The sequence below is a fragment of the Rhodococcus sp. NCIMB 12038 genome, from assembly GCF_002165735.1.
In the GTDB taxonomy this organism is placed as follows: domain Bacteria; phylum Actinomycetota; class Actinomycetes; order Mycobacteriales; family Mycobacteriaceae; genus Rhodococcus_F.
In genome coordinates, this window is sequence record NZ_NHML01000004.1 from 226,762 (window position 1) to 284,432 (window position 57,671).

At 69.2% G+C, this 57,671-nt stretch carries 53 protein-coding genes and 1 riboswitch (1 of these 54 running past the window's edge); of the genes, 33 read left to right on the top strand and 20 right to left on the bottom strand.

The window, feature by feature from the left end; all coding sequences use genetic code 11:
- Nucleotides 1–40: 40 nt before the first annotated feature.
- The 3 genes from CA951_RS07275 to CA951_RS07285 all read left to right on the top strand — a co-directional run bounded on the left by CA951_RS07275 (nt 41) and on the right by CA951_RS07285 (nt 2,759).
- Nucleotides 41–1,117, top strand: coding sequence for a glycerate kinase (locus tag CA951_RS07275; RefSeq protein WP_087556205.1), 1,077 nt, complete (start codon nt 41–43; stop codon nt 1,115–1,117).
- Between the two features lie 138 nt (nt 1,118–1,255).
- Nucleotides 1,256–1,606 carry an iron-sulfur cluster assembly accessory protein gene (locus CA951_RS07280; RefSeq protein ID WP_005247725.1) on the top strand — a complete coding sequence of 117 codons (351 nt, stop codon included), beginning with the start codon at nt 1,256–1,258 and terminating at the stop codon, nt 1,604–1,606.
- A gap of 178 nt (nt 1,607–1,784) precedes the next feature.
- Nucleotides 1,785–2,759, top strand: coding sequence for a carbohydrate kinase family protein (locus CA951_RS07285; RefSeq protein ID WP_087556206.1), 975 nt, complete (start codon nt 1,785–1,787; stop codon nt 2,757–2,759).
- A 69-nt stretch (nt 2,760–2,828) separates the two neighbouring features.
- Here the strand turns inward: CA951_RS07285 and asnB are convergent, their stop codons facing one another.
- Nucleotides 2,829–4,754 carry an asparagine synthase (glutamine-hydrolyzing) gene (asnB, locus tag CA951_RS07290; RefSeq protein WP_087556207.1) on the bottom strand — a complete coding sequence of 642 codons (1,926 nt, stop codon included), beginning with the start codon at nt 4,752–4,754 and terminating at the stop codon, nt 2,829–2,831.
- 272 nt (nt 4,755–5,026) lie between these two features.
- Here asnB and CA951_RS07295 point away from each other — a divergent pair, with 272 nt between their 5' ends.
- Together CA951_RS07295 and CA951_RS07300 are read left to right on the top strand one after the other, a co-directional pair.
- Nucleotides 5,027–6,094 (top strand): cytochrome c oxidase subunit II, encoded by a 1,068-nt coding sequence (locus CA951_RS07295; RefSeq protein ID WP_087556208.1) that lies wholly within the window; start codon nt 5,027–5,029, stop codon nt 6,092–6,094.
- Nucleotides 6,095–6,134: 40 nt separating this feature from the next.
- The gene (locus CA951_RS07300) at nt 6,135–6,551 is read left to right on the top strand and encodes a cytochrome c oxidase subunit 4 (RefSeq protein WP_072945453.1); all 417 of its coding nucleotides are present in this window, start codon (nt 6,135–6,137) and stop codon (nt 6,549–6,551) included.
- Between the two features lie 66 nt (nt 6,552–6,617).
- On the opposite strand, the gene CA951_RS07305 is transcribed toward CA951_RS07300, so the two are convergent.
- On the bottom strand, nt 6,618–7,226 hold the full coding sequence (locus CA951_RS07305; protein WP_087556209.1) for a TetR/AcrR family transcriptional regulator: 609 nt from the start codon (nt 7,224–7,226) through the stop codon (nt 6,618–6,620).
- Nucleotides 7,227–7,295: 69 nt separating this feature from the next.
- On the opposite strand from CA951_RS07305, the gene CA951_RS07310 reads away from it, so the two are divergent.
- Nucleotides 7,296–8,246, top strand: a complete 951-nt coding sequence (locus tag CA951_RS07310) for a DMT family transporter (RefSeq protein ID WP_087556210.1) — start codon at nt 7,296–7,298, stop codon at nt 8,244–8,246.
- A gap of 2 nt (nt 8,247–8,248) precedes the next feature.
- Here CA951_RS07310 and CA951_RS07315 read toward each other — a convergent pair whose 3' ends face one another.
- The 4 genes from CA951_RS07315 to CA951_RS07330 all read right to left on the bottom strand — a co-directional run bounded on the left by CA951_RS07315 (nt 8,249) and on the right by CA951_RS07330 (nt 12,594).
- Nucleotides 8,249–9,898, bottom strand: a complete 1,650-nt coding sequence (locus tag CA951_RS07315) for a cytochrome bc complex cytochrome b subunit (RefSeq protein ID WP_087556385.1) — start codon at nt 9,896–9,898, stop codon at nt 8,249–8,251.
- A gap of 29 nt (nt 9,899–9,927) precedes the next feature.
- Nucleotides 9,928–11,070, bottom strand: coding sequence for a ubiquinol-cytochrome c reductase iron-sulfur subunit (locus tag CA951_RS07320; RefSeq protein ID WP_087556211.1), 1,143 nt, complete (start codon nt 11,068–11,070; stop codon nt 9,928–9,930).
- Complete coding sequence (locus CA951_RS07325; RefSeq protein ID WP_087556212.1) at nt 11,067–11,918, bottom strand: cytochrome c; 852 nt, start codon at nt 11,916–11,918, stop codon at nt 11,067–11,069. The genes CA951_RS07320 and CA951_RS07325 overlap by 4 nt, the downstream gene beginning before the upstream one ends.
- 64 nt (nt 11,919–11,982) lie before the next feature.
- Complete coding sequence (locus tag CA951_RS07330; RefSeq protein ID WP_087556213.1) at nt 11,983–12,594, bottom strand: heme-copper oxidase subunit III; 612 nt, start codon at nt 12,592–12,594, stop codon at nt 11,983–11,985.
- 126 nt (nt 12,595–12,720) lie between these two features.
- On the opposite strand from CA951_RS07330, the gene CA951_RS07335 reads away from it, so the two are divergent.
- Together CA951_RS07335 and trpD are read left to right on the top strand one after the other, a co-directional pair.
- On the top strand, nt 12,721–13,191 hold the full coding sequence (locus CA951_RS07335) for a hypothetical protein (protein WP_087556214.1): 471 nt from the start codon (nt 12,721–12,723) through the stop codon (nt 13,189–13,191).
- Between the two features lie 44 nt (nt 13,192–13,235).
- Nucleotides 13,236–14,324 (top strand): anthranilate phosphoribosyltransferase, encoded by a 1,089-nt coding sequence (gene trpD / locus CA951_RS07340; protein WP_087556215.1) that lies wholly within the window; start codon nt 13,236–13,238, stop codon nt 14,322–14,324.
- Between the two features lie 8 nt (nt 14,325–14,332).
- Here the strand turns inward: trpD and CA951_RS07345 are convergent, their stop codons facing one another.
- A complete protein-coding gene (locus CA951_RS07345) occupies nt 14,333–14,608 on the bottom strand; it encodes an Lrp/AsnC family transcriptional regulator (RefSeq protein WP_005247708.1) in 276 nt (91 codons plus the stop codon).
- Nucleotides 14,605–16,371 (bottom strand): DEDD exonuclease domain-containing protein, encoded by a 1,767-nt coding sequence (locus tag CA951_RS07350; RefSeq protein ID WP_087556216.1) that lies wholly within the window; start codon nt 16,369–16,371, stop codon nt 14,605–14,607. The genes CA951_RS07345 and CA951_RS07350 overlap by 4 nt, the downstream gene beginning before the upstream one ends.
- 458 nt (nt 16,372–16,829) lie before the next feature.
- Nucleotides 16,830–16,994: riboswitch (cyclic di-AMP (ydaO/yuaA leader) on the top strand.
- A gap of 14 nt (nt 16,995–17,008) precedes the next feature.
- Between CA951_RS07350 and CA951_RS07355 the strand changes: the two genes are divergently transcribed.
- From CA951_RS07355 to CA951_RS07370, 4 genes are all read left to right on the top strand, one after another.
- The gene (locus tag CA951_RS07355; protein WP_179220135.1) at nt 17,009–17,545 is read left to right on the top strand and encodes an NlpC/P60 family protein; all 537 of its coding nucleotides are present in this window, start codon (nt 17,009–17,011) and stop codon (nt 17,543–17,545) included.
- Between the two features lie 380 nt (nt 17,546–17,925).
- On the top strand, nt 17,926–18,978 hold the full coding sequence (locus CA951_RS07360) for an NlpC/P60 family protein (RefSeq protein ID WP_087556218.1): 1,053 nt from the start codon (nt 17,926–17,928) through the stop codon (nt 18,976–18,978).
- A 49-nt stretch (nt 18,979–19,027) separates the two neighbouring features.
- The gene (locus CA951_RS07365) at nt 19,028–20,395 is read left to right on the top strand and encodes a peptidase MA family metallohydrolase (protein ID WP_087556219.1); all 1,368 of its coding nucleotides are present in this window, start codon (nt 19,028–19,030) and stop codon (nt 20,393–20,395) included.
- Between the two features lie 43 nt (nt 20,396–20,438).
- Entirely contained in the window at nt 20,439–21,566 is a 1,128-nt protein-coding gene (locus CA951_RS07370; RefSeq protein ID WP_087556220.1) for a glycosyltransferase family 4 protein, read from the top strand.
- A 59-nt stretch (nt 21,567–21,625) separates the two neighbouring features.
- Here CA951_RS07370 and CA951_RS07375 read toward each other — a convergent pair whose 3' ends face one another.
- Nucleotides 21,626–23,437 carry a long-chain fatty acid--CoA ligase gene (locus CA951_RS07375; protein WP_087556386.1) on the bottom strand — a complete coding sequence of 604 codons (1,812 nt, stop codon included), beginning with the start codon at nt 23,435–23,437 and terminating at the stop codon, nt 21,626–21,628.
- A gap of 157 nt (nt 23,438–23,594) precedes the next feature.
- Here CA951_RS07375 and CA951_RS07380 point away from each other — a divergent pair, with 157 nt between their 5' ends.
- The 6 genes from CA951_RS07380 to CA951_RS07405 all read left to right on the top strand — a co-directional run bounded on the left by CA951_RS07380 (nt 23,595) and on the right by CA951_RS07405 (nt 28,158).
- Complete coding sequence (locus CA951_RS07380; RefSeq protein ID WP_087556387.1) at nt 23,595–23,969, top strand: polyketide cyclase / dehydrase and lipid transport; 375 nt, start codon at nt 23,595–23,597, stop codon at nt 23,967–23,969.
- Nucleotides 23,970–24,120: 151 nt separating this feature from the next.
- Entirely contained in the window at nt 24,121–24,558 is a 438-nt protein-coding gene (locus CA951_RS07385) for an SRPBCC family protein (RefSeq protein ID WP_072945427.1), read from the top strand.
- On the top strand, nt 24,555–25,796 hold the full coding sequence (locus CA951_RS07390; protein ID WP_201452943.1) for an ArsA family ATPase: 1,242 nt from the start codon (nt 24,555–24,557) through the stop codon (nt 25,794–25,796). The genes CA951_RS07385 and CA951_RS07390 overlap by 4 nt, the downstream gene beginning before the upstream one ends.
- A complete protein-coding gene (locus CA951_RS07395) occupies nt 25,793–26,191 on the top strand; it encodes a hypothetical protein (protein WP_087556222.1) in 399 nt (132 codons plus the stop codon). Before CA951_RS07390 ends, CA951_RS07395 begins: the two co-directional genes overlap by 4 nt.
- A 52-nt stretch (nt 26,192–26,243) precedes the next feature.
- Entirely contained in the window at nt 26,244–27,257 is a 1,014-nt protein-coding gene (locus CA951_RS07400; RefSeq protein ID WP_087556223.1) for an ROK family protein, read from the top strand.
- 130 nt (nt 27,258–27,387) lie between these two features.
- A complete protein-coding gene (locus CA951_RS07405; RefSeq protein ID WP_087556224.1) occupies nt 27,388–28,158 on the top strand; it encodes a 1-acyl-sn-glycerol-3-phosphate acyltransferase in 771 nt (256 codons plus the stop codon).
- A 13-nt stretch (nt 28,159–28,171) separates the two neighbouring features.
- On the opposite strand, the gene CA951_RS07410 is transcribed toward CA951_RS07405, so the two are convergent.
- Nucleotides 28,172–29,494 carry a glycosyltransferase 87 family protein gene (locus tag CA951_RS07410; protein WP_087556225.1) on the bottom strand — a complete coding sequence of 441 codons (1,323 nt, stop codon included), beginning with the start codon at nt 29,492–29,494 and terminating at the stop codon, nt 28,172–28,174.
- 67 nt (nt 29,495–29,561) lie between these two features.
- Between CA951_RS07410 and CA951_RS07415 the strand changes: the two genes are divergently transcribed.
- Together CA951_RS07415 and CA951_RS07420 are read left to right on the top strand one after the other, a co-directional pair.
- On the top strand, nt 29,562–30,053 hold the full coding sequence (locus tag CA951_RS07415; RefSeq protein WP_087556226.1) for a polyadenylate-specific 3'-exoribonuclease AS: 492 nt from the start codon (nt 29,562–29,564) through the stop codon (nt 30,051–30,053).
- A gap of 42 nt (nt 30,054–30,095) precedes the next feature.
- Nucleotides 30,096–31,481, top strand: coding sequence for a class II 3-deoxy-7-phosphoheptulonate synthase (locus CA951_RS07420; protein ID WP_012688082.1), 1,386 nt, complete (start codon nt 30,096–30,098; stop codon nt 31,479–31,481).
- A 41-nt stretch (nt 31,482–31,522) separates the two neighbouring features.
- On the opposite strand, the gene pknB is transcribed toward CA951_RS07420, so the two are convergent.
- Nucleotides 31,523–33,541 carry a Stk1 family PASTA domain-containing Ser/Thr kinase gene (pknB, locus tag CA951_RS07425; protein ID WP_256973407.1) on the bottom strand — a complete coding sequence of 673 codons (2,019 nt, stop codon included), beginning with the start codon at nt 33,539–33,541 and terminating at the stop codon, nt 31,523–31,525.
- Nucleotides 33,542–33,651: 110 nt separating this feature from the next.
- Here pknB and CA951_RS07430 point away from each other — a divergent pair, with 110 nt between their 5' ends.
- Complete coding sequence (locus tag CA951_RS07430; RefSeq protein ID WP_087556228.1) at nt 33,652–34,020, top strand: Rv2175c family DNA-binding protein; 369 nt, start codon at nt 33,652–33,654, stop codon at nt 34,018–34,020.
- A gap of 7 nt (nt 34,021–34,027) precedes the next feature.
- Here CA951_RS07430 and CA951_RS07435 read toward each other — a convergent pair whose 3' ends face one another.
- From CA951_RS07435 to CA951_RS07450, 4 genes are all read right to left on the bottom strand, one after another.
- The gene (locus tag CA951_RS07435) at nt 34,028–34,963 is read right to left on the bottom strand and encodes a phytoene/squalene synthase family protein (RefSeq protein WP_087556229.1); all 936 of its coding nucleotides are present in this window, start codon (nt 34,961–34,963) and stop codon (nt 34,028–34,030) included.
- A 7-nt stretch (nt 34,964–34,970) separates the two neighbouring features.
- Complete coding sequence (locus CA951_RS07440; protein WP_087556230.1) at nt 34,971–36,575, bottom strand: alpha-(1->6)-mannopyranosyltransferase A; 1,605 nt, start codon at nt 36,573–36,575, stop codon at nt 34,971–34,973.
- Nucleotides 36,576–36,696: 121 nt separating this feature from the next.
- Entirely contained in the window at nt 36,697–38,295 is a 1,599-nt protein-coding gene (crtI, locus tag CA951_RS07445) for a phytoene desaturase family protein (RefSeq protein WP_087556231.1), read from the bottom strand.
- A gap of 8 nt (nt 38,296–38,303) precedes the next feature.
- Nucleotides 38,304–39,401, bottom strand: a complete 1,098-nt coding sequence (locus CA951_RS07450) for a polyprenyl synthetase family protein (protein WP_179220144.1) — start codon at nt 39,399–39,401, stop codon at nt 38,304–38,306.
- A gap of 147 nt (nt 39,402–39,548) precedes the next feature.
- On the opposite strand from CA951_RS07450, the gene CA951_RS07455 reads away from it, so the two are divergent.
- On the top strand, nt 39,549–40,556 hold the full coding sequence (locus tag CA951_RS07455; RefSeq protein ID WP_087556389.1) for a methylenetetrahydrofolate reductase: 1,008 nt from the start codon (nt 39,549–39,551) through the stop codon (nt 40,554–40,556).
- Here the strand turns inward: CA951_RS07455 and CA951_RS07460 are convergent.
- Genes CA951_RS07460 through CA951_RS07480 form a run of 5 tightly spaced genes read right to left on the bottom strand, consistent with a single transcriptional unit; the run spans nt 40,549 to nt 45,442 of the window.
- Nucleotides 40,549–41,709 carry a glycosyltransferase family 2 protein gene (locus CA951_RS07460; RefSeq protein ID WP_087556232.1) on the bottom strand — a complete coding sequence of 387 codons (1,161 nt, stop codon included), beginning with the start codon at nt 41,707–41,709 and terminating at the stop codon, nt 40,549–40,551. The genes CA951_RS07455 and CA951_RS07460 overlap by 8 nt on opposite strands.
- Nucleotides 41,706–42,419, bottom strand: a complete 714-nt coding sequence (locus CA951_RS07465; RefSeq protein WP_087556233.1) for a DUF3153 domain-containing protein — start codon at nt 42,417–42,419, stop codon at nt 41,706–41,708. Before CA951_RS07465 ends, CA951_RS07460 begins: the two co-directional genes overlap by 4 nt.
- Before the next feature lie 31 nt (nt 42,420–42,450).
- Nucleotides 42,451–43,263, bottom strand: a complete 813-nt coding sequence (locus CA951_RS07470; RefSeq protein ID WP_087556390.1) for a carotenoid biosynthesis protein — start codon at nt 43,261–43,263, stop codon at nt 42,451–42,453.
- On the bottom strand, nt 43,260–44,834 hold the full coding sequence (locus CA951_RS07475) for an NAD(P)/FAD-dependent oxidoreductase (protein ID WP_087556234.1): 1,575 nt from the start codon (nt 44,832–44,834) through the stop codon (nt 43,260–43,262). Before CA951_RS07475 ends, CA951_RS07470 begins: the two co-directional genes overlap by 4 nt.
- A complete protein-coding gene (locus tag CA951_RS07480) occupies nt 44,831–45,442 on the bottom strand; it encodes a GNAT family N-acetyltransferase (RefSeq protein WP_087556235.1) in 612 nt (203 codons plus the stop codon). The genes CA951_RS07475 and CA951_RS07480 overlap by 4 nt, the downstream gene beginning before the upstream one ends.
- 173 nt (nt 45,443–45,615) lie before the next feature.
- Here CA951_RS07480 and CA951_RS07485 point away from each other — a divergent pair, with 173 nt between their 5' ends.
- The 11 genes from CA951_RS07485 to ftsW all read left to right on the top strand — a co-directional run.
- Nucleotides 45,616–46,077 (top strand): SAV_6107 family HEPN domain-containing protein, encoded by a 462-nt coding sequence (locus CA951_RS07485; protein WP_373413589.1) that lies wholly within the window; start codon nt 45,616–45,618, stop codon nt 46,075–46,077.
- Between the two features lie 232 nt (nt 46,078–46,309).
- A complete protein-coding gene (locus CA951_RS07490) occupies nt 46,310–46,738 on the top strand; it encodes a DUF3040 domain-containing protein (protein WP_087556237.1) in 429 nt (142 codons plus the stop codon).
- 497 nt (nt 46,739–47,235) lie between these two features.
- Nucleotides 47,236–47,667 carry a division/cell wall cluster transcriptional repressor MraZ gene (gene mraZ / locus CA951_RS07495; RefSeq protein WP_005247637.1) on the top strand — a complete coding sequence of 144 codons (432 nt, stop codon included), beginning with the start codon at nt 47,236–47,238 and terminating at the stop codon, nt 47,665–47,667.
- A 197-nt stretch (nt 47,668–47,864) separates the two neighbouring features.
- Nucleotides 47,865–48,881, top strand: a complete 1,017-nt coding sequence (gene rsmH / locus CA951_RS07500; protein WP_087556238.1) for a 16S rRNA (cytosine(1402)-N(4))-methyltransferase RsmH — start codon at nt 47,865–47,867, stop codon at nt 48,879–48,881.
- Nucleotides 48,878–49,555, top strand: coding sequence for a hypothetical protein (locus tag CA951_RS07505; RefSeq protein WP_087556239.1), 678 nt, complete (start codon nt 48,878–48,880; stop codon nt 49,553–49,555). Before rsmH ends, CA951_RS07505 begins: the two co-directional genes overlap by 4 nt.
- Nucleotides 49,552–51,402 carry a penicillin-binding protein 2 gene (locus CA951_RS07510; RefSeq protein ID WP_087556240.1) on the top strand — a complete coding sequence of 617 codons (1,851 nt, stop codon included), beginning with the start codon at nt 49,552–49,554 and terminating at the stop codon, nt 51,400–51,402. The genes CA951_RS07505 and CA951_RS07510 overlap by 4 nt, the downstream gene beginning before the upstream one ends.
- A 170-nt stretch (nt 51,403–51,572) precedes the next feature.
- On the top strand, nt 51,573–53,183 hold the full coding sequence (locus CA951_RS07515; RefSeq protein ID WP_087556241.1) for a UDP-N-acetylmuramoyl-L-alanyl-D-glutamate--2,6-diaminopimelate ligase: 1,611 nt from the start codon (nt 51,573–51,575) through the stop codon (nt 53,181–53,183).
- Nucleotides 53,180–54,694 carry a UDP-N-acetylmuramoyl-tripeptide--D-alanyl-D-alanine ligase gene (gene murF, locus CA951_RS07520; protein ID WP_087556242.1) on the top strand — a complete coding sequence of 505 codons (1,515 nt, stop codon included), beginning with the start codon at nt 53,180–53,182 and terminating at the stop codon, nt 54,692–54,694. Before CA951_RS07515 ends, murF begins: the two co-directional genes overlap by 4 nt.
- Nucleotides 54,691–55,770 (top strand): phospho-N-acetylmuramoyl-pentapeptide-transferase, encoded by a 1,080-nt coding sequence (gene mraY, locus CA951_RS07525; protein ID WP_072945365.1) that lies wholly within the window; start codon nt 54,691–54,693, stop codon nt 55,768–55,770. Before murF ends, mraY begins: the two co-directional genes overlap by 4 nt.
- Nucleotides 55,771–55,774: 4 nt before the next feature.
- Nucleotides 55,775–57,274, top strand: a complete 1,500-nt coding sequence (gene murD / locus CA951_RS07530; protein WP_087556243.1) for a UDP-N-acetylmuramoyl-L-alanine--D-glutamate ligase — start codon at nt 55,775–55,777, stop codon at nt 57,272–57,274.
- Nucleotides 57,271–57,671 carry the 5' end (the start) of a putative lipid II flippase FtsW gene (gene ftsW, locus CA951_RS07535; RefSeq protein ID WP_087556244.1) on the top strand. 1,135 nt of this gene lie beyond the right edge of the window, so the window shows 401 of its 1,536 coding nt (coding positions 1–401); it begins with the start codon at nt 57,271–57,273; its stop codon lies beyond the right edge, outside the window. Before murD ends, ftsW begins: the two co-directional genes overlap by 4 nt.

The following is a 57,671-nucleotide window of genomic DNA, read 5'->3' on the forward strand; positions in this document are numbered from 1 at the left end:
TCGAAATGCCGGGTCGCGCCCGTCGCCATACACTTCGCCGATGCGAGTGTTGATCGCGCCGGACTCCTTCGGTGAAACGCTGACCGCCGTCGAGGCGGCCGCCGCCATCGCGGCGGGATGGTCGGCGGTGCGCCCCGACGACCAGCTGATCGAGGCCCCGCAGTCCGACGGCGGCCCCGGCTTCGTCGACGTGGTCGCCGCTGCGGGCGGCACCGTCCGGACCACGGTGGTGGAAGGGCCCCTCGGCGTCGACATCCCCGCCCGCTGGCTCCTCGACGGCACCGACGCCTACCTCGAATCCGCTCAGGCCTGCGGACTCGGACTGCTCGGCGGACCGCCGACGCCCCGCACCGCCCGAGACGCGCACAGCCGAGGCGTCGGGCAGCTCGTGGTGGCGGCCCTCGACGCCGGAGCCCGCAGAATCGTCGTCGGTCTCGGCGGCAGCAGCTGCACCGACGGAGGCCGCGGCCTCGTCGAATCCCTCGCGGAGGGATTCGGCAGTGCGGACGCCGCCGTCGCTCGGCTGCGCGCGGTGGAACTGGTGGCCGCGACCGACGTCGAACACCCGTTGCTCGGCGAGCACGGCGCTGCCCGCGTGTTCGGACCGCAGAAGGGTGCCGACCCCGGCACCGTCGCCTTCCTCGAGGACCGGAACACCGCGTGGGCCGCGCAACTGCATCGGGCGACCGCCCGGGACGTCGCGGCCGAGGCCGGCGCCGGAGCCGCGGGTGGCATCGGCGCCGCGCTGCTCGCGCTCGGCGGCACCCGCGAATCCGGCGCCCACGTGGTCGCCCAGCGCACCCGGCAGGACCGGCAACTCGCCTCCGCGCAGCTCGTGATCACCGGCGAAGGTCGGCTCGACCAGCAGTCGCTGCGCGGCAAACTCGTGATCGCGCTCGCCGCCGCGGCCCGCAGGCGGGCCATCGCGACGCTCGTCCTGGCCGGGCAGGTGCTCCTCGACACGGCCGATCTGGACCGCGCCGGCATCGACGACGCGCTGTCCCTGGTGGATCACGCCGGGTCGGTCGAACTCGCGATGTCGGACGCATACGCGCAGCTGAGAGACCTCGCCGCCGCCGCGGCCCGCGGATGGGACGGCGCAGCCGCACGGCAGTAACCCGAAACCCCGGCGTCGGATACCATGGACGTGGATCGATCTGCGGACGCTGCCGCAGCGAATGGAACCCGGGAATAAGTCGGGCGCGGAGTACCGTTGAAGCGTTCACGGGTTTGTTACGAACTACAGGGAGAGCCCATGACTGTGCAGAACGAGACCGCCGTCCACGGCGTCAAGATGACCGAAGCCGCGTCCGCCAAGGCGAAGGCGCTGCTCGATCAGGAAGGTCGTGACGACCTCGCACTGCGTATCGCCGTGCAACCCGGCGGCTGCGCAGGACTGCGTTACCAGCTGTTCTTCGACGACCGCAACCTGGACGGCGACCTGATCGTGGACTTCGGTGGCGTCGCCCTCGCGGTGGACCGGATGAGCGCGCCGTACGTCGAGGGTGCCTCGATCGACTTCGTCGACACCATCGAGAAGCAGGGTTTCACCATCGACAACCCCAACGCGACCGGTTCGTGCGCCTGCGGCGACTCCTTCAACTGAGTCCCGGGCCGAAGTACAACTGAATCGACAAGTCTGACGCGGCGCCGACCGGCTGCCGCGTCAGACTTTTTTCGTGCCCGACCTCGCCGTCCCGCGTCCTCGTGCTGCCGACCGAACATGGTGGTACGCCGGGGTACGGTGAGAAATCCCGACCGAACTCACCGAAAGGCATCCGCCCGTGACAATTGCGGTAACCGGTTCCATCGCCACCGACCACCTGATGCGGTTTCCGGGCCGGTTCGCCGAGCAACTGCTCGCCGATCAGCTCAGCCACATCTCGTTGAGCTTCCTGGTCGACGATCTCGTAGTGCGGCGCGGGGGAGTGGGCGGCAACATCGCCTACGCCATGGGTGTGCTCGGTGGTTCCCCGCTGCTGGTGGGCGCTGTCGGAGCCGACTTCGCGGACTACCGCCAGTGGCTCGAGGGCAACGGTGTCGACTGCACCGCCGTCCGGATCTCGACCACCGCGCACACCGCGCGTTTCGTGTGCACCACCGACGAGGACATGGCGCAGATCGCCTCGTTCTATCCCGGGGCGATGAGCGAGGCCCGCGAGATCCAGCTGTCCGCCATCGCACCGGACGCCGACACGCTCGAACTGGTCCTGATCGGCGCCAACGACCCCGAGGCGATGATCCGCCACACCGAGGAATGCCGCCGACAGGACATCCCGTTCGCCGCCGACCCGTCGCAGCAACTCGCGCGCCTGAACGGCGAGGAGGCTGCGGCGCTGATTCGCGGCGCGAAATACCTGTTCACGAACGAGTACGAGTGGGGACTGCTGCAGCAGAAGACCGGACTGTCCGAAGAGGAGATCCGCGCGCAGGTCGGCGTCCGCGTCACGACGCTCGGCTCCAAGGGTGTGGAGATCGTCGACGCCGAGGGCAACCGGACCCGGGTCGCCGTCGTCCCGGAGAAGGCCAAGGTCGACCCGACCGGTGTCGGTGACGGCTTCCGTGCCGGATTCCTCCTCGCGCACAGCGCAGGCCTGAGCTTCGAACGCTCCGCACAGCTGGGGTCGCTGGTGGCCGTGCTGGTGCTGGAGACGACCGGAACCCAGGAATGGACGTTCGACCGCGACGAGGCTGTCAAGCGCCTCGCGGATGCCTACGGCTCCGCCGCCGCGGACGAGATCGCCGCGATTCTGCCGTAAGGCGGCTCCGCCGCTCGTGCGCCTTTTTGGCAGTGGGAGCTACCAAAAAGGCGCACGGGCGCGAAGCGCCTAGATCGAGACCGGGTACGCCGGCTCGGCGATCTCCGGGACGATGCGGTTCTCCACGAAGATGCCGTGCCAGACCATGAAGATCAGCACGGTCCACAGGCGGCGGCTGTGGTCGGACACGCCGTCCCGGTGATCGTTCAGCATCTTCGTGATCGCGGCCTTGTCGAGCAGGTGATCGGTGCCCGAGGCCGCGATCTGCTCATGCGCCCAGTCGAACAGTTCGGTGCCGCGCAGCCAGTGCCGCAACGGCACCGGGAAGCCCAGCTTCGCGCGGTGGAGCACGTGCCCGGGGACGATCCCCTCCAGCGCCTGACGCAGGGCGTACTTGGTGGTGCTTTTGGTGATCTTCTGATCCAGCGGCACCCGTGACGCCACCTCGAAGACCTCCGGATCGAGGAACGGCACCCGCAGTTCGAGCGAATTGGCCATCGTCATCTTGTCGGCCTTGACCAGGATGTCGCCGCGCAACCACGTGAACAGGTCCAGGTGCTGCATCCGGGCCACCGGATCCCACCCCTGGGACTGCGCGTAGATCGGGTCGGTGACGTCGCGGTGCGTCCACTCGGGCCGGAAGTCGCGCAGGACGGCGCGCAACTGCGCGTCGTTGAAGCTGCGCGCGTTGCCGTAGTACCGCTCCTCGAGGGTCAGCGAACCGCGGTTGAGCAGGCTCTTGCCGCGGGTGCCGTCGGGGATGCGCTCGGACAGCTTCCCGGCGGCCCTCCGCAGCCCCTTGGGCAGGTACTCGAACGGCTTCAGCGAGATCGGCTCGCGGTAGATGGTGTAGCCGCCGAACAGTTCGTCGGCGCCCTCACCGGACAGCACGACCTTGACGTGCTTGCGTGCCTCCTTCGCCACGAACCACAGCGGAACCAGCGCGGGGTCGGCGACCGGGTCGTCGAGGTACCACACGATCTCGGGGATGGCGGCGGCGAACTCGGCGGGACTGACCACCTTCACCACGTGGCGTGCGCCGATGGCCTCGGCGGATTCGGCCGCGACGTCGACCTCGGAGTAGCCCTCACGCTCGAAACCGGTGGTGAACGTGATCAGGTTCGGGTTGTGGCGCATGGCGAGCGCCGCGATGGCCGTCGAGTCGATGCCGCCCGACAGGAACGAGCCGACCGTCACATCGGCGCGCATGTGCTTGGCGACCGAGTCCTCGAGCGCCTCCGCGATCTCGCGGTACCGGGCCTGCTCGGTGCCCGCGGCGAACGGACGCACCGGGAACGCAGGTGCGAAATAGCGGGTGATCACGGGTTCTTCACCCGGGCGCACCCGCGCGAAGCACCCGGACTCGAGCCGGCGGATCTGCTTGTGGAGCGTTTCCGGCTCCGGCACGTATTGGAGGACGGTGTAGTGCTCGACCGCACGCGGATCGAGTTCGGTGCCGATGCCGATCAGGCTCGCCAGTTCCAGCAGGCTCTTCTTCTCGCTGCCGAAAGCGGTGCCGCCGGTGCCCGTCGCCAGGAACAGCGGCTTGATGCCGAACGGATCGCGGGCGATGAACAATTCCCGCGTCTCGGTGTCCCAGATCGCGAACGCGAACATGCCGCGCAGGCGGCGGACGGCATCTTCACCCCAGTAGTGGAACGCGGCGACGATGGCCTCGCTGTCGCCTTCGGTGACGAACTGCGCGCCGAACTGCTCGGTGAGTTCGGCCCGCACCTCGAGGTAGTTGTAGATCTCGCCGTTGAACGTCAGCGCGTAGCGTTCCGGATTCTCCGCCGGACCCCACCGCAGCGGCTGGTGGGAGTGTTCGATGTCGATGATCGACAGCCGATTGAACCCGAAGACGAGGTGGTCGTCGTGCCAGGTCCCGTGCTCGTCCGGCCCACGGTGCCGCAGGCAGTGCATCGCCTGGTCGACCTGTGAGACGGCGTTGTCGCTGGTTTCTCCAGAGGTCAGTAGCCCGAGCAGTCCGCACACAGCGTCCGGTACCTCAATTCAGAATCTTGGAAGGCTCCACGAGGTGGAGGGGTCATGGATCTCTGCCGGAAAGTATGCCGCAGATTGCCGAAGCGTCCGGTTCGGGCCGTCGCAGGCACCGCCGCGACCCGAACACCGGCACCGCCGCGGCAACGACAGCGACACATCGCCCGACCCGAGGATGGAGAGCCGCCACCTTTGGTCTACGCTGCGTAGTAATTGGGCCTTCCCATCGGGTGTGCCCTAGTGGAATTTGCGGCGATCAGGAAGGCGTGAACGTGGCGCAAGGTCGGATCCTTCGGCGGGCAGGGTTGGCAGTATCTTTGGGCATTGCTGCCTTGCTGCTGTCGGGTTGTTCAATCGACAACGAGGTGCTTCGTTTCGGGTGGCCTTCGGGCGTAACCCCGCAGGCGCACCGCATGCGTGAACTGTGGACCTGGTCGGTCATCGCCGCCCTCGTCATGGGTGTGCTGGTGTGGGGACTCACCTTCTGGGCGGTGATCTTCCACCGCAAGAAGAAGGACTCACCCGAGTTCCCGCGTCAGACGGCATACAACGTGCCGCTGGAGTTGGCGTACACCGCGGTTCCGTTCGTCATCATCGCGGTGCTGTTCTACTTCACGGTGGTCGTGCAGAACCATGTCCTCGAGAAAAAGGACAACCCCAACGTTGTGGTGGATGTCACTGCATACCAGTGGAACTGGAAGTTCGGCTACCGCTCCATCGATCTCGGTGAGGGTGGCGGCCTGTACGACGGAGTCGACCAGGAGGCGCAGGCCGCCGTCGAGGCTGCATCGGCGCCCAAGGCGGAGGGCGAGGGTGAGCACGCCCTGCCCGGACCGATCCACGGCAAGGTCCCCCAGGACCTGTCCTACCTGCACTACGACAAGATCGAGACGGTCGGTTCGAGCAACGAGATCCCGATCCTCGTCCTGCCGACCGGCAAGCGGATCCAGTTCGAACTGGCCTCGGCCGATGTCATCCACGCGTTCTGGGTGCCGGAGTTCCTATTCAAGCGCGACGTGAACCCGAACCCCAAGGAGAACCACTCCGACAACGTCTTCCAGATCAGTGAGATCGAGAAGGAAGGTGCCTTCGTCGGGCGCTGCGCCGAAATGTGCGGCACGTTCCACGCGATGATGAACTTCGAGGTTCGCGCCGTGAGCCCGGACAAGTTCGCGCAGTACGTCGAGTTGCGCAAGCCGGCGAGCGAGGGCGGCCGGGATCTGACCACGGCGGAGGCTCTGCAGGCCATCGGCGAGTCCCCTGTCGCGACGTCGACGTCTCCCTTCACCACCGACCGCGGCTACAAGCAGGCGAGCGGTGTCGAAGGTAACTGAACCTGCTGCTGATACTCACTGACCAAGGACAAGTGCTGATATGAAGATCGAAGCCAAGCTCTTCGAGATCCTGACGGTATTCTTCATTCTCGTCGCGATCGTCTACGGCGTCTTCACCGCCGTTTCACGAACCGGTATCGAGTGGGCGGGTCTGACGGGCATCTGCCTGTCGGCGGGACTGACGCTGATCATCGGAACGTACTTCCGGTTCGTCGCCCGTCGCCTCGACACTCGTCCCGAGGACTACGAGGATGCAGAGATCGCCGACGGCGCAGGCGACCTGGGCTTCTTCAGCCCCGGTAGCTACTGGCCGATCCTGCTCGCCGCCGCGGCCGCGTTCGTCGCAGTCTCGATGGCGTTCTTCCAGCCGTGGATGCTGGTGGTCGCCGTGGTTGCCGTGCTGGCCGCCGCCGCGGGTCTCGTCTTCGAGTACTACGTCGGGCCCGAGAAGCACTAGTCCACACCTGATGTGACGGCGGAGGCGCCGAATCCCTCTGGGGTTCGGCGCCTCCGCTTTTCGTCGTCAGCCTTGGCGGTTCCGGGCGGCCGCCGCGGCGAGGAGGGCGGTGGCCTGTTCGGACGCGAGTCGCACCGCATCGGGGAACACTTGCAACCCGTGCGCGACCAGGGCGCCCTCGTGAAGCAGCAGGACGGTGCGCGCGAGTGTCTCCGGATCGGGCACCGCTGCGTCCCGGCACACGCCGGTGAACAGGTCGAGCATCCACCGCTTCTGGCCGATGATGATCGCGTACGCCGGATGTGACGGGTCGCTGATCTCCGCGTGCGCGTTGACCATGCTGCACCCCTTTGCGCTGTTCTCCGCGGTCCATTCCCGGGACGCGTCGAAGATCGCCGTCAGCCGTTGTTCGGGTGAGTCGCCGACGGTGTCGAGGTGGTCTGCGAGAAACGCCCGCCACCGCTCGTCCCGGTCGGCGAGGTACTCGACCACGATCTGTTCCTTCGAACCGAAACGGTCGTAGAGCGTCTTCTTCGTGACGCCGGCCTCGGCTGCGATGAGATCGACGCCGACCGCGTGGATGCCCCGCTCGTAGAACAGCGTGCCCGCCGCGGCGAGCACCCGCCGCGCGCCCGGCGTCAGCGTGATGCGCTGCGGTGCCTGCACAGACTCCATGACAAAAGTATACAGATCGGTGTACTTTCGGGAAGTAAACCGATCTGTATACCTGGGTGGTGGTCTGTCGTGAACGTGGCGTTCGCCGTGATGTTCGTCCTGTGCTGGAGTTCCGGGTTCATCGGGGCCAAACTCGGCGCCGGGGACGCGGACCCGCTCACAGTGCTCACCTGGCGGTTCCTCCCATTGGCCGTCGCACTCGCCGTGGGTGCGGCGCTGTTCCACCGCACCCGGTGGCGGGGAGTCGGATTCCGTGCGGTCCGCCGCGGGGTGGTGGTGGGCGCGCTGTCGCAGACCGGGTACCTGCTGACCGTCTACCAGGCGATCGGACTCGGCGTCTCGACCGGCACCACCGCACTGATCGACGGCACCCAGCCCCTGGTCGTCGCCGTGCTGGCAGGCCCACTGCTCAATCAGAACATCGTGGCCAGGCAATGGTGGGGGCTGCTGCTCGGACTGACGGGTGTCGTGATCGTCACCGCCGGCGACGCCACCTCGGTCTCCGGCGTGGCGTGGTGGGCGTACCTCGTGCCGTTCGCCGGGATGCTGTCGCTGGTGGCCGCGACGTTCGTGGAGAGCCGTTCACCGGACGACACCGACCCCGCCGTGGCCCTCACGGTGCACTGCGCGACCAGCGCCGTGCTGTTCACCGCCCTCGCCGCGTGCGCGGGAAAGCTGTCGCCGCCCGCGGCGGCACCGTTCTGGTGGTCGGTGGCGTGGCTGATCGTCCTGTCCACGGTCGGCGGCTACGGCCTGTACTGGCTCGTGCTGCGCCGGAGCGGAATCACGCGGGTCAATGCCCTGATGTTTCTGATGGCGCCGGTGACGGCGATCTGGGGAGCCGTGATGTTCGGCGAGCCGTTCGGGGTTCTCACCGCGCTCGGACTTGTCCTCGGTCTCGGGGCGGTCGTGCTCGTGTTCCGTGGGCAGCCGCGGGGGAGGGGAGCGCGCACGGCCCGGACAGACGAGCAGAGCCCCGAACCGGAAGTGGTTCGGGGCTCTGCTCGGTTGCGGAGGTGAGGCTAGTGCGCCTCGCCGTTGCCGGACGATCCGTTGCCGGACGCCGACGAACCGTTGCCGTGGGCACGGTCCTGGTACTCCCGCAGCATCGTGAGTTGCTCGTGCTCGCCGTGGTGCAGGGCGTGCTCGAGGGCCAGGCTCTCCTCGACCGGGTCGGCCGTGACGAGGCTGCCGGACCCGGGCTTGCCGGCGGAACCGAGCTTGTTCATCTTCTTCGGGACGGTCGCACCCTGGTACTCGAGCGGGATCGGGTGACCGTGGTCGTCGACCGGGCCGAGCGGCTGGTGGATCTCGATGTACTGACCGTTCGGCATCCGCTTGATGATGCCGGTCTCGATGCCGTGCTCGAGAACCTCACGGTCGCTGCGCTGGAGACCCAGGCAGAACCGGTAGGCCACGAAGAAGGCGATCGGAGGCAGCAGCACCATGCCGATACGGCCGATCCACGTCATCGCGTTCAGGGAGATGCTCAGGTGGTACGCGATGATGTCGTTGATGCAGGAGATCGTCAGGACGGCGTAGAACGCGATCGCCATCGCACCGATCGCGGTACGCACCGGAACGTCGCGCGGACGCTGCAGCAGGTTGTGGTGAGCATCGTCCTTGGTCAGACGCTTCTCGATCCACGGGTAGGCGATCAGGACCGTGAACACCAGACCCATGATCAACGCGACGGCGAACACCGACGGGATGGTGTAGCGGTTGAACAGGTAGACGTCCCATGCCGGCCACAGACGAGCCAGGCCGTCCGTCCACATCATGTAGATGTCGGGCTGCGAACCTGCCGACACCTGCGACGGGTTGTAGGGGCCGATGGTCCAGACCGGGTTGATCTGCAGCACGCCACCCATGACGGCGAGGACACCGAACGTGATCGCGAAGAACGCACCCGACTTGACGGCGAACACCGGGAGGATGCGCACACCGACGACGTTGGTTTCCGTGCGGCCGGGGCCGGGGAACTGCGTGTGCTTCTGGTACCAGACGAGCGCGAGGTGACCGGCGATCAGGGCGAGGATGATGCCCGGGAACAGCAGGACGTGCGCGACGTACAGGCGGGGGATGATCAGGTCGCCGGGGAAGTCGCCGCCGAAGATCAGCCAGTGCATCCAGGTGCCTGCGATCGGGATGCTCAACGTGATGCCGGAGAACGCGGCGCGCAGGCCGGTGCCGGACAGCAGGTCGTCGGGGATGGTGTAGCCGAAGAATCCCTCGAACATTGCCAGGATCAGCAGCAGGCAGCCGATGACCCAGTTGGCCTCACGCGGACGCCGGAAGGCGCCGGTGAAGAAGATGCGCAGCAGGTGCACGACGATCGACGCCGCGAACATCAGCGCAGCCCAGTGGTGGATCTGACGGACGAACAGACCGCCGCGAACCTCGAACGAAATGTTCAGCGTGGTCTCGTACGCGCGGGACATCGTGACGCCGCGCAGGGGCTCGTACGCACCGTTGTAGACGACGTGCGCCATCGACGGGTCGAAGAACAGGGTCAGGTAGACACCGGAGATCAGCAGGATGACGAAGCTGTACAGCGCGATCTCGCCGAGCAGGAACGACCAGTGGGTGGGGAAGACCTTGTTGATCTGCCGCCGCATTCCCGCTGCGAGGTGGTAGCGCGAGTCCATCGCTTCCGCCTGGCCTGTGGCCATCGCGCTCAGTTTGGACGGTTTGTTGTCGGTCACGGTCGACGCTCCCAAAATGCCGGGCCGAGAGCTTCGATGTAGTCACCCGTTGTGACTAGGAAACCCTCTTCGTTCACTGTAATAGGCAACTGCGGAAGTGCACGAGCGGCCGGACCGAAAATCGGCTTTCCGTAGGTCAGCGCATCGAACTGCGACTGGTGGCACGGGCAGAGGATTCGGTTGGTCTGCTGCTCGTACAGGGAGGTGGGGCAGCCGAGGTGGGTGCAGATCTTCGAGAAGGCGAAGTAGTCGCCGTAGTTGAAGCTCTCCTGGCCCTTGCGCTTGGTGACGTTTGCCGCGTCCTCCGTGCGGAGGCGGATGAGCATCGTCGCGTTACGGATGCCGCGCAGCGCCTCGAGCAGTGCGTCGTGGTCGCCGCGATCGGACTCACGGAAGGGGAACACCGTTTCCATGGCGCCGGCGTCCAAGTCTTCCGGGCGAACCAGGACGACGTCCTCGGGACGACCGGTGTCGCGGCGCAGGTAGATGGTTTCGCCCTCGTAGCGGGGGGTCCATCCCGACACCCACAGCGGGGAGTCGTCGCGCTTGGCCCACGGGTTCTTGATCAGACCACCGAGCGGCATGACGGACATGATGCCGAGGGCACCGCCACCGAAGATCAGGGTGCGCTTGAGGAGCTTGCGGCGTCCCAGCGTCGACGTGTCGAACGAGTCGCCGAGTTCCGCGACGATCGTCTTGCGATCGACCTCGGACGATCCACCGTCGTGGCGGTCCTGGATGGACACCTCTTCGGGGATGAACTTCTTGGTGAACTGCACCGCGCCGACACCGAGGCCGAGGATGGCCAGACCCATGGTGAGGCCGATCAGCGGCGTGTACAGGCTGTACGCCGAGTAGTGCTCCTCGCCGGAGCCCGCGTACTCCCAGGGCCAGAAGAGATAGATCGCGATGAACGCGATCGCGGAGATGCCGGAGAGCGCGAACCAGAACGCGACCGACCGCTCGGCGCGCTTCTCGGCCTTCGTTCCCGGAACCGCCCAGCGGTTGCGGCGGAACGCGACATCGACGTGGTCGAGATTCGTGCCGAGCTCGACCAGGTCGTCGCGGCTCAGGTTCTCGAGTTCTGCATCCGTGTACTTCTTTGGCGTGGCGCCGCCCGGCTGGCCAGCGTCGCTCATGACCTTGCTCCGATCCACAGTGCTGCACCGACGACAGCGATGATTCCGACGACCCACATGGCCAAGCCCTCGGAGGCGGGACCGATGCCGCCGAGTCCGTAGCCACCGGGCTGCTTCGTCTCGCCCGACGACTTGATGTAGGCGATGATGTCCTTCTTCTCCTCGAGGGTCAGCTGACGATCCGAGAACTTGGGCATGTTCTGCGGACCGGTGACCATCGCGGTATAGATCTGCTGCTCGTTGGCCGGGTCGAGGACCGGCGCGTACTTACCGGACGACAGCGCACCGCCGCGTCCGGTGAAGTTGTGGCAGGACGCGCAGTTGAGACGGAACAGCTCGCTGCCGCGTCCGATGTCGCCGCCGCGCAGCGAAGACTGGGCGACTTCGCCGTTCTCGTCGCGAATGACCGTGGGGCCGCCGCCGTTGGCCTGGACGTACGCGCCGATGGCGTCCGTCTGCTCGGCGTCGAACTTGACGGGCTTGCGCTCGACCTGGGCCTCGTTGCGCGATGCGGGCATACGTCCCGACGACACCTGGAAGTACACGGCGGCCTCGCCGACACCGATCAGGCTGGGGCCGCGGTCCTGCACACCCTGCAGGTTCGCGCCGTGGCACGTGATGCACGAGGTGTCGTACAACTGCTTGCCCTCGCGGATCAGTGCTGCCTGATCATCGGAGGCGGTGGCCACCTGCGGGGTCGGCGTCAACGCGGACGCGAGGAAACCGGCGCTGACCAGTCCCATCATCAGGACCAGGGCGCCCATGGCGCGCCTGCGGAGCTTCCGCTGGCGGCGTGCCTTGGCGGCAGACGCTGTGGTGTCGGATGCGGGAGGGGGGGATGAACTCATCTGTATCCCTTTGGTATGTCGGGACGGACTGGACGTCAGGGGGCTGCCTGGGGCGTTCAGCTGATCAACGGATGAAATAGATCGTGGCAAACAGGGCGATCCACACGATGTCGACGAAGTGCCAGTAGTACGAGACGACGATGGCGGCGGTGGCCTGGGCGGGCGTGAACTTGCTGACCTTGGTGCGGGCGATCAGGAACACGAACGCGATGAGGCCGCCGATCACGTGCATGCCGTGGAAGCCGGTGGTCATGTAGAACACCGAGCCGTACACGCTGCTCGAGATGGAGGTGCCCTCTTCGATGAGGTGGATGTACTCGTATCCCTGTCCGAGGACGAAGAAGGTGCCCATCGCCAACGTGAGGAGGTACCACCGGCGGAGGCCGAAGACGTCGCCGCGCTCCGCTGCGAAGACGCCCATCTGGCAGGTGAACGACGAGGCGATCAGCACCAGCGTCACCGGCACGGCCAGGAACAGGTTCAGCTCGGTCGGCTCCGGCGGCCAGTTTCCATTCGCCTGCGATCGCGCCACGAAATACATGGCGAAGAGCCCTGCGAAGAACATGAGCTCACTTGACAACCACACGATGGTGCCAACGCTGACCATGTTAGGTCGGTTCAGCGAGTGCACGCGTTGGGTGATTGCTGATCCTGAAGTCCCTACTGCGCTCGTCACAGACAGAAGTATGACGCTTCGTCGTAAGAGACGACTACCCGGGTCCACCCTCGGCGCGCCGAGGCGCCCCGCTTGTCCGATTCTCCCTGCTGACAGCCTGGTCGCGGACCGTGAAAGGGTGGAGTCATGCGCTCTGGAGACAACAGTACGGGGTGGCTGCGGCGACTGTTCGGAAGTCGGAAGCAGACCCCTCTCGATCAGGATCGGCCCGACCTCGTGGTCGTCGCCTCGAGCTTCGACGACGTCGAGGCGTGCTCGACCGCGCTCGACCGTGCCGCCACCGAGGATCCGCGGTGGGACGCCGACGCGGAAGCGGTACTGCGGCACCATTTGCGGCTGCCTGCGTCCTCGGTGGCCGACGCCGTGTCGATCGCCGCCCAGGACGGGTACCGGCCGCAGCATCCGGACGGGCAGGCATCCGCCGCCGAGGACGGTGCGACCGTCGAACTCGTGCTGCAGCGGGTCCAGGTCCTCGATGCCCTGCACTGCTCCCAGGAACGGTCGAGGATGGCCGGGCTGGCCCAGCGGCTCGGGGGCTCGGTCGACGGATGGGACGCGACGCAACCGGCGCGCGAGTCCGATCCGCCCGGTGACTAGGCTGCCAGGGATCGGATCCGCCACTAGTACAAGGGGACACGACGATGCAGAGCCCGACTGCTCAGGGGACCAACGACGGTGTGCTGCCTGCACGCACCTGGCCGTCGGTCCTCGGTGCGCTCACCGACGGACGTGACCTCGCGGTGGACGACGCGAAGTGGGCGATGGACGAGATCATGTCCGACAACGCCACGTCCGCGCAGATCGCGGCATTCGGCGTCGCCCTGAAGATGAAGGGCGAGACCCCGGACGAGTTGCGCGGCCTGGCGGACTCGATGCTCGGGCACGCACGCAGGGTCCCCGTCGACGACGACGTCGTCGACATCGTCGGCACCGGCGGTGACCGATCGAACACGGTGAACATCTCCACGATGGCGTCACTCGTGGTCGCGGCGTCCGGCATCCGCGTCGTCAAGCACGGGAACCGGGCGGCGTCCTCCAAGAGCGGTGGGGCGGACGTCCTCGAGGCGCTCGGCGTCAAGATCAATCTCGGCCCCGACGAGGTGGCCCGCTGCGTGCAGGAGGTCGGCATCGGCTTCTGCTTCGCGCCGGTGTTCCACCCCGCGCTGCGGTTCGCGGGCGCGCCCCGCAAGGAGATCGGCATCCCGACCGTCTTCAACGTGCTCGGTCCGCTCACCAACCCGGCACGTCCGCGGGCGGGCCTCATCGGCTGCGCCTTCCCGGGCCTGATCTCGGTGGTGGCCGGTGTGCTCGCGCAGCGCGGTAATTCGGCGCTGGTGGTGCGCGGCGACGACGGTCTGGACGAATTGACGACGTCGACCACGTCGACCGTTCACATCGTCGCCGACGGATCGGTGACCACCCGTCAGTTCGACCCCCGCGACATCGGGATCGCGCGGGTGTCGCTCGACGAACTGCGCGGCGGCGACGCCGACGTGAACGCGGCGGTGGCGCGGCGACTCCTCGCGGGTGAGACCGGGCCCGTCCGCGACGCGGTCCTGCTCAACGCCGCGGCGGCGATCGCCGCGTTCCGGGGACTCGCCGGCCGCACGCTCGAAGACGGACTGTCGGACGGGCTCTCGACGGCGGCGCAGTCCATCGACAGTGGAGCGGCCGCGACGCTGCTCGGGCGGTGGGCCGAACTCACGTCGGGCCTGGCCACCAGCAAATAGCCGCGGAGCTATTCGCCGATCGAGAAGCCCGCTTCGACGTCGGCGCTGGAGTAGGACTGGAACGCGATGTGCGTCGCCGTCCGTGAGACGCCGTCCACCTTGTTGATTCCCTCGGTGACGACCTCCGCGATCTTCGCGTGGTCCCGGACCCGCACGATCGCGATGAGGTCGACGTCGCCTGCGCAGGAGTAGACCTTGTCGACGCCCTCGATGTCGGCGACGGCCTGAGCGGTCTCCGGGATGCGGTGGGCTTCGGCGTGGATCAGGACGATGGCGTTGATCATGATCGCCAGCCTAAGCGGTGGTCGGCGGAACCCGGTGCGGGTGGTCGGGTCTCGGCGTCCCGTGTCGACGCGCTGCCTGCGAGGGCGAGTGCGCACCACTCGGACCAGGATCCGGCGCCCCGTGCGGGCTCGCACCACCCCGAGGATGCGCTGACGATGCGGGTGTCGTCCTGGTCGAGCCAGCGCGCGAGCAGTCCGGCCTCCTCGGGGGACGCGCCGCGAAGCGGAGTCGCGTCCGGAACGACGGTCTCGGCGGTGAGGACGAGCGCATCGACCACCGGCATCGGGTGAACTCCCAGCCGGGCGCAGCCCGCGGACGCGAGACGCCCGGAACGGATCACTGCGAACTCCCAGCCGCCGGTCGCGGCCGGGCGTGCGGCCACGAGCTGATCGAGGGCGGTCAAGGCCGCCAGGCGCTGCATTCTGCGCAGTGCGAGGACGACCTCCGCGGTGCGATCCCGCAGCCGCGCGGCGTTCTCGAACAACTCGCCCGCGGCCAGTTCCTCCACCCGTGCGCGCATCCGGTGCAGCGGCGCGTCGTCTGCGCCGCGCAGGAAGAGCCGGAAGAGCTCCGGACCGGGACGGTAGGCGTCCTCCGTGTCGCGGCCGTGGACGGATGCGGGGCAGCGCCCGAGCTCCCGGGGCGGACACTGCGCACCGTGCGCCCGTCCCTTCGGGATCCGGCTCGTGCAGGTGCGGAGAATGCAGTACTCGGCGAGGACGTCGGCGACGTCGGTGGCGGTCGAGCGGGACCGGAACGGACCGAGTGAATCGGTGGCCGGGGTCCGCACGACCGACAGCCGGGGGAACGCCTCCGCGGTGAGAGTGATCCACCAGCCGCGCTTCGGGTACTTGGACCGCCGGTTGTACGGCGGCGTGTGGGCGGCGAGCAGCCGGAGCTCGCGCACACCCGCCTCGAGAGCGTGCGCGCATTCGACGTGGTCGATCCGGGTGGTCAGCGCGACCATCTCCTTCATCCGGCCGCGCGTCTCGGAGCCGGTGAAGTAATTGCGCACCCGGCGGCGCAGATCCGTCGCCGTGCCGACGTAGAGGACCTCGTCGGACGGCCCGCGGAACAGGTAGACGCCGGGCGAACGGGGGAGATGACTGGCGAGCGTGCGTTTGGCCCGCTGGTGCGAGGAGACGTCGGGAAGGTAGTCGACGAGCTCGGTGAGACTGTGCACTCCCTGGTTGCCGACCCGGGCGATGAGGGCGTGCAGGACGTCGACGGTGGCGCGGGCGTCGTCGAGGGCCCGGTGGGTCGGGGTGGTCCCGACGTCGAACAGCCGGGCCAGCGACGAGAGTTTCACGGACGGCGCCTCGTCGCGGGTGAGGACCCGCCGGGCAAGTTTGACCGTGCAGAGCACGGTGAACTTGGGCCAGGGAGTGTCGGTGGCCGACGCGGCGGCCTTGAGGAAGCCGGTGTCGAAGGGGGCGTTGTGGGCGACGAGCACCGCCCCGCGTGCGAACTCGAGGAACGCGGGCAGCACGCGCTCGATCCGTGGTGCGTCGATCACCATCGCGGTGGTGATGCCCGTGATCTCGACGATGTGCGGCGGGATGGACCGTCCCGGGTCGACGAGGGTGGCCATCTCGGCGATCACCTCGCCGCCGCGGATCTTCACCGCACCGATCTCGGTGATGGCGTCCTCGCCGGGCCGCGCTCCGGTGGTCTCGAGGTCGACCACCACGAACGTGGTGTCCCGCAGCGGGGTGTCGAGCTCGTCGAATCTCAGCTGTTCGGGTACGCCGGGGACACTCACGGCTCAGAGCGTATGGACGGGCACCGACAGACCCGCCCGGGGAGCCCGGAGAGACGAGGATCACACTGCCCGTTTGCGGGCTGCGGTGGCGAGTGGAGGGGCGGCCCGGCGAGCGACCCGGAATTGGGGTTCCCGGAGCGCGGGGACCGCGGGCGGCGAGTCCGGTGCGGATGTCGAGCTGCGTTCGCGGCACCCCCATTGAACAGCGGGAACGCGGCGCGAGGCACGGCCGGGGGAGTCGCCGGGCGACGCGAAATGCCCACTCCCGCTGTCGAAAAGCGAACGGAAACATACCGCTTGTTATCCAGTCGTTACCGAATGTGGGTATCGCGCGCCCGCAAACCCCGAAACGGTGCAAACGGACACTTTCCGCGTGTTCCGGTCGACATCGGGGTATTCCATTTCGTAACCTTCCTGAGACCTAGCGGAGTCTCGCAGCCCCAACACCGGGGCAGCATCGCTAGTCACCGCCTAATCGGCCACTCGCGAGAGCGGTCGTACCGGGAACCCAAGTTTCTACTGGGGTGAATCCCGCCGGGACGTCCTCACGCACCGGTGGGTAGGGCTGATCTTCCCAGCCCGAACCCGTCAGCTAACTCGGTCGGCGGATGAATGGAAGAAACGGAGTACCCCTTTCGTGGCGTCACAAGTTTCCAAGCGGAATGTGCGACGGGCAGTCGTCGCCGGCGCGCTCGCAGTCGGAGCGCTCACCGCTACCGCGGCCCCCGCGGCCGCAGATCCCATCACCATCCCCGGTGTCGGAACCTTCGAGATCCCGGGTGTCGTCATCCCGCAGATCCCCGGTGTCCCGAACCTGCCCGCGCCCGGCAGCACCGCAGGTGACAAGGCCGTTCAGGCCGCTCAGACCAAGCTCGGCTCGCCGTACGTCTACGGCGCCGCAGGTCCCAACTCGTTCGACTGCTCCGGCCTGGTGCAGTGGGCGTTCAAGCAGGCCGGACTGAACCTGCCGCGCACCAGCTACGCGCAGGCGGCCGCCGGTACCCCGGTGTCGCAGTCCGATCTCCGCCCCGGCGACGTGATCTCCTTCTACGGCGGCTCGCACTCGGGCATCTATGCCGGCAACGGCAACGTGATCCACGCCTCCACCGAGGGCCAGCCCGTCAAGTTGGCGCCCATCGCGTCCATGCCTTTCGACGGCGCACGCCGCTACTGATCCCACCCGAGGCGAGGCATCCACCGAGTCGAGGGCGGGGATGCACGGGGTAGCTTCGCAGGATCTCGCACGACCACCGAGGGTGGGTTCGAATCACGATTCGAACCCACCCTCGATGTCGTTGCGCCCCAGGCAGACAGCGTGTCGTTCGCCCGGCCGGTGGTCCCCGCCACCCCCGTCGTGACATGGGTGGACACAAACGTATGCCATTCCGTAACCTATCCGAGACCTTGCGAAGTCTTGTCGCGCCAACCGGGCGGCAACGCCGGGTCACCACCTCTTCGGCACTCCGCGGTCGCACCGGCCGGGGAAATTCCTGAGCCGCGCATCGGACAACCGACCCGGCTGGTGGAGATCGACGATCGGAGAACCGCATTTCCGTGGCCTCACACAAGTTGAAGCGCTCCCTGGGTAGCGTGCTGACAGCCGGAGCGCTGTCGGTCGCGCTCGTGTCGCTGCCCTCGATCCAGGCGGGTGCGGACCCGGTCACCACCAACCCGACCGAGGCGCTGACGAAGCTCGGAGACCTGTCCCGGCAGTCCGAGCAGACGTCGGAGGCCCTCCACAACGCGCAGATCGATCTCGAGGCCAAGCAGTCGGCCCAACGCGACGCGGACGCCCGGCTCGCGGCCGACCAGGGCGTGCTCGACGAGGCCAACGCGCGAGTCGCCGTCTTCCAGCCCGTGGTGAACAAACTCGCCACCGCCAACTACCAGGGCGCCCGGACCAATCGCCTGTTCGCCGTGATGGTGAGTGATTCACCGCAGCAACTCCTGGACCAGATGTCTGCTCTGGATGCCATCTCCAACGACACCCGCAATCAGGTCGCGCAATTCCAGTCGGCCACGTCGGACGCCACGAAGGCCGCGGAGGCGTCGAAGCAGTCCGCGGATTCCGCGCGGGCGGCCACCGAGCAGGCCAAAATGGTCAGCGACGACCTGCAGCGCAAGCAGAGCGACCTGCAGGCGCAGATCGCCGACGTGATCAAGGCGTTCGGCGATCTCACCGGCGCCGAACGCGACCAGTTGGCGGGGACGCCCTTCCCACCCGGCTTCGATCCCAACACGATCCTCGCGCACCTCACCCCCGGCTCGGGCACGAGCGCGCTGCAGGCGGGCATGACCCGCATCGGCGACCCGTACGTGTGGGGCGCCACCGGGCCCGACCAGTTCGACTGCTCCGGGCTCGTCGTCTGGGCGTACAAGCAGATCGGCAAGACGCTCCCGCGGTCCAGTCAGGCTCAGGCCAGCGGCGGCACCCCGGTGTCCCGCGACGAACTCCAGCCCGGCGACGTCGTCCTCTTCTACAACGACGCGTCCCATGTCGGCCTCTACGCAGGAAACGGCAACATTCTCCACGCGTCGACGTTCGGTGTGCCGGTGAAGATCGAGTCGATGGCGAAGTTCCCCTTCTACGGGGCGCGCCGCTACTGACGGCGACCGTCCGGCGACGGCACGCGGGCGTGCTCATACACTCACCGGCGTGCCCGCATCAGACCCGTCTCCCGCAACGGAGCCGACCTCACGCCGTCAGGCGCGCCCGTGGGAGCTCGCCGCGCTGGCCGGACTCGTCCTCGCCGTCGTCGTCGTACTCGCGCTGACCGGGTTCTCTCACGACGAGCGGGGCACCGACGGGGCCGTCGGCACCGCGCAGGCCGATACGGAGGCGCGTGCAGCGGCCGTCCAGGCGCTCCTGGACACGTGGGCGTCGGCCGTGCGGACGAACGACACGGCCCGGCTGTCGGGTCTGATGGATCGGTCGGCGTCGCCGGGCTTCCTGGCGGCGGAGACGCGCCGCGCGAGCAACGTTGCCGGGGTGGAATTCTCGGACTGGGGTTACGAGATCACCGAGAGTCCCGAGACGGCGGTGCCGTCGAGCCTCGTCGACGCGCTCGGGGCCGACGAGGTGTGGGCGCCGGCCGTGCGACTGCGCTACGCGATCGCGGGGGCGGACGAGAGCCCCACCCGCAAACCGGTCGCGCTCGTCGTCGCCCGGCGCGGCGACAGCTGGGCACTCGTCAGCGACAGCGCCACCGTGGACGGCGAGCGGCGGACCTGGCGCGGACCGTGGGACTTCGGAACCGTCGTGTCGCGCCGCGTCGACACCGGCGACGGCCGGACGTCGGTGGTGCTCGGACATCCCGAGAACGTCGCGATGGTGGACCGGCTGGCGGAGGAACTCCCCGCCGCCGTCGTCAACGCCACCCAGCTGTGGGGACCGGACTGGGCGGGCCGCGCACTCGTGTGGGTCGCCGGATCGCAGGACGAGTTCACCGCCCTCGTCGGTCCCGATCACGACGGTTTCGGCATCGCCGCAGTCGCCATCTCGGACGCCGTCGACCCCGACGCCGGCGCGGTCACCGGGCAGCGGATCGTGTTCAGCCCCTCGTCGGCGGAACGGCTCACCGACGTCACCCGGCGGGCGATCCTGCGACACGAACTCATCCACGTGGCGGCGCGCGCCGAGACGGTGGACCGCTCACCGATGTGGGTACTGGAGGGCTACGCCGAGTACGCCGCCTACCGGGGAACCGGTGAGGCCGCACGGCAGATCGCGCCAGCCCTGACCGCGCAGGTGGGCGCGGAGGGTCCGCCGACCGGATTCCCCGAGAACACCGACTTCTCCGAATCCGGCGAACGCGGCTCCGTGGCCTACGAGACCGCGTGGTCGATCAACGCGTTCGTCGCGGAGCAGTACGGCGAATCGAAGCTGACGGAGCTGTACCGGGCGCTGGCCGTGGGGGAGTCCGATCCGGACACGGTCGACGCACGACTGTCCGACGTCCTCGGCGTCGACGCCGAGCAGTTGCGGGACCGCTGGACCGACTGGGTGGGCGCTCACCTGGGGTGACCCTGCGTCGGTGACCGCACGGCCGACCGCTTACGGTGATCACATGCGCCGAACCCTGTTGGTGACGAACGATTTTCCGCCACGACCCGGTGGAATTCAGTCGTACCTGCACACCTTCGCCAAGCACCTGCCCGCCGACGACCTGGTCGTCTACGCCCCGCGCTGGCGCGGCGACTCGCACATCAAGTTCGATGCGCGGCAACCGTTTCAGGTCGTCCGGCACCCCACCACCCTGATGGTGCCGACACCGTTCGTCGCGCGCCGCGCCACCAGGCTGCTCGCCGAACACGACTGCACCGGCGTCTGGTTCGGTGCGGCGGCCCCGCTCGCCCTGCTGAGTTCGACGCTGCGCCGCGCCGGAGCGGAACGGGTGGTCGCGAGTACCCATGGGCACGAGGTCGGCTGGTCGATGCTCCCCGCCGCTCGCCAGGCCCTCGGCCGGATCGGCGACGGCACCGACGTCGTCACGTACGTCAGCCGCTACACCCGTGGCCGATTCGCGTCCGCATTCGGCGCCGGTGCGGCACTCGAGCACCTGCCGCCCGGAGTCGACACCGACCTGTTCACCCCGGACGGCGGGGCGCGGTCCGAACTGCGGGCCCGGTACGGGCTGGGGGACCGGCCGACGATCCTGTGCCTGTCCCGGCTCGTGCCGCGCAAGGGCCAGGACATCCTCATCAAGGCGCTCCCGAATATCCGCGAACACATCGACGGCGCCGTCCTCGTGATCGTCGGCGGCGGCCCCTACGAGGACCGCCTGCGCTCCCTGGCGCGCTCGGCGGGTGTCGAGGACCACGTCGTGTTCACGGGAACGGTGCCGTCCGCGGAGTTGGCGGCGCACCACACGATCGCCGACGTGTTCGCGATGCCCTGCCGTACGCGGGGCGCGGGACTCGACGTGGAAGGCCTCGGCATCGTGTTCCTCGAGGCGTCGGCCTCCGGTGTCCCGGTCATCGCCGGACAGTCCGGTGGCGCCCCGGAAACGGTGCGGCAGAACGAAACCGGGATGGTCGTGGACGGCACGTCGGTGGCAGAGGTCGCGCGATCGGTGATTGCGGTGCTGTCCGATCGCGACAGGGCGGCGGCGATGGGCGCCGCCGGCCGGGACTGGGTCAAGGCGCAGTGGCGTTGGGACGTGCTCGCCGCCAAGCTGCAGTCGCTCCTGGCGTGACCGCCCCGTGAGTACTTGTCAACCGCGGGCGGTTGATAAGTACTCACGGGCCGCAGGCACTATTTGGCGTAGAGGGCGGCGATGTCGTCGGCGAAGCTGTCGTGCACCACGTTGCGCTTGAGCTTCATCGTCGGCGTGAGCTCGCCGGTCTCCTCCGTGAAGTCGACGGGCAGGATACGGAACTTCTTGATGGCCTCCGCGTGCGACACGAGCTTGTTGGCCTCGGCGACGGCGTCGTCGATCTCGGCCGTGAGGTCGGCGTCGGCGAGCAGATCCGCGACTGTCGTGCCCGCGGGCTTGCCGTTGCGCTCGTTCCACGCGGGCAGTGCGTCGGCGTCGATGGTGATGAGCGCACCGATGAACGGCTGCTGGTCGCCGACGAGGATGGCCTGGCTGATCAGCGGGTGGGCACGCAGGTGATCCTCGAGCTGGGCGGGGGAGACGTTCTTGCCGCCGGCTGTGACGATGATCTCCTTCTTGCGTCCGGTGATGGTGATGTAGCCGTCCGCGTCGACCGACCCGAGGTCGCCGGTGTGGAACCAGCCGTTCTCGATCGCGTCGGCCGTCGCGTTCTCGTTGCGCCAGTAGCCGCCGAAGACGACCGGCCCCGACAGCAGGATCTCGCCGTCGTCGGCGATGCGAACCGAGTTGCCCGCGAGGGGCTTGCCGACCGACCCGACCTTCTGCTCGCCGATCGTGTTGACGGCGAACGCCGCGGACGTCTCGGTGAGGCCGTAGCCCTCGTAGATGGTGATGCCGATGCCGCGGAAGAAGTGGCCGAGGCGCGCGCCGAGCGGGGCGCCGCCGGAGATCGCCAGCTGGCACTTGCCGCCGAGCGCGGCCCGCAGCTTCGAGAACACCAGCTTGTCGAACAGTGCGTGCTTGGCCCTGAGGACCAGCCCCGGGTCGCCGTTGTCCTGGGCCTCGCTCCACGCAATGGCCGTCTCGGCGGCGGCGTCGAAGATCTTGCCCTTGCCCTCGCCGTGGGCCTTCGCGCGGGCGCTGTTGTACACCTTCTCGAACACCCGCGGCACCGACAGGATGAAATCGGGACGGAACTCGCCGAACGTGGGCACGAGGTTCGGGATGTCGCTGGTGTGTCCGAGTGCGGCGCCGGCGTCGAACGACGCGATGCTGACGGCGCGCGCCAGGACGTGCGCCATCGGCAGGAACATGAGGGTGCTGACGCCGGGCGTCTTCAGGAGGGTGCCGAGGCTGGAAGCGAGGATGCCCTTCGACTCGGCGATGAGGTTGGCGTGGGTGAGCTGGCAGCCCTTGGGCCTGCCGGTGGTGCCGGACGTGTAGATGAGGGTGGCCGGATCGCTGGACTTCAGCGCGGCGACGCGGGCCCGGACCTCGGAGTCGGGAACGCCGGCGCCCCGTTCGGTCAGTTCCTCGACGACGCCGCGGTCACTTTCCGACGCCTCGATCCGGTAGACGCCGCGGAGCGCGGTGGCGTCGGCGGCCACGGACTTGACCGTGGCGGCGTGCGCCGCGTTCTCGACGACGAGGTCGATCGCGGCGGAGTCCTCGAGGATCCAGCGGACCTGCTCGGCGGAGGATGTCTCGTAGATCGGGACGGTGACGCCGCCTGCCGCCCAGATCGCGAAGTCGACCAGCGGCCACTCGTACCGGGTGGCCGACATCAGGGCCACCCGGTCGCCCTGCTGGACGCCGATGGCGATGAGTCCCTTGGCGACCGCGGTGACCTGCGCGGCGAACTCGGCGGCCGTGACGTCGGTCCATCGTCCGTCGATCTTGCGCTTGTACACGACCAGCGTCGGGTCGGCCGCGGCATGGGCGAACACCGAGTCGACCGCGGACGCGTCCTCCGCGATCGTGAACGACTGTGGCGCGCTGAACTCGGGCACGAAAACCTCCGACACTGAAAATACTGACGAGTAGGATTGCGTTCCCAACTTTAGACCTTCCCCAGCCGGCTCCGCCTTCTGGCCGAACGCGGGTGGTCAGAGGCCTGCTCGCGGGCACCGCGGAACCCCGCCACGGCCGTATGTGAAGCTTGTCGCCGTGAGCAGCATTCAGGTCGCAGACCAGACGTTCATCGCGGCCCCACCGCAGCAGGTCGCGGCGGCGATCGCGCAGCCTGCCCGCTGGCGCCGGTGGTGGCCCGATCTCACCCTCGCCGTGCGCGAGGACCGCGCCGAGAAGGGCATCCGCTGGACCGTGGCCGGACCACTCGACGGGACGATGGAAGTGTGGCTCGAGCCGGTGCTGGACGGAGCGATCGTGCACTACTTCCTTCACGCCGAACCGGCGCGCAGCGAGCCCGCCCCGGATATGGCCGCCCTCAACCGCCGCAGGCGGGTCGAGGGCAAGGTGATGTCTTTCGAGGTGAAGAAGGAACTCGAGGCCGGTCGAGCAGCGGGAGAACCGCCGTCCTGAGCCCGATCCGGCCGTCGCGGCGGGGTCGGCATTGTGTCAGGGTGCGGGAATCGTGTGTGATAGTCGGGCACCACACAGACATACGGAACCGGTAACGGCGTGGCCCCGCGATCGAGAGCGGGTCGGCCAGGCGAAAGGAAGCGTTCACTCCATGCCCGAGAGGACCAAGAGGTCGATCAGTATCGAGGCGCCGCCCGCCCGGGTGATGGATGTGATCGCCGACTTCGACGCATACCCCGCGTGGGTGGCGGCCGCGAAATCCGTCGAGGTCATGGAACCCGGGAAGAACGGCCGCGCCGACCGCGTGCGTTTCGTGCTCGACGCCGGCATGGTCAAGGACACGTACGTCCTCCGTTACGACTGGGCGCCCGACGGCAAGTCGGTCAGCTGGGAACTCGAGTCCGGTGAGATCCAGAAGTCGCAATTCGGTTCATACGTCCTCGAGGACGAACCGGACGGCGGCACCACCGTCACGTACGAGCTCACCGTCGACCTCACCATTCCGATGATCGGTCTGTTCAAACGCAAGGCGGAGAAGGCGATCACCGACACCGCGCTCAAGGAACTCAAGAAGCGGGTGGAAGGCTGAGCAGCGAGGGCCGTGCCGGACCTGCGCGGGTCCAGTTCTTCGTGGGGAAGGGGGGCGTCGGTAAGACGACGCTCGCGGCCGCGACGGCACAGGCGGCGGCCGAGTCCGGGAACCGGACGCTCCTCGTCTCGCTCGACCAGGCGCATTCCCTCGCCGACGTGGTCGGGATCGCCGCCGCCCGCGACGTCGTGTCCGTGACCGACACCCTCGACGTCCTCGAACTCGACACCCTCACGTTGCTCGAGAACAGATTCCGCAGCCTGGCAGCGGTTCTCGCGGCCGCAGGCACGCACGACCACGGCGCCCAGTTGTCCGCGCTCGAACCGGAGGAGCTGACCGGGCTTCCCGGCGTCCAGGACGTGCTCGGGCTGGGCGAGATCGTCCGGTTCGCCACCGAGGGCGACTACGACGCCGTCGTGGTCGACTGCCCGCCCACCGCGGACTGCCTGCGGACGCTCGCCGCGCCCGCGATGACACTGGAGTACCTCGAACGGGTGTGGCCACAGCACCGCCGCATCGCCGCGCTGCTGGGATCGGACCCCCGCCTCGTGATGCTGGTGTCGCTGATCGAACAGGTCGTCGCCGCGGTCGGCGAGGTCCGGGAGTTGCTCGCGAATCGCGCGAAAACCACTGTGCGACTGGTGACGACGCCGGAGCGGGTGGTGCTGACGGAGACCCGGCGCACTGTCGCGGTGGCCGCGCTGTCCGGTCTGCGCATCGATGCGATCCTGGTGAACAACCTTCTGCCGCACTTCGATTCGCCGGCAGGACACGATGATCCCGGTGTGGCATGGTTGATCAGGCGGCGTGCCCTGCAGCAGCGGGTGCTCGCCGAGCTGACCGCCTCCGCGGGCACCACGGTGATCCTCTCGGTCACCCGGTCGGTGACGGAGCCGGTAGGGTGGGCCGATCTCGGCGGTATCGCCCGGGAGTTGTATGCCGACGACACGGACGCGGTTGCGGTGTTGGGGAAGAACCCGCCTGCGGTGCGGGTGGGGCTGGAATCGGGGGCCGGTGTGGATTCTGTGTACACGATGCGGATGTATCTGCCGCTCGTGAACCCGTCGACCCTCACGTTGGGTCGAGTGGAGGACGACTTGGTCGTGGGAGCGGAAGGGGTGCGCCGCCGGGTGCGCCTCGCCTCGGTCCTGCGCCGGTGCGTCGTCGCGGGCGCAGAACTCGACGGAAGCGATCTGGTCGTGCGCTTCACGCCCGACCCGCAGGTGTGGCCGGTATGAACGACGACCACGCGCAGTTGCTGGCGGAGTTGCGGGCGCTGGCCGAGACCGCCCTGGACCGTCTCGAGCCGATCCTCCAGCGCGCGGCGGCGCCGCACGCTGCGGCGGACTCTGCGGGAGCGGCCCCCGGCACCGGCCAGTGGTCGGGATGCACGTGGTGCCCGGTGTGCGCGCTCGCGGCCCTGATCCGCGGCGAGCAGCACGATCTGGTGACCCTGCTCGCCGGCCAGGCGTCCGTGCTGCTCGCCGTGCTGCGGCAGATCCTCGATGAGCACACCGATCACGATCCCTCGGGCCCCGGTGCTCCGGAACCGGGTCCAGGCGACGGCGGCGGAACGCCCGAACCCGACGGCGGCACGGCGTTCGAACCGATCACCATCACGTTCAAGCGCTGACGGCGCCTGCCCCAGGCGGGATCGGCGGACTCGTGCACGTCGGCGATCCGGCATGGGCACAATCATCTTCATGAGCACAGGCACGGGCAGCGATCGCAACCCCGGCTCGGCGCTGACCATTGGCATCGACGTGGGTGGAACGAGCATCCGTGCGTCGGTGGTCGACTCGGCCGGCGAGGTGCTCGACTCGCTCCAGTCGCCGACCCCGGCGTCGGCGACGGCGCTGGAGAACGGCCTGGACCGGGCGGTGCGGGAACTGTCGGCGCGGCACGACGTCGCCGCGGTGGGGCTGGCGGTCGCCGGGTTCATCACCCCCGACCGCACGACGGTGCGGTTCGCGCCGCATCTGCCGTGGGTGGGTGCGCCCGTCGGCCGGGACCTGGGGCAGCGCCTCGGTCTGCCGGTAATTCTCGAGCACGACGTGAACGCCGCCGCGTGGGCCGAGCACCGGTTCGGTGCGGCGGCGGGCGGCCGGAACGTGGTGATGCTCGCGATCGGCACGGGCATCGGGGCGGCGCTCCTCGCGGACGGCCGGCTGTACCGCGGCAGCCACGGCGTCGCACCCGAACTCGGGCACATCCAGGTCGTGCCCGACGGTCGCGCGTGCGCGTGCGGCAAGCACGGCTGCTGGGAGCGGTACTGCAGTGGGACGGCCCTCGTCGACACCGCGATCGAACGTCTCGCCGCGGATCCGGCGACGTCGACCGTCCTCGCGCGGGAAGTGGCGGTCGATCCCGGGGTGCTGACGGGCAGGCGGATCGCCGGTGCCGCACAGGACGGCGACCCGCTCGCGCTGGAGACGATGCGGGACTTCGCCCGGTGGCTCGGGGTCGGCCTGGCTCTCATCGGTGACGTGTACGACCCGGATCTCGTCGTGATCGCCGGCGGCGTCGCGAGTTCCTCTGCGCTGTTCATCGACGAGGCCCGCGAGCACTACGCGGCGCTGACGACGGGAGCCGGGCACCGGCCGCTGGCCCGGATCCGGCCGACCCAGCTGGGGGAGGCGGCGGGCATGATCGGGGCGGCCGAACTCGCGCGGGCGGTCCTGCCCGATCGGGTGGGTTGACGCCCGGCCTACCTCTGTAAACCCGCAGAGTGTGATGTTGTGCGGGCCTCCCCGCCGTGTGTAGCGACCCTCACCCACCCGAAGTAGAGTCGAGCCGAACGAAGCTTGGGTTGTGAACGGGAGGGACGCCATGTGGTACTGGCTCTTCAAGTACGTGTTTTTGGGGCCGGTTCTCTGGGGGTTGGGCAGACCGACCGTGGAGGGTACGGAGAACATTCCGGCGGAGGGCGGCGCCATTCTGGCGAGTAACCATCAGGCCGTGCTGGATTCGTTCTTCCTGCCGTTGCGTGTGCCGCGGAGGATCACTTTTCTCGCCAAGAGCGAGTATTTCACCGGGACGGGACTCAAGGGTGCGTTCCAGCGCTGGTTCTTTTCGGTGGTCGGCCAGGTGCCGATCGACCGGACGGGCGCCGACGCCGCGCAGGACGCACTGAACGCCGGCTTGCGGGTCCTCTCGCAGGGCAAGCTGCTCGGCATCTACCCGGAGGGCACCCGGTCGCCCGACGGCCGCCTGTACAAGGGCAAGACGGGTCTGGCGCGCATGGCGCTCGAGTCCGGTGTGAAGGTCATCCCGGTCGCGATGATCGGAACGGAGAAGGTCAACCCGATCGGCTCCCGGGTGTGGCGTCCCGCGAAGGTCACCATCCGCGTCGGCGAACCCATCGACTTCTCGCGGTTCGAGGGGATGGGTGGCAACCGTTTCGTCGAGCGGGCTGTCACCGACGAGGTCATGTACAAGCTGATGAAGCTGTCGGGTCAGGAATACGTCGACATCTACGCGGCCTCGTTGAAGAAGAAGGCCCCCGCCGCGGACGGTTCCGCACCGGCTCCGGTGGCCGGCGTGGCACCGGAGAGCGATGCGAGCACCGTCACGCGACTGCCGGATACCCGGGCGAGCTGACCGCCGCGACCTCTCAGCCGACGGGGACGGTCAGATCGTCGGAGTTCTCCGACCGATCGTCCTCGTCGGGCTGCGAGGTGCGGGTGCGGAAGGCGAAGATCGCGACCAGCACCACGGCGAGCCCCCACCACACGTAGGACGACGCAAGGAACTGATCCCACAGATTCCAGTGGGTTCCGCTCCAGCGTCCCACCCCGAGCTTCCAGTGCGCGGCGAGCTTCACGACGACGACGCCGACGGCGGCCGTGACCGCGAGGGCGGCACTCCTGCGCCAGTAGGCGAGGACGCCGAGCACGAGGACGACCGGCACCGCCCACACCCAGTGATGCGACCAGGACACGGGGGAGACGAGCAGTCCGAGGACGGCGTTGAGTCCCAGCGCGAGCGCCGTCTCGCCGGCCCGCAGCGCCCGCACCATCGCGACGATCACCAGTCCTAGAACGACGACGCTGAGCAGCAACCAGATCGGGGTGCGCATCCCGTCGCTCAGGCCGAGCCGGGCGAGAACACCGGTGATGCTCTGGTTCGCGGGATACGCCGGTGTGCCGATCCGATCGGAATCGAACAGCGTCTGCGTCCAGTAGGTGACGGAATCGTTCCACGTCGCGATCGCGCCCACCGCACTGAATGCAAGAAAGCTGACCGCGGTGACGACGGCGGAGCGAAAGTCCTTGCGCACCAGGAAATACAGAATGAACACGGCCGGTGTCAGCTTCACTGCCGCCGCGAGACCGATCAGCAGGCCGCGGGGCCACGGCGTCTTCTTCGGCAGGCAGTCCGCCGCGACCAGCAGCATCAGCAGGATGTTGATCTGCCCGTAGTCCAGGGTCGACGACACGGGTTCGAGGGCCATCGCCACCGCGAGCGCACCGAGGGCCGTCCACACCAGCGTGCTGCGGGGTGCGATGCCCAGCGAGTCGAGCGTGACGACGAGCACGCCGAACAGGGCGATCAGCGACATAACCGTCACGACGGTCCCGGCCGTCGCCAGCGACACCGTCGACAGCGGACTGAACACGACCGCGGCCAGCGGCGGGTACGTGAACGGCAGGAAGTTGCCCATCTGGGTGGCCGGCATCGACCCGTACAGCGTCGGGCCGTGCAGGAACACCGAACCGCCCAGCCGGTAGACGTCGAGATCGAGCCGGTAGTAGAAGCCGAAGTCCCGTAGTCCGGGCAGTCCGAGCAGGTTGTAGGAGAATCCGACAGCGAGCCCGGCGAGCACGAGGACGCGGATCACGAGCCCGCCGACGCGGAGATGCACGGGCACCCGCGGCCGGTCGAGCGGGTCCGCGACAGGGGCGGCGGACTGTCGACCGTCGGAGCGTGCGCTCACCGAGGCCTCCTTCACGAGGTAGGGGTGGATCCGGATGACGCCGACGGGTGAGGCATAGTTTGCGGGCGTGCGTTACTTCTACGACTGCGAGTTCATCGAGGATGGTCGCACGATCGACCTGGTGTCGATCGGGGTGGTCGCGGAGGACGGACGTGAATTCTACGCGGTGTCCACCGAGTTCGATCCCGACCGCGCGGGCAAGTGGGTCCGCAGGAACGTGTTGCCGAAGCTGCCGCAGCCGTCGTCGCCGCTCTGGAAGAGCCGCGCCCGCATTCGCGACGACCTCTATGCGTTCCTGATTCCGCGGCCCGGCATCGTCCCCGAACTGTGGGCGTGGGTGGCCGCCTACGACCACGTCGCCCTCTGTCAGCTGTGGGGCGACATGACGGAACTTCCGCAGACGCTGCCCCGGTACACGCGCGAACTCCGCCAGTACTGGGAGGAGCACGGCAGCCCGGCGCTCCCACCTGCACCGGGCGACGCTCACGACGCACTCGCCGACGCCCGGCACAACCTGGCGAAGTTCGAGGCAGTTCGGGCGGCGCGGTCACTCCGGTGACCTGACTCGCCATCGGTCAGGTCGAACGAATATCCTGTATGGGTGAACTGGACTGTCGACGTGCCGATCGACCGCTTGCCCGAACTTCCGCCGCTGCCCACCGAGATGCGTGAGCGCCTCGATGCAGCGCTGGCCAAGCCTGCGGCCCAGCAGCCGCAGTGGCCCGAAGGCCAGGCCGCTGCGATGCGGACCGTCCTCGAGAGCGTGCCCCCGATCACGGTGGCCAGCGAGGTCGTGGCCCTGCAGGAGAAGCTGGCCCAGGTCGCGCGCGGCGAGGCGTTCCTGCTCCAGGGCGGTGACTGCGCCGAGACGTTCGCGGACAACACCGAACCGCACATCAAGGGCAACATCCGCACGCTGCTGCAGATGGCCGTCGTCCTGACGTACGGAGCGAGCCTGCCCGTCGTCAAGGTCGCGCGCATCGCCGGTCAGTACGCGAAGCCGCGGTCGTCGAACGTCGACGCCCTGGGCCTGCAGTCGTACCGCGGCGACATGATCAACTCCCTCGTCGCGGACGAGGCCGTGCGCGCCCACGACCCGTCGCGGCTCGTGCGGGCGTACGCGAACGCCAGCGCCGCGATGAACCTGGTCCGCGCGCTCACCGGCGCGGGCATGGCCGACCTGCACAAGGTGCACGACTGGAACCGCGAATTCGTGTCCTCGTCGCCGGCCGGGGCCCGGTACGAGGCCCTCGCCGCGGAGATCGACCGCGGGCTGCAGTTCATGAACGCCTGCGGCGTCACCGATCCCAGCCTGCACCACGCGCAGATCTTCGCCAGCCACGAGGCGCTCGTCCTCGACTACGAGCGCGCGATGCTGCGTCTCGACAACGACGACGACCACGCCAAGCTGTACGACCTGTCTGCCCACTTCCTGTGGATCGGCGACCGCACCCGTCAGCTCGACGGAGCGCACATCGCGTTCGCCGAACTCGTGTCGAACCCGATCGGCCTGAAGATCGGTCCGAGCACCACCCCGGAGATGGCGGTCGAATACGTCGAACGCCTCGACCCCACCAACAAGCCGGGCCGGCTCACCCTGATCTCGCGCATGGGCAACAACAAGGTCCGCGACCTGCTGCCGCCCATCATCGAGAAGGTGCAGGCCACCGGTCACCAGGTGATCTGGCAGTGCGACCCGATGCACGGCAACACGCACGAGGCGTCCACCGGCTACAAGACCCGCCACTTCGACCGCATCGTCGACGAGGTGCAGGGATTCTTCGAGGTCCACAACGGTCTCGGCACCTACCCGGGCGGCATCCACGTCGAACTCACCGGTGAGAATGTCACCGAGTGCCTCGGCGGCGCGCAGGACATCTCCGACCTCGACCTGTCCGGTCGCTACGAGACGGCGTGCGACCCTCGCCTCAACACTCAGCAGTCGCTGGAACTGGCGTTCCTCGTCGCGGAGATGCTGCGCGGCTGACAGCCCGCATCAGAGACCCTCACTGCCCTGCTCCCGCGGGGTCAGGGCAGTGAGACCAGGGTGACCGTGCTCCCGGGTTTCACCAGATCGCCGTTGCCCGGGTTCTGGCCGATGACCAGTGATCGGTCGGTGTCGGTCACCTGACGCACCTTCACGTCGAGTCCGAGACGGCTCAGTTCGTCGCGCGCGGATCCGACGGTCCGCCCCAGCATGGATGGCACCCGCACCGCGTTCGACACACTCAACGTCACGCTGGTGCCCGCATTGACAGTGGTGCCCGCCTTCGGGCTGGTGGCGATCGCGTCTCCGGCGGCGACGTTCCGGTCGAAGTCGGTCGTGGTGTCCTGCACGACGATGCCGACCGCCTCGAGCGAGGCGCGTGCCTCGGCCTCCGACATGCCCTTCACGTCGGGAACGTCCACCGGCGGTGCGCCTTTGCTGACGATCAGTTTGACCGTGGAACCGGTCGCGAGTTCCGTGCCGGGTGCCGGGTCGAGTGCGGCCACCGCACCGATGGGGACCTTCGCGCTGAACGCCTGACCGCCGTCCACCGGGGTGAACGTGCGGTTCCGCAGTTCCTGCTCTATCGCCGCGCGTTCGCCGCCCGCGGACAGCGGCGGGACCGTCGGCCTGCCCAGGGAGACGAGCAGGGCCACCGTGCCGTCCCGGGAGATCCGTGAACCGCCCGTCGGGTCGGTGCCCAGCACCGTGTCGAGCGCGGCGGTGTCCGAATACTGCCCTCGGATCTCCGTGGACAGACCGGCCGCTTCGATCGCCGTCACCGCCGCACCCCGATCGAGACCGTCGGTGGTCGGGACCGCGGTGAACCGGCCCGAACCCATCCACCAGCCACCGAAACCCACCGCCAGGGCAAGCATCAGGATCACGAGCAGCCACACGATCGTGGTCCGGCGCGACCGCTGTCGTTCGGCGGCGAAATCGGGGTAGTGGTAGCCGTCGTCGGGTTCGTCGTCAACCGCGAACGGCGGTTCGTCCGTCGGCGGCCGCGGAGTCTGGGCGGTGACGACCCGCGTGTGCTGCACGCCGGGCTGCGCAGGCAGCGGGCTGGGCGGCGACAGCGGCGCTGCCGGCGGAAGGTGCACCGTCGGCGGCGCGACGGGTCCCGGCGGCGCGCCCAGCGGAGGAGCGCTCGCGGCGGCCGCGGCGCTCAGGTGCTGCGCCGACCGTCGCGGGGCGGGCACCCGGTACGCGGGCAGATCGAGCGCCGCCGCGATGCCGCGCAACGCCGAACCCATCTGCTCGGCGTTGGCGAAGCGGTGCGACGGCTCCCGGTGCGTGGCCTCCGCGACGAGTTCGTCGAACTCCGGCGGCACACCCGCGATGTACGAACCCGGCCGCGGAACGTCCTGGTTGATCCGCTGATAGGCCACCGACAACGACGTGTCCCCGGTGAACGGGGTCCGCCCGGTGAGGAGTTCGAACAGCAGGACCCCGGTGGAGTAGACGTCGCTGCGGGTGTCCGCGATCCCCGAGGTCACCTGTTCCGGCGACAGATACGCCGCCGTGCCCAGAATCACACTGTTCGACGTGGTGTTCGACGCGGCGGCGGCCCGCACGAGACCGAAATCGGCGATCTTCACCTCGCCACCGTCGGAGATCAGGATGTTCTCGGGCTTGACGTCGCGGTGCACGAGACCGGCCCGGTGGGCGACGGCGAGCGCGTCCAGAACCGGCCCCACGACGGCGGCCACCGCGTGCGGCGGCATCGGCCCGCGTTCCCGCAGGAGTTCGCGCAGCGTTCCGCCGTCGACGAGTTCCATCACCAGGAACGCGTGATCGCGGTCGTGTCCCTGGTCGTACACCGCGACCAGCGAGGGGTGCTTGAGTCGCGCGACCGAGCGGGCCTCGAACTCGAACCGGGTGACGAACGCCGGATCGGCCGCGAACTGCGGATCCATCACCTTGATGGCCACCGGACGGTCGAGACGCGTGTCGAGCCCCCTGTAGACGGTGGACATGCCGCCACGCGCGATCGTGGCATCCACCCGATAGCGCCGGTCGAGCAGCTCGCCGATCAAACGTTGACCTCCATCGTGCACAGTGTCCGTTCCCCCGTCAGTGCGCGCAGCCCGGCCACGCGCCTCTCAATCGTAGCCAGCGACACCGACCGGTAGCGCCACGCCGGAGGCGACCAGATAACGTTAGGGGAGTGAGTGCCATCCCTTACTGTGACGATGTCCTGGACCCTTCCGTCTCGCTCCTCCAGTTGGTGGACGTTGCGAAGAACCTCGGTGTGGCCGTCACCCGCGTGCAGCAGCTTCTGCGGGACCAGCAGTTGATCGCCGTGCGACGCGACGGCGTCCTCGGCGTCCCCGAACTCTTCTTCGACGAGACCGGTGAAACCGTCAAATGGCTGCCCGGACTCATCGCGGTGCTGCACGACGGCGGATTCAAGGACGAGGAAATCCTGCTGTGGCTGTTCCGTGAGGACGACAGCCTGCCGGGCACACCCGTCCAGGCCCTGCACGGTGACCTCGCCCGCGAAGTGATCCGCCGCGCTCAGGCGATGGGATTCTGACCGCCGGTCACCACACCCGGCCGCGGGCGGGCACCGCGAGGCGGGCGAACTGAGGCAGCGCCGTCGCCCACCGGTTCCGGCGCGGAACAGTGGCGCGCCGGTCCAGGACCCGGTACCCGCTGCGTTCGATCTCGTCGAGAATGCGCGAGTACAGCACGAACGCCGTCCGGATGCCGGGTTGCACGCGTCGATCCAGCATCGCGATGCCCGGTTCCGCGTCCCGGTACACCGACCGGGTGACCGCGATCAGGTGGGCGAGAGCCCGCACGATCCGGGGATCGGTCGCGCCGCAGCGGCGGCTGTGCACGAGAAGTTCGGTGTCGACCCCGAACGCGGCCAGCTCCTCGGCCGGGAGATAGACCCGGCCCCGATCGAGGTCCTCGCCGACGTCGCGGAGGAAATTGGTCAGCTGGAACGCCTCCCCGAGGGCCGCGGCGTGCGGTTCGGCGCCGGGCCCGGTGGTGCCGAGGACGGGCAGCATCTGCAAACCGATCACGACGGCCGACCCGTACATGTACGTGCGGAGTTCGGTGAGGGTGCCGTATTCGGCCCGATGTTCCGCGGTGCCCGGCACGTCCATCCGCATGGAGTTCAGGAACGCGAAGAAGTAGTCGTGGGGGATGGCGAACCCCGCCACGGTGTCGAGGAACGCGGGAAGGACCTGCCGCATCTGCGGCGAGCACGCGGTGTCGTCGACGGCGTTCGGGCCGGTGAAGCCGAATTGCAACACGGTTTCGATCCGGTCGAGTTGGGCGGCGCACTCCCCGGCGGTCCGGCCGGGATCGACATCCACCAGGTCGTCGACCGTGCGGGCGAACCCGTAGAGGGCGTGCACGGCGGCCCGCCGCCGCTCGGGAAGCAGGCGGGTGGCCAGGTGATAGGTGCGTCCGTGCTCCGCCGTCACCGCGCTGCAGTACCGGTAACTGTCGGCGAGCGCGGTCATCGACCGGTCACTCGAGGCCGGGCGACGATGCAGCACCTGCGAGGTCGGAGGTGCGCTCTTCGTCGACGGGCCGAGGTGCGCGTAGCCGCAGCGGGTCGACCGTGCGCAGCGACACCGCCGCCACGACCGCGGCGAACGTCGCGAGCACCACGTGCGCCAGCGTGTAGAGGCCGATCGACCCGTCCGGCTGGAAGACCAGCATCAACCAGGTGGACAACCCGACGATGATCATCAGGGTCCGCGTCGACAACGCGAAGCCGGCCGCGATGGCGATCGGCCACGAGTAGTACCAGGGCAGCGCGGCGGGCGACAGGATCACGATCGCGACCAGGACGATCAGGATCCCGAGGATCGCATCCCGCTCGCTCTTCCGGTACCGCCACCAGGCCGCCAGCACGATCGCGACGAGGGCCACCGCACAGATCGGGCGGGTGACGGCGAGGACCTCGCCCAGCCGCAGGTCCGCGAACCACGACGTTCCGACCGTCACGAAGTGGGCGAGGATCGTCGGCAGCGACAACCAGTTGATGATCTTGTTCGAACCGGACAGCGCCGTCATCCAGCCGAGCCCGACACCGGCGACGGCGGAGGCGGCGGCGAAGACGAACACGAACACGGCGAATCCCGCGCCCGCGGTCTTCGCGAACGACGCGAGCGGCGACGCGGGTGTGCGCCCCTCCGCCTCGGCCTTCTCCTTCTCGTGGAGCATCCAGATCCACACCATGAAGGGGAGCGCGGCGCCCGCGGTCGCCTTGATCGCGACCGCCACCGCGACGAGCGCGATGCCGGCCAGATGGCGGCGTTCGAGGACGAGCGCGATGCCGGCGATCATCAGGCCGACCATCAGCAGTTCGTTGTGGACACCGCCGATGAGGTGGACGAGGACCAAGGGGTTGAGCACGGCGAGCCACAGCGCGATGGCCGGATTACCGCCGAGGTGCCGCGCGAGGTGCGGAACGCCCCAGACCATCAGCGCGAGCCCGGGCAGCATCGTCACGCGAAGCAGCATCGTCCCGGCGATCACGTTGTCGCCGGTGATCGCGGTGATGCCCTGACTGAGCAGCAGGAACAGCGGTCCGTACGGCGCGGTCGTCGTGGTCCACACGTTGCTGACGTTGTCGAGAAGGATTCCGGGGTTGACCACCGGGCCGACGGCGTAGGGGTCGAACCCGTCTCGCAGCAGCGCGCCCTGCGCCAGGTAGGAGTACGCGTCCCGGCTGAACATCGGCACGGCCAGCAGCAGCGGCGCCGTCCACACCGGCACGACCATCCGCAACTGCCGGAGCGTGACATCGCCGCCGAGCGTGGCGCGGCCCAGCCGCACCCACGCCGTGATCATCGCGACGACACCCACCCAGACGATGACGGTCGACAGGATCTGCCCGTGACCGAACCGGAGCCACGACAGGTGCATCGCCTCGAGCAGCGGGTCCTCGCGGCGGACGCTGCCCGCACCGAAACCACCGAACGTGATCATCACGGCGCCCACGAAACCGAGGAGCGCGGCGTGCCCCTCCGGGCTGCGGAGGAAGTCGGCCGTGGTCTGGGGCCACGACCGCTGCGGCGTGGTCGTCGCAGCGGCGACGGTCGCCTGCCGGGCAGAGGACGTCATGAGTGCAGATTCCTCCCCCGAGGTGAGTTCGGTTGCGGTCGGTGCGCTCGTCGTCGCGCGCGTCGCATGGTCGAGGAACCAGTTTAATTGCTGCCGGCACCAGTTCTCGCCACGCCTCGCCCTATCTTCCCGCACTTCGTGCTTTCGAGTGCAATTCCGCACTTCGTGCTCTTACCGGCCCGGTGATGCGCGCTGCCGCGAGCTTCCCCGACAGCAGGACGGTCGGAACGCCGACACCCGGGACGGTGCCGGACCCGGCGAGAACGACGTTGTCGACGCCCCCGACCAGGTTGGGGCGCCGGAACGGTCCCGTCTGCCGGAACACGTGCGCCGCGGCGAAGGGACTGCCCGCCGCCATGCCCTTCCCGAGCCAGGTGAGGGGGGTGTCGACGTGGTCGATGGTGAAATGCTCTGCGATCCCGCTGTACCCGCGCTTCTCGAGTTCGCGCAGCAGTTCGTTCACGTACGGGCCGGTCAGCGACGACCACTCCAGCGGCGCGCTGTGCAGGTTCGGGCACGGAGCCAGTACCGACAGCGGTTCCGAGGCGGTGCCCGCGCGGTCGAGGACGAGGCCCGGATCCGACACGGCGGGCCGGGTGATCAGCAGCGACGGGTCCGTCATCAGTCGTCCGCGGCCCCGGCGTGCGGTGATCTCCGCGAACGTCCGCTTCCACGCGTGACCGAAGTCGATGGTGTGGTGCCGCTGGGTGGCCCACCGCGATGCGACCGCGGTGGGGACGGTCCCGTGCAGGACCACCGCGGACGGCGACACCCGCACCAGGCGGGGGGTGCGGCGGGTCACCGGGCCCAGCAGTGCGTCGACGACGGCCGTGTCGGGGGTGAGCACCAGCGCGTCGCAGTCGATGCGGTCGCCCACAGCCGTGACGACGGCGCCCACCCGCTCACCGGCTCGCTCGAGCGACGCGACCTCGGTGCCGAACCGGATCTCGCCACCCGCGGTGGTGAGGGCGTCGGCGAGGGCGAGCGCGATCGAACGCATCCCGCCCCGAGGGAAGTAGACGCCGAGCGAGGTGTCCATGTGGGCGATCGCGCCGTACACCGCGAGGGCGTCGGCGGGGGCGACGCCGGCGTACAGCGCCTGGAACGTGAAGATCCGGCGCAGTCGCGGATCGGTGATGGTCCGATCGACCCGGGCGCCGAGCCGGCCGAACCCACCCAGCGCGGTGAGCCTCAGCAGATCCCGCGCGGCCTCACGGGAGGAGACGAGATCCAGCGGCGAATCGAAGTTCGCGTCCATGAAGCGGTGGTACTCGGCGTCGAAGATCCGGCCGAGCCAGCGCCGCAGCCGCAGGTACCGAGCTGATTCCTCCGGCCCGCACACCCGGCTGACCTCCGCGACCATCGCGTCGGGATCGGAGTGGACGTCGAGCGAGGAACCGTCCGCGAATCGCGCGTGGTACGCCGGGGACAGCCGTTCGAGGACCAGAGCCGGCCGGGTCGACGTGAAATCCGCGCCGACGGCGGCGAGGGCCTCACCGACCAGTCCGGGCATCGTGAGGACGGTGGCGCCGTTGTCGATGTCGTAGCCGGGACCGCGGTAGGTGCCGACCCGGCCGCCCGGTGACGACTCCCGCTCGAGGACGGTGACGCGGCGGCCCGACCCGGTGAGGTGCAGGGCGGCCGAGAGGCCGGCGAGGCCGGCACCGACGACCACGACGTGATCGGTGCGGCCGGGAACCGTCCGTAGCGCGCGAGCCACGGCGGACCTCAGTAGTCGCGGCGCGTCGCGGCGACGGCCATCTCGGTGAGCTGCTGCTTCGCCGCGGTGGTGACGGTGCTCGTCTCCAGCGTGGACAGCGCGTTCGCGACGAGATCCTCGATCTGCTTCTCCACGTCCGCGACCGCGCCGAGCGACGTGATCGTGTTCCGGAGTGTGTCCACGTCCGAATCGGACAGATCGGTGCCGATGCCCTCGCGGAGCAGGGCGGCCGCCGCGGGGTCGTCCGCGTCGGCGCGCTGCAGCGACATCGCGAACAGGACGGTGCGCTTGCCCGCCCGCAGGTCGTCGCCCGACGGTTTGCCGGTCACGGCCGGATCCCCGAACACGCCCAGCAGGTCGTCGCGGAGCTGGAAGGCGATACCGATGTCGGTGCCGAATCGGCGGTACGCCGAGACCAGCGTGTCGGCGGCGCCTGCGAGTGCCGCGCCGAGGTGCAGCGGCCGCTCGATGGTGTACGCCGCGGTCTTGTACCGGTTGACCTTCATGGCGGCGTCGATCGACTCGTCGGCCCGGGCCTCGTTGCTGATGTCGAGGAACTGCCCGCCGAGCACCTCGGTGCGCATCGCCGACCACACGGGGGAGATGCGGGCCGACGCGTCCGGAGTGATGCCCGATTCGCGGATCATGTCGTCGGCCCAGGCCAGCGCGAGATCACCGAGGAGAATCGCGACGCCCTCGCCGAAGTGAGCGGAATCACCACTCCACCCCCCGGTGCGGTGCTGTTCCGCGAACTCGACGTGGACGGTGGGAAACCCGCGGCGCGTCGTGGACGCGTCGATGATGTCGTCGTGGACGAGGGCGCAGGCCTGCACCAGTTCCAGCGCGGAACAGGCGCGGAGCACGGGCCCGGCCTCGGGGCCCCCGGCGTCGCCGCCCGCGCCCAGCCAGCCGGTCCACGCGAAGGCGGGCCGGACCCGCTTGCCTCCGCGCAGAACGAAGTCCTCGAGCGTCGTCACGGCCTCGCGGTAGCCGCCGCCGACGGCGTCGACCAGGTCCTGCCGGCTGGTGAAGAAGTCGCGCAGCGCATTCTCGACCTCGGCCGCGAGGGCGGAGGGGCGCGTTCCAACGGACAGTGTTGCCTCCAGGATCGAAATTTCGCATGTGCGCCGAGACCGGCAGCAGGCGTCGACACCACCATAGTGGGCGCTTGTCCGGGCGGCCGTTGCCCGGATCCCGGGTGCCTGCGGAGACGCAGTGGGTGCATTCCGCCGCGCACTACCTATGCTGGACGGGTGACATTCGATTCCGTCAGGGGGCGGGCCAGCGAAGGCTGGGTGACCCGCACCCCGTCCATCGTCGACCGGATCCGGTCGTCCGGCGACGGTCGGGTGCCCTTTTCCGTCGAGTTCTCGCCGCCGCGGGACGAGGCCGCCGAGGCCCGTCTGTGGCGTGCCGTCCGCGAGTTCGAGCGGATGGGTCCGGCCTTCGTCTCCATGACGTACGGTGCGGGCGGGTCGACGCGCGACCGCACGGTCCGCGTCACCGGCCAACTCGCCGAGGAGACCACGCTCCTGCCGGTCGCGCACCTCACCGCCGTGTCCCACAGCGTCGACGAACTGCGGTCGATGGTCGGCGCCTACGCCGACCGCGGAATCAGCAACATCCTGGTCCTGCGTGGCGACCCGCCCGGTGACCCGCTGGGCGAGTGGGAGAAGCACCCCCAGGGCGTCGAGTACGCCGAGGAACTCGTCCGGCTCGTCCGCGACCTCGGCGACTTCCACGTCGGCGTGGCGTCGTTCCCGGAAGGCCACTACCGCGCGCCGGATCTCGCGCACGACACCCGGTACCTGGTGTCGAAGCTGCGGGCAGGCGCCGAGTACTCGATCACCCAGATGTTCTTCGACGTCGACGACTACCTGCGGCTGCGCGACCGGGTGTCCGCGTACGACCCCGAGCAGGGCGCGAAGCCGATCATCCCCGAGATCATGCCGATCACGTCGCTGGGGTCGGTCCGCCGCATGCTCGAACTGTCGGGGTCGCGTCTCCCGGCGCACCTCGAGAAGCGGCTGGCCACGGCCGCAGGCGACGGTCCGGAGGAGAACCGCGCCGCCGTACGCGAGATCGGCATCGACCTCGCCACCGAGATGAGCGAGCGTCTCATCGCGGAGGGTGCGCCCGGTCTGCACTTCATCACTCTCAACTTCGCGCGCGCCACCAGCGAGGTGCTCGCCCGGCTCGGTGACAAGGTCGGTTCGGGTGTGGCGGATCCGGCCCCGGTCACCCCGGCGCCGGTCAGCTGAGCGTCCGGCCCTTCCACCGGGTCCGCCCGCGTCGATGACTGCGGTGTGACGACACCGTCAGTGCCATCACAGCGGCCACGGACAGCGGGTGTGCGAGCGCGCCTGCCACGTCCGCGGCAATGAGGCGATCGCCGCGTTCGAGGGCCCGGGCGCACAGCCGGGACGTCGCGGCCGCGAGATACCCCACCGCGCCCCACCGGCAGACGGCGCCCCGTCCGGCCGCGAGGGCCGCCGGCGGCACCAGGTACGCCGCCGTCGCGACCCCGAGGACCGCGGCGGCGCCGAGGCGGGAGCCGAACGCCGTCCACAGCCAGCGGTCGTAGCCACGGCGCAGCGCTTCGGCGTCCTCGTACATCCGGCACGACGCCGACCGGCCGGCCACGACCAGTGTGGTCGTCTGTCCGCACCGGCGGAGCAGGCGCGCGATGTCGAGATCCTCGGTCACGCTGTCCGCGACGGCCCGGTGACCCCCGACGTCGCGATATGCGGCGGCGTCGAAGACCATGAACTGCCCGCAGGCCACGGCGGTGGACGGGCGCCGCGACCGGTTGGCCACGCGGACGGGCAGCGTCGCCGCCCACGACCATCCGAGCAGCGGCTGCACCAGGGACTCGCCTGTCGATCCCGCCTGCTGGAACGGCCACGCGCAGACCAGGGCCGCATCGGACTCGCGTAGGGCGGTGCAGGCGGCGTTCAGCGCATCCGGGCGCAACCGCACGTCGGCGTCGAGGAACACGAGGACCCCGCTGCCTGCCCGGCCCTGCGAGAAGGCGTGCTCGCTCACCCGGTGGCAGGCCGCGGGTTTACCCACCCACCCCGGCGGCGGTTCGGCGGTTCCCCTCAGCACGAAGAAGCGGGGGTCGCCGCCGGCCGCGACGTCCGCGGCCTCGGCCGTCCCGTCGGTGGAGGCGTCGTCGTAGACGAACACCCGGAGATCGTCGACCCCGCGCTGTTCCCGCAGGTCGCGGATCAGACCCGGCAACCGGTCACGCTCGTCCCGGGCAGGGATGCAGACCGTGACGGGTTCGGTGACCCGGCGGGCCGGAGCGGGGAGCCGCGGTGCGGAGCGCAGGTTGGCGACGGAGACGGCGAGACCGAAAACCGAGACCAGGGCGCCGAACCGGACCACCCGCTCGATCGGCGCAGCGGTCACACCTCCGAGTGGTCCCGTGCGCGTCGGCCGCCGAGCACCGGTTCCCTGTTCCGGGCCAGCCACGCCAGCGCACCGACGATGACGGCGACCCCCAGCGTCACACCGGCCATGATGCCGGCCCAGCCCGCGAAACTGCGGGTGCTGGGATCCGAATAACGCACCTCGGCCCGGATCGTCGAGGTGTCGCCGGCGGGCAACTTCCACGACACGATCGAATCGCCCTCACGGGTGCCGTTGGTGGTGGCGACGCGGGCCGGGAACGCGATCGTGAACTGCACGTCGGTGCCCTGGGCGGGGACCGAACTGAGATCGGCCTTCCCGTCGAGAGTCACGAGGTCGCCGGTCCGCTGGAGCGAGATCTGGAAACTTCCCGTGGCCTGCTCCGACATGGTGCCGAGCTGCGCCACGTCGCCGAACGTGAGGTCGCTGAAGAACGCCTGGCTGCCCACGTAGCCGTCCTTCTTGTACTCCTGGATGCGCACCTTGTCCGACAGCGAGCCCGGGGGAGTGAGCTGGGGGCCCTTGTCCTGATCGTTCGCCGGCACGGCGGCGGCCACGATCTGGCCGGAGACCCGGTCGTCGGCGGACACACCCATCGACACCTGAACCCGCAGGCATCCCGCGAGGAACGGCACGAGGAGAAGTCCGAGGACGGCGAGGGACGCGGCCCTGCGCGAGCGGGTCGAGGTCGGAACCGAAGGCAGCTGCACAGTCGTATCGTGCCAGGGGACCGGTTCGGTGTCAGGCGTGAGGGTGCGTGTCGCGGGCTCCGGGCCGTCGGACGCCCGGCCGCAGCAGCGTGACGAGCAGGGGAACTCCCAGGATTCCCATCGCGCACCACCCGTAGACCGCGGAATACCGCAACTCGGGGGCGTCCAGGAAGACGGAGTGGGCCAGCGCCGAGCCCAGCCACGTCCACAGGAACAACCCGATCGGGACGCCGTCGCGGTGCCGGGTTCCCGTGCCGAAGCGGCGGTCGATCCGGTCGACCGCGACCGCCATCACGGTCGCGACGACGAACCACCCCGCGTAGTTCGTCAGCGGAATGTGGTCGACACCGGGCAGGCCGGCGTCGGTGACGCACCAGCGCCACTGGCCGTCCGCGACCATCTGCGGGTCCAGATACAGATCCCAGCCGACGACGCCGACGGTCGTCAGCACGACCCGGACCGCCCGCCCGTGCGGGCCGCGGGCGAGCGCCGACGCCACACACCACACCGGGTAGAAACCGGCGGTCCAGGCGAACGGCACCACCAGGGGAACCCCGGCGAGCGCGGGACCGAGCCGGTCGACGCTGTAGTCGTAGCAGCCGTAGGGGAAGCCGGTCGCGGTCCCGGCGACCTCGGAGACCAGACCCAGCCCGGCCGTCACGACCACTAGTCCCACCGCCCAGCGTCCGCCCCGGGTCACGGCCGCGTGGGTGATCGAGGCGGCGGCGAGCAGGACGACCACGAACACGGTGACGACGTCGCGGACCCCGCCGTGCACCAGCGGGTAGAGGATCTGCGCCGCGATCGCCGCCCCCGCGAGAACGACGGGAACGCGGGAGGTCATCGCCGGCGCCACACGCGGGCCAGACCCTTTCGGTCGTCGCGGAGCGCGATCCGGGCGGCGCTCCGGCCGCTCGCACCGGACACCCCGCCACCCGGATGGGTCGAGGCCCCCGTCAGGTACAGGCGGTCGGCTCCCGGAACCCGGTGCCCCGACAACTCGGGGAGGGGACGCCACATCATCATCTGGTCCAGCGACATCTCCACGTGCATGACGTTGCCGCCGAGCAACCCCATCTCGTCTTCGAGGTCCTGCGGCGACTGCACGTGCCGGTCGAGGACGGACTCGCCGAAACCGGGTGCCAGCGCGTCCATCTCCGCCACGATCCGATCGGCCTCCGGCGCGGCGAGGTCGCTCCACCGCCTGCCGCCGGTCAGCCGGTACGGCTGCCACTGCGACCACAGGGTCACCTGGTGCCTGCCCGCAGGCGCGATGGTGGGGTCGAGTCCGCTGAAGCTCATCCCCAGCACCGCGGGCCGCGGCGGGAGCTCCCCGGCGAGCGCCGCACCGTGCGCGAGCCGCAGCTGCGCGCGATCCGAGACCAGCAGCTGGAGCCCGTCGGTGACGGTGCCGTCGGGCGCACTCGGATAGGCGGGGAGGGCGTCGGTCGCCAGCCGCACCACCATCCCGATGCCCGGGCCGACGCGGATCCGGCGACGCCACCGGGCGAGGGTCGGCGGGTCGTACCCACCGCGTTCGAGCAGGCCGAGGGTGGTCAGCACGTGGCAGCCCGCGACCACCACGCGGGAGCGGATCTCGCGGCCGGACGACGTCCGAGTCGTCCAGGTGCCGCCGTCGCGGCGCAGCGAGACCACCGACTCGCCGAGCGTGACCGTCCCGGCGTCCGACCGCAGCCGTGAGGCGAGCGCCGCGGTCAGGGCACCGCTGCCGCCGACGGCGCGGCCGGGCGGAATGGTGTGCATCAGGGCCGCGAACCCGACCATCGGCGCCGTCCCCGGCTCCGACATCGGCGGACCGGACTGGGCGCCGAACCACGCGAGCGCCGCCTTGAGCCGTTCGTCGTCGAAATACTCGTCGAGCAGTGCGTCGCCGGAACCGAGGAACTGCCGGGAGAGGTCGCTGCCGCCGCCGCCCGTGTCGAGCCCCCAGAAAGACGAGAGCAGCGCGGGCGCGGTCGGCGGATTCGAGAACGCGCGCATGACGCGGGCGCTGCGCGGACCCCACACATCCACGAACCGGCGATACGCGTCGGCGTCCGCGGCCCCGCAGGACTCCTCGATGGACCGGCACGTCGCCTCGAGGCTGCGGCGGAACACGATCCCGGGCCGGTCCGTCCCCGCGGGGGCGGGCGCGAACGCCCACGGATCGCAGTCGAGGTACCGGAGGCCGTGCGCGCCGAGGTCGAGTTCCTCGACGATCCCCGTGTGCCGGACCATGATGTGCGCGGACGACCCGCGGTCGACCTTGTACCCGGGGAAGCGTTCCACCGTGGACACGGCGCCGCCGAGCACGGTGTCGCGTTCGATCACCTCGACCGACCACCCGGACCGCGCGAGGTAACACGCCGACACCAGGGCGTTGTGTCCCGACCCGACGACCACCGCGTCGATCACAGGGGAAGCTCGCGTCCCAGCACCGCGAACGGACGGTTGTCGCCGGCGAATCGAAAGTGGCGCAGGACGTCCCGGAAGCCGAGGCGGCGGTACAGCCGCCACGCGCGGTTGTCCTCGTCCGCCACTTCCGGGGTGGAGAGCAGCACCCCGCGTTCGGGCCTGCGTTCGAGGAGGCGCAGGAGCAGGGTCTCGCCGAGCCGGTGTCCCTGGGCGTCGGGGTGGACGTGGAGTTCGGTGAGTTCGAAATAGTTGCCGAGGATCACGTCGATCTGGTCGCGGGTCCACCCCGTGTGGCGCAGGCCGGAACGGACCTGCTGGTGCCACCACTGCTCGGGGGCCCCGCGGTATCCGTAGGCGATGGCGACGAGGCGGGCGGCCGCGTCGTCGGTGGATCCGTCCCCGGCCGGGACGAGCGCGCCGACGCCACGCCACCCCGACCGCTGGAGGTGCTCGTTCCACATCGGCGCCCGGTGATATTCGGTGCCGTGGGGATAGCCCATGGCGGCGACGTAGATCGACAGCGCCTCGTGCAGGCGGTCGCGGAACTCGGCGGCCGAGAGTTCGACCACGAGCGGAGTCTGGTCAGCGTTCGGTTCGACCGGTCTCACCTTTCTCTTGACGACGTGTCGGTGGGTCCAGCTATATTGAATAGGTCGAACAGATGTTCGATGGCGGGGATCCGGCGATGCTCGAGGGAAGCGAGCATCGCCGGACCCCGAACTCACGACCTGACTACGCCCGGCGGGGTGGTTGCACCGGGGTTTTGGAGGTGTTCGAAGTGCTGACGAACCCGGTCACGGGACCGACCTCTGGGAACTCGCGCCGAAAGGGTGACGTCCGCAACCCTGGCGCCAGGCGGGGCTCGGCGCTGCTCGATCGCGCCGACGCGCTCCTCGCCCAATCGGTGGGGGCCGGCGGCCCGGCGGATCGATTCCACAGTGCGTATCTGGCCGCGTTGCGCGGCGCGGGCGCGGTGCTGGCCGCCGCGGAGGGGCCGGCGGGGAGCAAAAGGACACGAACACGTAACGCCTGGGTACTCATGGCCGGCGCGGCGCCGGAATTCGCGAACTGGGCCGACTACTTCGCCGGTCACTCGCCCACCCGCGCCGCCATCGAGGCAGGAATGTCGAGAACCCTCACCGATCTCGAGGCCGATGAGTTCTTCGTCGAGGTCGGGCGCTTTCTCCAGGCCGTCGAAGATCACATCGGACGTGGCGCAGGTCTCGATCTGCGGGCCTCGTAGACGGCCGGAGACCCGAAACAGCGGGAAAACGGTGAGGCGTCCGCGACATTGCGGTGCCCCGAACGTCGTTCGGTGCGGGAGTCCGTAAGGTTGGTGGGGAACTCGTACGTGGAGTAGGTGGTACGGGGATCGAACTGCTCGTATTATTAAATCTAGGTAGCCGCCAAAGTCGGTTACCCACCGTCTCGCACCGTGAGGCGGTGGCCAACACTCCAGTGCCGGGGGAGGTACCGTGCCACTCTCCGAGCACGAGCAGCGCATGCTCGACCAGATCGAGAGCGCTCTCTACGCCGAGGATCCCAAGTTCGCCTCCACTGTGCGAGGCGGTCGCATGCGTGCGGCATCGAGTCGTCGTCGATTGCAGGCGGTGGCCCTGTTCGTTCTGGGCCTGGTCCTGCTCGTCGCCGGCGTCGCCCTACCGATCAAGCCGGGCGGGTTTCCCGTCATCAGCCTGATCGGCTTCATCGTCATGTTCGGTGCCGGAGTCCTCCTCCTGTGGGGTGGAGGAAAGAGCAAGTCCGGACAGTCCTCACGTGGTGGCTCGACCACGCAAGGTGAGACCGGCCGTGCCGAACGCGGTAAGCCCCGAAGCGGGCGCAAGAGTGGCGGATTCTCGTCGCGAATGGAAGACCGCTTCAAGAAGAGGTTCGAGCAGGAGTAGTACAACCCGCTCAGCAGTTCAGTGGCGGCGTGGCATGTGATGCCACGCCGCCACTGCTGTCTCCGGGGCCGGCACCCGGTCACCCGGCGCCCATTCGCCCCGGTTGTGCCCGGCAGGTGGGGCCAGTGAACGCTCCCGCCCACGAATCCCCACCCTCACCCACCCCGTTTCCCCACTTTCCCCCCTCCGGCCCGCGACGAGCCGTGGAGCAGGGGTAACGCACCCTCTCTACGCGCTCTCACCTGGGCCTTTCGGATGCGTCGCGCCGCTGTGTTTCGGAGCGCGATCGACGGTGCCCGTGTCGGTGATCACGTCGGGAATTTTCCCCCACCAACTCCAATTCGCGTTGACCAGCAAGTATTGGGCAAATTGGGTGGCAACACGCCGTTATCTACCTTGTGGGTGGGGGAAAGTGGGGTACTGTGGTGCGCAGCGGGGAGCGAAGGTGAACCGCCCGGGCATGCGGCGTTCGATACGAACGCGGTGGGAGGTGTCGAGTGTTTCTCGGTACCTACACGCCGAAGCTCGACGACAAGGGGCGGCTCACGTTGCCCGCAAAGTTCCGGGACGCGCTGGCGGGAGGGTTGATGGTCACCAAGGGTCAGGATCACAGCCTCGCGGTATATCCCCGGGAAGAATTCACCGCTCTCGCACGCAAGGCCGCGGCCGCGTCGAGAAGCGATCCGGAGGCGCGAGCCTTCGTTCGCGGACTGGCGGCAGGTACCGACGAGCAGCACGCAGATGCCCAGGGGCGCATCACCCTCTCGGCAGATCACCGTCGTTACGCGGGTCTCTCCAAGGACTGCGTAGTGATCGGTTCGGTCGACTTCCTCGAAATCTGGGATGCGCAAGCATGGCAGACCTATGTCGAGGCGAACGAGGAGAACTACTCGCAGGCAACAGGAGTCGCGCTCGGCGAAATCGTCTGAGCGTGAACACGTCCCCGCGAATGCCGCGAGGCCTCTGTCCGACGGAACCCTGACGCACTTCCCCAGCGCCAGGTTTTCATTTCGGGCAGGGACCTCGAAGCATTCGCCACGGCAACTGGCCGACACGAGAAGTTCGAGCAGTGAACCCCGGCACCGGGCACGTTCACCCGCACCACAGAGCAGGAGCCGGAGGGATCATGGTGGATCACGAGGGGGAAGATTCCTCGCCCGCCGATGGTTTCGGTCACATCCCGGTACTGCTTCACCGCGCAGACGAACTGCTGGGCCCTGCCCTCACCGTGAACGACCCGCAGGGCGGGGGCGCCGTCATGATCGACGCGACCCTCGGGCTCGGCGGGCATTCCGAGCACTTCCTGCGGACCTACCCCCAGCTGAGGCTCGTCGCCCTCGACCGTGATCCGCACGCACTGGAGATCGCGGGTGGCCGGCTCGCCCCGTTCGCGGACCGAATCACGTTCGTGCACACCCGCTATGACGGCATCGAGGATGCGCTCACCCAGGCGGGTCTCAACCCGCAGGAGTCGGTGCACGGCATCCTCTTCGATCTGGGTGTCTCTTCGATGCAGCTCGACGAATCGGATCGGGGGTTCGCGTACTCGATCGACGCGCCCCTGGACATGCGGATGGACCCGACCACCGGCATCACCGCGGCCGAAGTCCTCAACACGTACAGCCACGGAGATCTCGCTCGCATCCTCAGCACGTACGGCGAGGAGCGCTTCGCGGGCAAGATCGCGTCGGAGGTGGTCCGGCAACGCGCGAAGGAGCCGTTCACAACCAGCGCAGCACTGGTCGAATTGTTGTACCGCACCATTCCTGCGGCTACCCGCCGTACCGGGGGACATCCCGCGAAGCGGACGTTCCAGGCCCTTCGAGTGGAGGTCAACGGCGAGCTCGATTCACTGCGCGCCGCGGTACCGGCTGCACTCGACGCGTTGACCGTCGGGGGACGCGTCGTGTTCATGTCGTACCAATCCCTGGAAGACCGGGTCGTCAAGCAGGAGATCACTCCCAGGTCGAAGTCGAAGAGCCCGGAGGGGCTTCCTGTCGAACTGCCCGGGATGGGACCGGAATTCCGGATCCTCACACGAGGGGCGGAGCGCGCGTCCGAGCAGGAAATCGAAGAGAACCCACGATCAGCCCCGGTGCGTTTGCGCGCTGCAGAAAGAATTGCCAGGAGGTCGGCGGCATGACGGTTCAGGTGAGTTCCACCGAGATGCGGCCCGCGCGGGCGGACAACCGGTCGGGCGCGGCTGAGCGGGCGTACAAGAAGCGCACCCAGCGCGCGGCCGTGCACAACGGATCCGCGATCGCCGTCTCCGGCAAGAACCGCACCGGCACTCTCACCGCCCGCATCCCGTTCGTGGCGACGATCCTCGTTCTGCTCGCGACGGGCCTGGCCGTCACACTGCTCCTCACGACCCGGTCCGCGGAGGACTCGTACCAGCTGAGCGCCGCCCGCGCGCACAACCAGTCGCTCGAAGAGGAAAAGGCAGCGCTCCAGCGTGACGTCGAGACCGCCAACTCCGCCCCGAAACTGGCGGAGGAAGCGGCCAAGCTCGGCATGGTCCCCGCGAACGACCCGGCTCGGCTCGTCGTCCACCCCGACGGCAGCGTCGAGGTCGTCGGAAAGCCGGCTCCGGCATCGGGTGCACCCGTGCCTCCGCTCGACGCGGCCGCCCCGAACACCCCGCGTGGCAACTCCGTGGCTACCGCCCCGAACCGGGGGAGTACCACGCAGTCTCCCCGCGCCACGCCGCAGCCCGGCAATGGCGCAGAGATCCAGGCACAGGGTGAACAATTGGTTCCCGTGATCCCTTCGGCCGCCGCACCGACGACTGCTCCACCCTCCGGTGGTCGCCGGTGAGTCGAAGCGCACCGAGAAATCGTCCCCGGCGCCCCACGGGCGCCGGGACCGCGTCTTTTCCGTTCAGGCAAAAGATCGGTCGCGGTCTGATGTTCTTGGCGCTCGGCCTCGCCGCCGTGCAGCTTCTGTGGATCCAGGTCATCGACGCACCGCAGCTGTCCGCGGAGGCGGCGAACCAGCGCACGACCACCGAGGTGGATCCGGCGCTGCGCGGGTCGATCACCGACCGCAACTCCAATCCCATCGCCTTCACCATGGAAGCGAAGGCGCTGACGTTTCAGCCCGCGCGGGTGCGGAAGGAACTCGAGGAGGCGAAGGGCAAGAGCGATACCGCCCCCGACGTCGATTCCCGACTCGACGCGATCGCGAAGGAGATCCACGACCGGCTCGGCGACGCCGCACCGGAGAAGGATCTGAAGGAGAAACTGCACGGCGACGAGACGTTCGTCTATCTGGCGCGCAGCGTCGACCCGAACATCGCCGCGCAGATCAGCGACAAGTTCCCGGAGGTCGGCCTCGAACGCCAGGACATCCGCGAGTACCCGGGCGGGTCGCTTGCCGCCAACCTCGTCGGCGCCACCGGCTGGGACGGCCACGGACTGCTCGGCCTCGAGGACTCGCTCGACTCCACCCTCGCCGGGACCGACGGCTCCCAGACGTACGACCGCGGTTCCGACGGCGCGGTGATTCCCGGCAGCTGGCGCGACAAGCAACCGGCGGTCGACGGATCCAGCGTCGAACTCGCCATCGACTCCGACCTGCAGTATTACGTCCAGCAGCAGGTGCAGATGGCCAAGGACAAGTCCGGCGCGAAGGACGCGTCGGCGGTCGTGCTCGACTCGCACACCGGTGAGGTGCTCGCGATGTCGAACGACAGCACGTTCAATCCGGCGATCGGGGTGGGCAACAACCCGCGAACGGTGGAGATGGGCAACCTGCCGGTGAGCACGCCGTTCGAGCCGGGTTCCGTCAACAAGATCGTCACCGCGGCGGCCGCGATCGAGTACGGGCTGACCACACCCGACGAGGTTCTCGAGGTTCCCGGCAGCATTCAGATGTCGGGGGTGTCGGTGAAGGACGCGTGGGATCACGGGGTCGCGCCGTACACGGCCACGGGGGTGTTCGGTAAGTCCTCGAACGTGGGCACCCTGATGCTCGCCCAGCGCGTGGGCGAGGACCGTTACGCGGACATGCTGTCCAGGTTCGGTCTGGGCCAGCGTACCGACGTCGGGCTTCCCGGTGAGAGCGCCGGCAACGTCCCCAGCCGGGACCAGTGGTCGGGGGGCACGTTCGCGAACCTGCCGATCGGGCAGGGCCTGTCGATGACTCTGCTGCAGATGACCGGCATGTACCAGGCGATCGCCAACGACGGTGTCCGGATCCCGCCGCGCATCGTCAAGGCGACGGTCGACGCGTCCGGCAACCGGACGGAGACCGAGGCGCCCGAGGAGGTGACGGTCGTCAGCCCGCAGACCGCGGCCACCGTCCGCGACATGTTCCGGTCCGTCACCCAGAACGACACGGGAAACCAGCGCGGTACCGGGGTGCAGGCCGCCGTCGACGGGTACCAGATCAGTGGTAAGACGGGCACCGCCCAGCAGGTCGACCCCGCCTGTAAGTGCTACTCGAACTCGAACTACTGGATCACGTTCGCCGGGATCGCTCCGGCCGACAACCCGCGGTACGTCGTCGGAATCATGCTCAACGCGCCGACACGCAGTGCGGACGGCTCCGGTGGGCAGTCCGCTGCCCCGCTGTTCCACAACATCGCGTCGTGGATGTTGCAGCGCGACAGCGTGCCGATGTCGCCGGACCCCGGACGCAGGCTGGTGCTGCAGGCCGATTGAGCGAAGGTCGGCCGAATCGGGTTCCGGGAGCGCTCACGGTAATCTGACACGTCGGCCGTTCAGTGGACACGCGCATTTGCCGTGGACACAAGGAACTGCCGAGGTAGCACGCTGTATCGATCCGTGCACTACGCCGTTGTCAGTGAGAGTCGACATACGAGAGGAGCCCGGTGCCTGTTCCGTCCCGCCCGCAGTCGGCGTCAGTGGAGGTGAAGGTCACAGACGGTCTTCGCCCCGCCCAGCCGGTCCGTACCACGGTGAGCGCTCTGGCCGCGCTCGCCGGAGCGAGGGTCGAGGCACCCACCGGAACCGCCGAGCACGTGATTGTCACCGGAGTCGATCTGCGCGCCCAGGGGATCGTGGAGGGCGATCTGTTCGCGGCCCTTCCCGGGGCCCGCGCGCACGGCGCGGAGTTCGCTGCCGACGCTCTCGAACGCGGAGCGACCGCGATCCTCACCGACGAGGCCGGATTTGCACTGGTGTCCGCGCTGGGCACCGACGCCCCGGTGCTCGTCCACGACGACCCGCGCGGCGTGCTCGGTGAGCTGTCGGCCACCATCTACGGCCGACCCTCGGAGAAGATGCAGGTCATCGGCATCACGGGGACGTCGGGAAAGACCACCACCTCGTATCTCGTGGAAGGCGCGCTCAACGCGGCCGGCCGGACGACCGGTCTCGTGGGCACCATCGAGACCCGGATGAGCGGCCGCCGGGTGCCGAGCGCCCTGACGACCCCCGAGGCGCCGCAACTCCACGCGCTGTTCGCCGTGATGCTCGAGCAGGGGATCGACACCGTCGTCATGGAGGTGTCCAGCCACGCGCTGTCCCTCGGCCGCGTGGACGGAGTCCGCTTCGACGTGGGCGCTTTCACGAACCTCTCCCAGGACCACCTGGACTTCCACCGCGACTTCGAGGACTACTTCGCCGCCAAGGCGCGGCTGTTCGCGGCCGAGTCGTCCGTGCACGCGCAGTACGCCGTCGTCTGTGTCGACGACGTGTGGGGCCGGCGCATGGCCGAGGTCGCGCGCGGCGCCCATTCCATCGTGACGACGGTCGCGACGACGCCGGAGACGGAGGCGGTGTGGACGGCGGGCCCGGCGACCGTGTCGGCATCAGGCTCGCAGACGTTCGCGCTCACCACGGCCGAGGGCACGGCTCTCGACGTGGAACTCCGGCTGCCGGGCCAGTACAACGTCGCGAATGCGTCGCTCGCCGTCGCACTGTGCGCCGCGTTGGGCGGCGATACCCGCGACGCCGTCGCGGGTATCGCCGGGGTCGACGTGCCGGGCCGGGTGCAGCGGATCGACCGGGGGCAGGACTTCCTCGCCGTCGTCGACTACGCGCACAAACCCGCAGCGGTGGAGGCCGTGATCGCGACGCTGCGCGAGCAGGTACGCGGCCGCGTCGCCGTCGTCGTGGGTGCCGGGGGCGATCGCGACGCGGGCAAGCGGCCGCTGATGGGCGCTGCGGCCGCGCGGGGAGCCGACCTGCTCGTCATCACGGACGACAACCCGCGTACCGAGGATCCGGCGAAAATCAGGGCCGCGATCCGCGAGGGCGCCCTCGGGGTGCCCGAATCGGAGCGGGGACAGGTGTGGGAAGTAGCGGACCGAGCGAAGGCGATCGCCGACGCCGTCGGCTGGGCGCAGGCAGGCGACGTGGTTCTGGTCGCAGGCAAGGGACACGAGATCGGTCAGGAGATACACGGGGTGAAGTACCCATTTGACGACCGCGACGTACTGGGCGACGCGATCGAGCGACAGGTCGGAGGAACGCGATGATCCCGATGACACTCGCTCGGATCGCCGAGATCGTGGGCGGCGAACTGCACGACGTCGCCGACCCGTCGGCCGAGGTGACGGGAACTGTCGAGTTCGACTCGCGCAAGGTCACCGGCGGTGGACTGTTCCTCGCCCTGCCCGGCGCCCGCGTCGACGGACACGATCATGCGGCGGCGGCGGTCGAGGCCGGCGCGGTCGCGGTTCTGGCTGCGCGCCCGGTCGGGGTCCCCGCCGTGGTCGTCACCCCGACGCCCGGCGACGGTCCGAGCAGGGCGATGGCGCTCGAACACGACACCGACGGATCGGGCGCCGCCGTGCTCGCGGCCCTCGCGAAGCTCGCGCGTGCGTCCGTCGACGACCTCACCGCGAAGGGTCTCACCGTCGTCGGCGTCACCGGGTCGGCAGGCAAGACGTCGACGAAGGATCTGCTCGCCGCCGTCCTGCGCCCCCTCGGTTCCGTCGTCGCGCCGCCCGGATCGTTCAACAACGAACTCGGCCACCCGTGGACCGCGCTCCGCGCGGACGCCGGAACGGGATTCCTGGTTCTGGAGATGTCGGCCCGCGACCGCGGCCACATCGCGTCCCTCGCCGCGATCGCGCCCCCGAAGATCGGGGTGGTCCTCAACGTGGGAACGGCGCACCTCGGCGAATTCGGTTCGCGGGACGCGATCGCCGCGGCCAAGGGCGAACTCCCCGAGTCGCTGCCCTCGGCGGACGACGGTGGCGTCGCGATCCTCAACGCGGACGACCCGCTGGTGGTGGCGATGGCCCCGCGCACGTCCGCGCGGGTGGTACTCGTCGGCCGGTCGGAGTCCGCGCACGTGCGGGCCACCGACATCGTGCTCGACGAGAGGGCAAGGGCGCGTTTCACTCTCACGACGGCGGCGGGCAGCGTCCCGGTCGAACTCGCCGTGCACGGTGAGCACCAGGTCGGCAACGCTCTCGCCGCAGCCGCGGTGGCGCTCGAATGCGGGGCGGACCTCGACCAGATCGCGCAGGCGCTTTCCGGCGCCGCCGCCGTCTCGGGGCGCCGGATGGACGTCCGCGACCGGCCGGACGGTGTGACCGTCGTCAACGATTCGTACAACGCGAACCCCGACTCGATGCGGGCAGCCATCAAAGCGCTGGTGTCGATGGCCAGGTCGGGCAGAGGGGCGGCGCGCCGGAGTTGGGCGGTGCTCGGAGAAATGGCCGAGCTGGGTCCAGAATCAGTGGTCGAGCACGACGCCATCGGCAGATTCGCGGTCCGGCTCGATGTCAGCAGGCTGATCGTCGTCGGAACCGGCAGGCCCGCCCGCGCCATGCATCAGGGTGCGGTCATGGAAGGTTCGTGGGGTGAGGAGTCGATCCTCGTCCCCGACATCGCCGGTGCGGTCGCACTGCTCGAGAAGGAACTGGCGCCGGGAGATCTGGTGCTGGTCAAGGCGTCGCAGTCCATCGGATTGTGGGAGGTCGCGGACACGGTGTTGGCGGGAAGCACGGGACAGAAGGGTTCGGAGGCTACGCGGTGAGACAGATCCTCTTCGCGGCGGGCATCGCGCTCGCCGTCTCGATTCTGCTGACCCCCGTTCTCATCAAGGCCTTCTCCCGTCAGGGGTTCGGCCAGGAGATCCGTGTCGAAGGTCCGGCGAGTCACCAGTCGAAGCGCGGCACCCCGACGATGGGCGGCGTCGCCATCCTCGCCGGACTCTGGGCCGGCTACTGGGGTTCGCACATGATCGGCATCGGCTACGACGCGGACGGGCCGTCGGCGTCGGGGCTCCTCGTGCTCGGGCTCACGACGGCGCTCGGCGGTGTCGGGTTCCTCGACGACTTCATCAAGATCCGCAAGCAGCGGAACCTCGGGCTGAACAAGACGGCGAAGCTCGTCGGACAGCTCATCGCGGCGGTGGCGTTCGGCATCCTCGCGCTGCAGTTCCGGGGCGCGAACGACCTCACCCCCGGCAGTGAGCACCTGTCCTACGTGCGGGACATCGCGACGGTCACGATGGGCTCCGTCGTGTTCGTCGCCTTCTGCTACCTGCTGGTGAGTGCGTGGTCGAACGCGGTCAACCTCACGGACGGCCTCGACGGTCTCGCCGCCGGGTCCATGAGCCTGGTGCTGGGCGCGTACGTGATCATCACGTTCTGGCAGTACCGCAACGCGTGCGAGACGAGCCCCGGCAAGGGCTGCTACGACGTCCGCGATCCGCTCGACCTGGCCCTGATCTGCGCGGCCGGCGCCGGTGCGTGCATCGGATTCCTGTGGTGGAACGCGGCACCCGCGAAGATCTTCATGGGCGACACCGGTTCGCTGGCACTCGGCGGCATGCTCGCCGGACTGTCGATCACGACGCGCACCGAACTGCTGATGGTCGTGATCGGCGCGCTGTTCGTCGCCGAGGCGGCGTCGGTGGTGATCCAGGTGGCGGTGTTCCGGTCGAGCCGAAGACGCGTGTTCCGGATGGCCCCGTTCCACCACCACTTCGAACTCGCCGGGTGGGCGGAAACCACGGTGATCATCCGTTTCTGGTTGCTGGCCGCCATCGCCTCCGCGATCGGGCTCGCGCTGTTCTACAGCGAGTACCTGGCAGCGATCGGGGGCTGACGCCATGACAGAGGAACACGGCGGGCTCGACTGGTTGCGGGGCCGCGGTGTCCTCGTCGCCGGTGCGGGGGTGTCCGGCCGCGCCACCATCGAACCTCTTCGCGACCTTGGAGCCCACGTCACCGTCACCGACGCGAACGTCGACGCCCTCGCCGAGTGCGCGCGACTGGGGGCGGCGACCGTCCCGATCGACGATCTGCTCGCCGAACGCGAGCGGGTCGCCGAGTTCGCGCTGGTCGTGACGAGCCCGGGGTTCCGCCCGGACGCGCCGCTGCTCTCGATCGCCGCCGGCGACGGGGTGCCCATCTGGGGCGACATCGAATTCTCCTGGCACGTGGACCGGGCCGGGCTCTACGGTCCGCCGCGGCGGTGGCTGGTGGTCACCGGCACCAACGGCAAGACCACGACGACCTCCATGCTGCACTCGATTCTCGAGGCGGCCGCGCTGCCGAGCCTCGCGTGCGGCAACATCGGGCTCCCGGTGCTCGACGCACTGCGGCAGACCGAACCGCAGGCGGAGGTGCTGGCGGTCGAACTGTCGTCGTTCCAGCTGCACTGGGCGCCGTCGGTCCGGCCGACCGCGGGCGCGATCCTCAACATCGCCGAGGATCACCTGGACTGGCACGGCGGCATGCAGCCGTACATCGACGCGAAGGCCCGCGCCCTGACCGGTGAGGTCGCGGTGCTGGGCCTCGACGACGACGTCGCGTCCTCTCTCTTCTCCTCGTCCCTCGCAGTCCGCACCCTGGGTTTCCGGCTGGGAGTGCCCGCGCCGGGCGAACTGGGTGTCGAGGACGGGTATCTCGTCGATCGCGCGTTCGCGGACGCCGAGCGGCTGGCCCCGGCCGACGGGATCACCCCGCCCGGGCCCGCCGGACTGCTGGATGCGCTGGCGGCGGCGGCTCTCGCCCGGGCGATCGGGGTTCCGCCGACCGCGGTCGCAGCAGGCCTGGCCGCCCACGTGGTGGGCCCGCACCGGGCGGCGCACGTCGCCGATGTCGGGGGAGTGACGTTCGTCGACGACTCCAAGGCGACCAACCCGCACGCCGCCCGCCCGTCGATCCTCGCCCACGACCGGGTGGTGTGGATCGCCGGTGGTCTGCTGAAGGGGGCGCGGGTCGACGACCTCGTCCGGGAGGTGGCCGGCCGCCTCACGGGCGCTGTCCTCCTGGGCCGTGATGCGAGGCAGATCGCAGAGTCGCTTGCGCGACACGCCCCCGAGGTTCCCGTGGTCACCGTCGAAACGGGAGACGATGCAGGTGTGAGTGCAGTCCCGCAGTCCGCGGCGCACCGGGTGGTGCTGCCCGCGGACACCGACAGCGACGCCGTGATGGGGGTCGTCGTGCGGGAGGCGGCTGCGCTGGCAACGGCAGGCGATGCCGTCGTCCTGGCGCCCGCGGCGGCGTCGCTCGACATGTTCGACAGTTACGGGCACCGGGGGCGCAGCTTCGCGGACGCCGTCGGCAGGCTCGACGAATCGGACATCTCCAGGACGCTGCGATGACCTCCGCCGGAGCCCGCACCCGCCGCGTCCCCGAAGGACAGCGGTCCCCGGCCCGCACCGCCGCTGCACCCGGGGTGGCCAAGCGCGCACCGTCGGGTCCGCGCACGCGGACGGCCCCTCCCCGCAGTCCGCGCACCCGGATCGGGGCGTGGCTGTCGAGGCCGCTGGCGTCGTTCCACCTCGTGGTGACCATCGCGTTTCTGCTGACGGTCCTCGGCCTGGTGATGGTGCTGTCGTCGTCGAGCGTCGAGGCCTACGCCACCGACGGCTCGGCCTACACCCTCTTCACCCGGCAGGCACTGTTCGCGGCCCTCGGACTCGGCCTGTTCTACGCGGCGCTGCAGATCCCCGTCCGGGTGATGCGCGCGCTGTCGTTCCCGGCGTTCGCGGTCACGAT

Bases quoted from the DNA above. Each gene is read 5' to 3' on its own strand.
- CA951_RS07275 (WP_087556205.1), top strand. From the start codon at position 41: ATGCGAGTGTTGATCGCGCCGGACTCCTTCGGTGAAACGCTGACCGCC.
- CA951_RS07280 (WP_005247725.1), top strand. From the start codon at position 1,256: ATGACTGTGCAGAACGAGACCGCCGTCCACGGCGTCAAGATGACCGAA.
- CA951_RS07300 (WP_072945453.1), top strand. From the start codon at position 6,135: ATGAAGATCGAAGCCAAGCTCTTCGAGATCCTGACGGTATTCTTCATT.
- CA951_RS07305 (WP_087556209.1), bottom strand. From the start codon at position 7,226: ATGGAGTCTGTGCAGGCACCGCAGCGCATCACGCTGACGCCGGGCGCG.
- CA951_RS07315 (WP_087556385.1), bottom strand. From the start codon at position 9,898: ATGGCCACAGGCCAGGCGGAAGCGATGGACTCGCGCTACCACCTCGCA.
- CA951_RS07320 (WP_087556211.1), bottom strand. From the start codon at position 11,070: ATGAGCGACGCTGGCCAGCCGGGCGGCGCCACGCCAAAGAAGTACACG.
- CA951_RS07325 (WP_087556212.1), bottom strand. From the start codon at position 11,918: ATGAGTTCATCCCCCCCTCCCGCATCCGACACCACAGCGTCTGCCGCC.
- CA951_RS07335 (WP_087556214.1), top strand. From the start codon at position 12,721: ATGCGCTCTGGAGACAACAGTACGGGGTGGCTGCGGCGACTGTTCGGA.
- trpD (WP_087556215.1), top strand. From the start codon at position 13,236: ATGCAGAGCCCGACTGCTCAGGGGACCAACGACGGTGTGCTGCCTGCA.
- CA951_RS07345 (WP_005247708.1), bottom strand. From the start codon at position 14,608: ATGATCAACGCCATCGTCCTGATCCACGCCGAAGCCCACCGCATCCCG.
- CA951_RS07370 (WP_087556220.1), top strand. From the start codon at position 20,439: ATGCGCCGAACCCTGTTGGTGACGAACGATTTTCCGCCACGACCCGGT.
- CA951_RS07385 (WP_072945427.1), top strand. From the start codon at position 24,121: ATGCCCGAGAGGACCAAGAGGTCGATCAGTATCGAGGCGCCGCCCGCC.
- CA951_RS07395 (WP_087556222.1), top strand. From the start codon at position 25,793: ATGAACGACGACCACGCGCAGTTGCTGGCGGAGTTGCGGGCGCTGGCC.
- CA951_RS07400 (WP_087556223.1), top strand. From the start codon at position 26,244: ATGGGCACAATCATCTTCATGAGCACAGGCACGGGCAGCGATCGCAAC.
- CA951_RS07405 (WP_087556224.1), top strand. From the start codon at position 27,388: ATGTGGTACTGGCTCTTCAAGTACGTGTTTTTGGGGCCGGTTCTCTGG.
- CA951_RS07435 (WP_087556229.1), bottom strand. From the start codon at position 34,963: ATGACCGCGCTCGCCGACAGTTACCGGTACTGCAGCGCGGTGACGGCG.
- CA951_RS07440 (WP_087556230.1), bottom strand. From the start codon at position 36,575: ATGACGTCCTCTGCCCGGCAGGCGACCGTCGCCGCTGCGACGACCACG.
- CA951_RS07470 (WP_087556390.1), bottom strand. From the start codon at position 43,263: ATGACCTCCCGCGTTCCCGTCGTTCTCGCGGGGGCGGCGATCGCGGCG.
- rsmH (WP_087556238.1), top strand. From the start codon at position 47,865: ATGGTGGATCACGAGGGGGAAGATTCCTCGCCCGCCGATGGTTTCGGT.
- CA951_RS07505 (WP_087556239.1), top strand. From the start codon at position 48,878: ATGACGGTTCAGGTGAGTTCCACCGAGATGCGGCCCGCGCGGGCGGAC.
- murF (WP_087556242.1), top strand. From the start codon at position 53,180: ATGATCCCGATGACACTCGCTCGGATCGCCGAGATCGTGGGCGGCGAA.
- murD (WP_087556243.1), top strand. From the start codon at position 55,775: ATGACAGAGGAACACGGCGGGCTCGACTGGTTGCGGGGCCGCGGTGTC.